Origin of the sequence: Microbulbifer jejuensis, from assembly GCF_047289955.1 — a bacterium.
Classification (GTDB): domain Bacteria; phylum Pseudomonadota; class Gammaproteobacteria; order Pseudomonadales; family Cellvibrionaceae; genus Microbulbifer.
Genome location: NZ_JBLBUB010000012.1, coordinates 57,672 through 115,342 on the forward strand (window position 1 = coordinate 57,672; position 57,671 = coordinate 115,342).

General features: G+C 54.6%; 45 protein-coding genes and 1 other RNA gene (1 of these 46 only partly in view). 15 read left to right on the forward strand and 31 right to left on the reverse strand.

The genetic code is table 11. The annotated features are described in order from the left end of the window. The 12 genes from ACL7TT_RS09390 to ACL7TT_RS09445 all read right to left on the reverse strand — a co-directional run. Positions 1-307: the start of a DUF368 domain-containing protein gene (locus ACL7TT_RS09390; RefSeq protein ID WP_413394940.1), read on the reverse strand. 656 nt of this gene lie to the left of the window's left edge; 307 of the gene's 963 nt are visible here — the first part of the coding sequence; it begins with the start codon at positions 305-307; its stop codon lies off the left edge, out of view. After that, positions 304-975, reverse strand: a complete 672-nt coding sequence (locus ACL7TT_RS09395; protein WP_413394942.1) for a protein-L-isoaspartate(D-aspartate) O-methyltransferase — start codon at positions 973-975, stop codon at positions 304-306. Before ACL7TT_RS09395 ends, ACL7TT_RS09390 begins: the two co-directional genes overlap by 4 nt. A gap of 53 nt (positions 976-1,028) precedes the next feature. Next, complete coding sequence (gene truD, locus ACL7TT_RS09400) at positions 1,029-1,991, reverse strand: tRNA pseudouridine(13) synthase TruD (RefSeq protein WP_413394944.1); 963 nt, start codon at positions 1,989-1,991, stop codon at positions 1,029-1,031. After that, positions 1,984-2,469, reverse strand: a complete 486-nt coding sequence (ispF, locus tag ACL7TT_RS09405; RefSeq protein ID WP_299944990.1) for a 2-C-methyl-D-erythritol 2,4-cyclodiphosphate synthase — start codon at positions 2,467-2,469, stop codon at positions 1,984-1,986. Before ispF ends, truD begins: the two co-directional genes overlap by 8 nt. Then, complete coding sequence (ispD, locus tag ACL7TT_RS09410; protein WP_413394946.1) at positions 2,469-3,188, reverse strand: 2-C-methyl-D-erythritol 4-phosphate cytidylyltransferase; 720 nt, start codon at positions 3,186-3,188, stop codon at positions 2,469-2,471. The genes ispF and ispD overlap by 1 nt, the downstream gene beginning before the upstream one ends. Continuing rightward, positions 3,185-3,472, reverse strand: a complete 288-nt coding sequence (locus tag ACL7TT_RS09415) for a septum formation initiator family protein (RefSeq protein WP_413394948.1) — start codon at positions 3,470-3,472, stop codon at positions 3,185-3,187. Before ACL7TT_RS09415 ends, ispD begins: the two co-directional genes overlap by 4 nt. Before the next feature lie 252 nt (positions 3,473-3,724). After that, positions 3,725-5,011, reverse strand: a complete 1,287-nt coding sequence (gene eno, locus ACL7TT_RS09420; protein ID WP_299944996.1) for a phosphopyruvate hydratase — start codon at positions 5,009-5,011, stop codon at positions 3,725-3,727. 211 nt (positions 5,012-5,222) lie between these two features. After that, complete coding sequence (gene kdsA / locus ACL7TT_RS09425) at positions 5,223-6,068, reverse strand: 3-deoxy-8-phosphooctulonate synthase (RefSeq protein WP_299944999.1); 846 nt, start codon at positions 6,066-6,068, stop codon at positions 5,223-5,225. Between the two features lie 62 nt (positions 6,069-6,130). Then, positions 6,131-7,765, reverse strand: a complete 1,635-nt coding sequence (locus ACL7TT_RS09430; protein WP_413394950.1) for a CTP synthase — start codon at positions 7,763-7,765, stop codon at positions 6,131-6,133. 125 nt (positions 7,766-7,890) lie between these two features. Beyond that, the gene (gene tilS / locus ACL7TT_RS09435) at positions 7,891-9,201 is read right to left on the reverse strand and encodes a tRNA lysidine(34) synthetase TilS (RefSeq protein ID WP_413394952.1); all 1,311 of its coding nucleotides are present in this window, start codon (positions 9,199-9,201) and stop codon (positions 7,891-7,893) included. Between the two features lie 276 nt (positions 9,202-9,477). Further along, positions 9,478-11,244 carry a cellulase family glycosylhydrolase gene (locus tag ACL7TT_RS09440; RefSeq protein WP_413394953.1) on the reverse strand — a complete coding sequence of 589 codons (1,767 nt, stop codon included), beginning with the start codon at positions 11,242-11,244 and terminating at the stop codon, positions 9,478-9,480. A 388-nt stretch (positions 11,245-11,632) separates the two neighbouring features. Next, positions 11,633-12,970, reverse strand: coding sequence for a sugar MFS transporter (locus ACL7TT_RS09445; RefSeq protein WP_413394955.1), 1,338 nt, complete (start codon positions 12,968-12,970; stop codon positions 11,633-11,635). A gap of 908 nt (positions 12,971-13,878) precedes the next feature. Between ACL7TT_RS09445 and ACL7TT_RS09450 the strand changes: the two genes are divergently transcribed. Both ACL7TT_RS09450 and ACL7TT_RS09455 read left to right on the forward strand, forming a co-directional pair. Then, positions 13,879-14,799 (forward strand): sensor histidine kinase, encoded by a 921-nt coding sequence (locus tag ACL7TT_RS09450; RefSeq protein WP_413394956.1) that lies wholly within the window; start codon positions 13,879-13,881, stop codon positions 14,797-14,799. Further along, positions 14,796-15,644, forward strand: a complete 849-nt coding sequence (locus ACL7TT_RS09455) for a LytR/AlgR family response regulator transcription factor (RefSeq protein WP_413394957.1) — start codon at positions 14,796-14,798, stop codon at positions 15,642-15,644. Before ACL7TT_RS09450 ends, ACL7TT_RS09455 begins: the two co-directional genes overlap by 4 nt. Positions 15,645-15,997: 353 nt before the next feature. Here the strand turns inward: ACL7TT_RS09455 and ACL7TT_RS09460 are convergent, their stop codons facing one another. The 10 genes from ACL7TT_RS09460 to ACL7TT_RS09505 form a co-directional block, all read right to left on the reverse strand. Then, positions 15,998-17,248: a sugar MFS transporter gene (locus tag ACL7TT_RS09460; protein ID WP_413394958.1), complete on the reverse strand. Its 1,251-nt coding sequence runs from the start codon at positions 17,246-17,248 to the stop codon at positions 15,998-16,000. A gap of 189 nt (positions 17,249-17,437) precedes the next feature. Continuing rightward, positions 17,438-18,997, reverse strand: coding sequence for a tryptophan halogenase family protein (locus tag ACL7TT_RS09465; protein WP_413394959.1), 1,560 nt, complete (start codon positions 18,995-18,997; stop codon positions 17,438-17,440). Then, positions 18,994-20,493, reverse strand: a complete 1,500-nt coding sequence (locus ACL7TT_RS09470) for a tryptophan halogenase family protein (protein ID WP_413394960.1) — start codon at positions 20,491-20,493, stop codon at positions 18,994-18,996. The genes ACL7TT_RS09465 and ACL7TT_RS09470 overlap by 4 nt, the downstream gene beginning before the upstream one ends. 6 nt (positions 20,494-20,499) lie before the next feature. After that, on the reverse strand, positions 20,500-21,216 hold the full coding sequence (locus tag ACL7TT_RS09475) for a SapC family protein (protein ID WP_413394961.1): 717 nt from the start codon (positions 21,214-21,216) through the stop codon (positions 20,500-20,502). Between the two features lie 222 nt (positions 21,217-21,438). Next, the gene (locus ACL7TT_RS09480; protein WP_413394962.1) at positions 21,439-24,489 is read right to left on the reverse strand and encodes a TonB-dependent receptor; all 3,051 of its coding nucleotides are present in this window, start codon (positions 24,487-24,489) and stop codon (positions 21,439-21,441) included. Positions 24,490-25,507: 1,018 nt separating this feature from the next. After that, positions 25,508-26,464, reverse strand: a complete 957-nt coding sequence (locus ACL7TT_RS09485) for an acetyl-CoA carboxylase carboxyltransferase subunit alpha (RefSeq protein WP_413394963.1) — start codon at positions 26,462-26,464, stop codon at positions 25,508-25,510. A 93-nt stretch (positions 26,465-26,557) separates the two neighbouring features. Then, positions 26,558-30,073, reverse strand: coding sequence for a DNA polymerase III subunit alpha (gene dnaE, locus ACL7TT_RS09490; protein ID WP_413394964.1), 3,516 nt, complete (start codon positions 30,071-30,073; stop codon positions 26,558-26,560). A 58-nt stretch (positions 30,074-30,131) separates the two neighbouring features. Next, complete coding sequence (locus tag ACL7TT_RS09495; RefSeq protein ID WP_299945031.1) at positions 30,132-30,347, reverse strand: DUF1289 domain-containing protein; 216 nt, start codon at positions 30,345-30,347, stop codon at positions 30,132-30,134. Next, a complete protein-coding gene (locus ACL7TT_RS09500) occupies positions 30,340-30,876 on the reverse strand; it encodes a gamma carbonic anhydrase family protein (protein ID WP_299945034.1) in 537 nt (178 codons plus the stop codon). Before ACL7TT_RS09500 ends, ACL7TT_RS09495 begins: the two co-directional genes overlap by 8 nt. A 423-nt stretch (positions 30,877-31,299) precedes the next feature. Continuing rightward, on the reverse strand, positions 31,300-31,692 hold the full coding sequence (locus ACL7TT_RS09505) for a hypothetical protein (RefSeq protein ID WP_413394965.1): 393 nt from the start codon (positions 31,690-31,692) through the stop codon (positions 31,300-31,302). A gap of 149 nt (positions 31,693-31,841) precedes the next feature. On the opposite strand from ACL7TT_RS09505, the gene ACL7TT_RS09510 reads away from it, so the two are divergent. Then, positions 31,842-32,741 (forward strand): AraC family transcriptional regulator, encoded by a 900-nt coding sequence (locus tag ACL7TT_RS09510; RefSeq protein ID WP_299945038.1) that lies wholly within the window; start codon positions 31,842-31,844, stop codon positions 32,739-32,741. Positions 32,742-32,803: 62 nt separating this feature from the next. Here the strand turns inward: ACL7TT_RS09510 and ACL7TT_RS09515 are convergent, their stop codons facing one another. Both ACL7TT_RS09515 and ACL7TT_RS09520 read right to left on the reverse strand, forming a co-directional pair. Next, the gene (locus tag ACL7TT_RS09515) at positions 32,804-33,271 is read right to left on the reverse strand and encodes an OsmC family protein (RefSeq protein ID WP_413394966.1); all 468 of its coding nucleotides are present in this window, start codon (positions 33,269-33,271) and stop codon (positions 32,804-32,806) included. A 218-nt stretch (positions 33,272-33,489) separates the two neighbouring features. Next, a complete protein-coding gene (locus tag ACL7TT_RS09520; protein WP_299945042.1) occupies positions 33,490-33,834 on the reverse strand; it encodes a 4a-hydroxytetrahydrobiopterin dehydratase in 345 nt (114 codons plus the stop codon). Between the two features lie 817 nt (positions 33,835-34,651). Here ACL7TT_RS09520 and ACL7TT_RS09525 point away from each other — a divergent pair. Both ACL7TT_RS09525 and ACL7TT_RS09530 read left to right on the forward strand, forming a co-directional pair. Beyond that, a complete protein-coding gene (locus tag ACL7TT_RS09525; RefSeq protein ID WP_413394968.1) occupies positions 34,652-35,416 on the forward strand; it encodes a hypothetical protein in 765 nt (254 codons plus the stop codon). A 314-nt stretch (positions 35,417-35,730) separates the two neighbouring features. Then, positions 35,731-37,056 carry an MFS transporter gene (locus ACL7TT_RS09530; RefSeq protein ID WP_413394970.1) on the forward strand — a complete coding sequence of 442 codons (1,326 nt, stop codon included), beginning with the start codon at positions 35,731-35,733 and terminating at the stop codon, positions 37,054-37,056. 160 nt (positions 37,057-37,216) lie between these two features. Here the strand turns inward: ACL7TT_RS09530 and ACL7TT_RS09535 are convergent, their stop codons facing one another. Both ACL7TT_RS09535 and ACL7TT_RS09540 read right to left on the reverse strand, forming a co-directional pair. Continuing rightward, on the reverse strand, positions 37,217-38,725 hold the full coding sequence (locus ACL7TT_RS09535) for a fumarate hydratase (protein WP_413394972.1): 1,509 nt from the start codon (positions 38,723-38,725) through the stop codon (positions 37,217-37,219). Positions 38,726-38,874: 149 nt separating this feature from the next. After that, a complete protein-coding gene (locus tag ACL7TT_RS09540) occupies positions 38,875-39,630 on the reverse strand; it encodes a hypothetical protein (RefSeq protein WP_413394974.1) in 756 nt (251 codons plus the stop codon). Positions 39,631-39,961: 331 nt separating this feature from the next. Between ACL7TT_RS09540 and ACL7TT_RS09545 the strand changes: the two genes are divergently transcribed. From ACL7TT_RS09545 to ACL7TT_RS09555, 3 genes are all read left to right on the forward strand, one after another. Then, positions 39,962-40,543 (forward strand): superoxide dismutase, encoded by a 582-nt coding sequence (locus ACL7TT_RS09545; protein WP_413394976.1) that lies wholly within the window; start codon positions 39,962-39,964, stop codon positions 40,541-40,543. Between the two features lie 240 nt (positions 40,544-40,783). Continuing rightward, a complete protein-coding gene (locus tag ACL7TT_RS09550; protein WP_413394978.1) occupies positions 40,784-42,667 on the forward strand; it encodes a DUF885 domain-containing protein in 1,884 nt (627 codons plus the stop codon). Positions 42,668-43,614: 947 nt separating this feature from the next. After that, entirely contained in the window at positions 43,615-44,652 is a 1,038-nt protein-coding gene (locus ACL7TT_RS09555; RefSeq protein ID WP_413394980.1) for an alkane 1-monooxygenase, read from the forward strand. A 206-nt stretch (positions 44,653-44,858) separates the two neighbouring features. Here the strand turns inward: ACL7TT_RS09555 and ACL7TT_RS09560 are convergent, their stop codons facing one another. The 3 genes from ACL7TT_RS09560 to ACL7TT_RS09570 all read right to left on the reverse strand — a co-directional run bounded on the left by ACL7TT_RS09560 (position 44,859) and on the right by ACL7TT_RS09570 (position 47,843). Further along, positions 44,859-45,794, reverse strand: coding sequence for a universal stress protein (locus ACL7TT_RS09560; RefSeq protein ID WP_299947317.1), 936 nt, complete (start codon positions 45,792-45,794; stop codon positions 44,859-44,861). Between the two features lie 236 nt (positions 45,795-46,030). Further along, complete coding sequence (gene hda, locus ACL7TT_RS09565; RefSeq protein ID WP_413394982.1) at positions 46,031-46,744, reverse strand: DnaA regulatory inactivator Hda; 714 nt, start codon at positions 46,742-46,744, stop codon at positions 46,031-46,033. 1 nt (position 46,745) lies between these two features. Continuing rightward, a complete protein-coding gene (locus tag ACL7TT_RS09570; RefSeq protein WP_413394983.1) occupies positions 46,746-47,843 on the reverse strand; it encodes a DUF2066 domain-containing protein in 1,098 nt (365 codons plus the stop codon). Between the two features lie 276 nt (positions 47,844-48,119). On the opposite strand from ACL7TT_RS09570, the gene purM reads away from it, so the two are divergent. From purM to ACL7TT_RS09595, 5 genes are all read left to right on the forward strand, one after another. Further along, positions 48,120-49,181: a phosphoribosylformylglycinamidine cyclo-ligase gene (gene purM, locus ACL7TT_RS09575; RefSeq protein ID WP_413394985.1), complete on the forward strand. Its 1,062-nt coding sequence runs from the start codon at positions 48,120-48,122 to the stop codon at positions 49,179-49,181. Further along, positions 49,181-49,834: a phosphoribosylglycinamide formyltransferase gene (purN, locus tag ACL7TT_RS09580; RefSeq protein ID WP_413394987.1), complete on the forward strand. Its 654-nt coding sequence runs from the start codon at positions 49,181-49,183 to the stop codon at positions 49,832-49,834. The genes purM and purN overlap by 1 nt, the downstream gene beginning before the upstream one ends. Positions 49,835-49,917: 83 nt before the next feature. After that, entirely contained in the window at positions 49,918-50,640 is a 723-nt protein-coding gene (locus tag ACL7TT_RS09585) for a DUF3108 domain-containing protein (protein WP_413394989.1), read from the forward strand. A 241-nt stretch (positions 50,641-50,881) separates the two neighbouring features. Further along, complete coding sequence (locus ACL7TT_RS09590) at positions 50,882-52,285, forward strand: OmpP1/FadL family transporter (protein WP_413394990.1); 1,404 nt, start codon at positions 50,882-50,884, stop codon at positions 52,283-52,285. Between the two features lie 442 nt (positions 52,286-52,727). Next, on the forward strand, positions 52,728-53,528 hold the full coding sequence (locus ACL7TT_RS09595; protein ID WP_413394992.1) for a type IV pili methyl-accepting chemotaxis transducer N-terminal domain-containing protein: 801 nt from the start codon (positions 52,728-52,730) through the stop codon (positions 53,526-53,528). Between the two features lie 116 nt (positions 53,529-53,644). Here ACL7TT_RS09595 and ACL7TT_RS09600 read toward each other — a convergent pair whose 3' ends face one another. Together ACL7TT_RS09600 and ffs are read right to left on the reverse strand one after the other, a co-directional pair. Then, on the reverse strand, positions 53,645-55,546 hold the full coding sequence (locus ACL7TT_RS09600; RefSeq protein WP_413394994.1) for a M2 family metallopeptidase: 1,902 nt from the start codon (positions 55,544-55,546) through the stop codon (positions 53,645-53,647). A gap of 238 nt (positions 55,547-55,784) precedes the next feature. Beyond that, positions 55,785-55,882: signal recognition particle sRNA small type (ffs, locus tag ACL7TT_RS09605), an RNA gene on the reverse strand. Positions 55,883-56,009: 127 nt separating this feature from the next. Between ffs and ACL7TT_RS09610 the strand changes: the two genes are divergently transcribed. After that, positions 56,010-56,852, forward strand: coding sequence for a 6-carboxytetrahydropterin synthase (locus tag ACL7TT_RS09610; RefSeq protein ID WP_413394996.1), 843 nt, complete (start codon positions 56,010-56,012; stop codon positions 56,850-56,852). 56 nt (positions 56,853-56,908) lie between these two features. Beyond that, entirely contained in the window at positions 56,909-57,625 is a 717-nt protein-coding gene (locus ACL7TT_RS09615) for a 16S rRNA (uracil(1498)-N(3))-methyltransferase (RefSeq protein ID WP_413394998.1), read from the forward strand. Positions 57,626-57,671 lie beyond the last annotated feature (46 nt).

Below are 57,671 nucleotides of genomic sequence, written 5' to 3' on the forward strand. Positions count from 1 at the left end.
GATAGTCGCTGAGCAGATCACTGATCAGGCGCGCAAGGCTAAAAATACTGATCAATACGCCAACAAACAGGGATAGCAAAAAGCTGCCATTGATGTATTTCCATAGCGCCACTACCCCTTCATTCTTCAACAGGGTAATGCAGCGCGGGCCTATTTGGCTCAAAGAGTCCAGCAACTCCCTGTAAATACCGGTGATAAAGGCGATGGTACCGCCGGAAACACCGGGGACAACATCCGCCGCGCCCATTGCCATTCCACGCAGCAGCACTGCGGGATAACGACTTTTAAAGATTTCAACCAACTTCATCGAACAACACCACTGAGGAGTGGCACAAAACGCACCGCTTCCAGTTTTTCTACATCGAACAAATCGCTGTCCTGGCGGCGGATCAGCAGGGTCAAATACTGCTGCTCAGACCCTACCGGGATAACCATTACACCATTGGGCGCTAACTGCCGCTTCAACTCATCCGGCACGACTACCGGTGCCGCCGCCGCAAGAATGGCATTGTAGGGACCCTGATCCGGCCAGCCAAAGCCCCCGTTGCTGAGCTTGTACTCAACATTGTACAGACCCAGCTCTGCCAGACGTCGGCGTGCCTTTTCCAACAGGGGTTCGACACGCTCAACAGAGTAAAGTTGTTCGACCAGACCGGCGAGTATGGCTGTTTGATAGCCGGAACCGGTGCCCACTTCAAGTACGCGACGAAGGGACTTTGCCCGACCCAGCAGCAACTCTGTCATGCGTGCAACAATATAGGGTTGGGAAATGGTCTGGCCGTAGCCGATGGGCAGGGCCGTATCCTCGTAAGCGCGAATCGCCAGGGCTTCATCCAGGAACAGGTGGCGGGGGATGGAAGCCATCACTTCCAGAACCTGCTCATTTTTAATCCCTTCTTCCCGCAGCCTCTGTATCAGACGGTTGCGGGTGCGCTGGGAGGTCATTCCCAAGCCTTCGTGTCTTAAACGGTCCATATACAGTTTAATTCCATGCCCTGTAAAACACCTGTCGCTTCCAGTACCGAATTTTATGTACTTGAACTCACATTGACCAGTTGAGCTACTTCCCTTAACAGAGCCGTTGCAAATTCGCCACGGGACAGAGAAAACTCAAGCACCAGATTGTCATCTTCCCATTGGTAGTTAAACGCCTCAGGGCGTAGAACCAAGGCCCGGCGTTCCTGCTTGAGCCCACAGTGCTCCAACCAGTTGCACCAGGGCTGCCAGGGAAGCAGAACCCGCTGCTCCAACTCCTGCTGTACATGGGATGCAGGGTTGCGTCCGCGCCCCCAAAGGGGGCCGCTGGGATTTCCTTCCGGCTCACCATCGAGCACCTCCCGCCAATTACCCATATCAACCCTTTCTGCCAGGACCTGATTAAACAGCCAACTGCGCGCTGCGGACATGGCGAAGGTTTTTTCGCTTTTGCGGCAGCGCCCGCAACCCTCGGCCAAACAGCGGACCAAATCCAGATTGCCCCCGTGGTTACCAAAACGCTGCTCACCAAAGTAATTGGGCACACCGGCGCCAATTTTATCCAGTGCCTGCTCGGCAGCAGCGTGTTCCCCGCGAATACTGCGCAGGCGAATTTTGAACCGGTTGCCACTGTGCTCTCCACGGCGCAACTTGCGCGAGCCGCGAAAAGTGTGCAGCACAGATATCTCCGCACCGTTTAGTCGCGACCAGTCCGCCTCGGGCCTTCTCCCCAACCATACACTGAACCACTGAGTGGTTACCGCATGGCGGTCTTTCAAACCGAAATAGCCCACATCCAGGCTGTTTACGCCGGCAAGGATCGCCAGCTGCTTTGCCACCCAGGCGGTATTTGCACCGCGCTTTTTGATCTGCAAATAAACGTGCTCACCGTTTTCAGAGGGTGGGGGAAACGCCAGTTCTTCAACAACAAAGTCTTCCGGCTCGGTGCGAAAGTTTGCGCTAACACGCACTGCGCCCAATGCCCGCGGCCAATCCAGTTTCCAACCTTCAGTCATGGGAGCACTCGAGCAAAACAACGGCCTGGGCTGCGATGCCTTCACCGCGCCCGGGAAACCCGAGTCTCTCCGTTGTCGTCGCCTTGACACTGATATCGCCAGGTACAACACCACAATCTGTGGCGATATTGGCACGCATGGCTTCAATATGGGGAGCCATCTTCGGCGCCTGGGCAATCAGGGTGACGTCGGCATTCACCAGGCGATACCCCTTGCGATTGACCAGGGTGACAGTCTGTCGTAACAACTTGCGGCTATCCACATTGGCGTAGCGGACATCCGTCTCCGGAAAATGGTGGCCGATATCTCCCAGGGCCAGGGCACCCAGCAGCGCATCCGCCAGGGCATGTAAAAGTACATCACCGTCTGAATGGGCCTCAAGGCCGTGCTCGTACGGAATGTTCACTCCGCCGATGACAATATGATTACCTGGACCAAAAGCATGTACATCAACGCCCTGGCCTATTCGAAAGCTCACTACTGTTTATCCTCTGTGGGGGCATAGCGCAGGCGCAAAATGGCCTCCGCTACCAGAATATCGGAAGGGTGGGTCACTTTGAGATTGTCGCCCTGTCCCGCTACGAGCTGTGGCGAGTGACCATACATTTCGAGTGCGCTGGCCTCATCGGTGACCGTTTTACCCTGCTTGAGGGCCTGGCTCAGGCAGGCATACAGCAATTGTAAAGGGGCGCGCTGCGGCGTTTGTGCAAGCCAGATGCGCTCCCGATCCAGGGTCTGTTCCGCACAGGGTGCTCCACCCAGAATACGGCTCTGCTTCACCGTATCACTGGCCGGGCGCGCCAAGAGGGCAGTGGACGAAACGTCTTCGTCGAGCAGTGCACCGATATCCTCCAGTGCAACACAGGGGCGGGCGGCATCATGGACGAGTACCGGCGTGTCATCCGCCGCACGCCCGGTGAGATACTGCAGCGCGGCCAGAACAGAATCTGCCCGCTCGGCACCACCAATAACCGTGTGTATCCGGGGGTTTTGGGCCTCTTTGAGATGGGGGAAAAAGCCGTCCTCATTCGATAGGGCCACGACAATGCCCGCAAGCCCTGGCCAGCTTAAAATATTCTCCAGTGTCAGGGATAACAGCGGTCGACCCATAAGTGGCAGATACTGCTTTGGCCGGTCGGCACCCATGCGTTTGCCGGCGCCGGCAGCGGGCACAACAACCCAGTAACCCCTAATCACTGCCCGGCCTCTTGCGCATCCAGAAAGATAAACAGCGTCTCCCCTTCCTTGATCAGTCCCAGGTCATAGCGTGCCCTGGCCTCAATCCCATCGGTACCCTCTTTGAGACTGCGCACCTCCCTGAACAATTGGCGATTTTCCTGCTCAAGAGCGGCATTTTTCTCTCGCTGTAAAGCGAGTTGCCGCTTGAGACGGGTGATTTCGGCGAGGCTGCCCGGGCCGATCCAGAGCCGATACTGGGAGGCGAGCAGTAGGATGGTGAGGATTGCCAGCAGCCATTTCATACGAGACCAAAATTGTTTCGCTGATAAAAGGGATTCACCCGGTAGCTGAACGGGCTACCAGGTGAGTCGACTCGGGGCAAAGCCGTCAACCGCAGGCCACCGCAAGCCCATAAAGTACAGACAGCTCAGCGCATTTACCCCCAGATTTCAAGGGCGACAGTCAGTAAAGTCATCGAAGCCCGATTTGATGACCGGGTGAACATGCGCTGCAGCGGGTATCTCCCGCTGTGCGCTAGCACCAGGCAAGAACTATCAGGTAAATTCAGCCCGGCCTCGGTAGGCCGCAGCACCATTCAGCTCCGCTTCGATACGCAGCAGGCGGTTGTACTTTGCGACACGGTCCGAGCGGCAAAGAGAGCCGGTTTTGATCTGGCCCGCGGCGGTGGCGACGGCCAGATCTGCGATCGTGGTGTCCTCGGTTTCACCGGAACGGTGGGAAATGACTACGGTGTAACCGGCCTCTTTGGCCATTTTGATGGCGTCCAACGTTTCCGACAGAGTGCCGATCTGGTTGAACTTGATCAAAATGGCGTTGCCCACCCCCTTTTCAATACCCTCTCTGAGGATCCTGGTATTGGTCACAAACAGGTCATCGCCCACCAACTGCACTTTCTCACCAATCTTATCGGTCAGTATTTTCCAGCCATCCCAATCGCTCTCATCCATACCATCTTCGATGGACAGGATCGGGTAGTTGGAAGACAGCTCAGCCAGGTAGTTGGCGAAGCCTTCACTGTCGAACTGCTTGTCCTCTCCTGCCAGATCGTACTTGCCATCCTTGTAAAATTCGGAGGAGGCGCAGTCCAGCGCCAGGACGATGTCATCACCCAGGGTGTAACCGGCCTTTTCCACCGCTTCGGCAATCACTTTCAGAGCCGCCTCGTTGGAGGGCAGGTTCGGGGCAAAGCCGCCCTCATCCCCTACGGCAGTACTGAGCTTATTGCACGACAGCACTTTTTTCAGGCTGTGGAAAATCTCGGCCCCCTGGCGCAGAGCCTCGGCAAAAGTTGTGGCTTTTACCGGCTGAATCATAAATTCCTGAATATCCACGTTGTTGTCGGCGTGCTCTCCGCCATTGAGGATATTCATCATGGGGACCGGCATGGAATACTGACCGGCAGTACCATTGACTTCTGCAATGTGCTGGTACAGCGGGATTTTTTTCGACGCCGCCGCGGCTTTGGCTGCAGCCAGGGATACAGCCAGGATGGTGTTTGCGCCCAGCCTGGCTTTGTTTTCAGTACCATCGGCATCGATCATCGCTTTGTCCAGGGCGCGCTGATCCACTGCATCCATGCCTCTAAGCAGATCGGCAACGATGGTATTGATATTCTCAACAGCCTTCAGAACGCCCTTGCCAAGATAACGGGCCTCGTCCCCATCGCGCAGCTCAAGCGCCTCGCGGGAACCGGTGGATGCGCCGGAGGGGGCACAGGCGGAACCGATAGAGCCATCTTCCAGAATCACGTCGGCTTCAACGGTAGGGTTACCGCGGGAATCCAGCACCTCGTAGGCTTTAACAGCGACAATCTTGCTCATTAAAACGGGCTCCATATCATACTTACTCAAAAACAGGTCATGACTGAAAAGGGGATACAAACTGTTGCGCGAAGAGTATCGCCGTATAAGCGACACCCGATCGGACAATCATTCCGCGGTTGAGGTATTGACAGCCGTTTCGCAACGGAAGTGCCACTGTAATAAGCATACCGCATCCGGGAAAGGGGTTCCCCGCGAATATTTTTTGCTGTTATTTTGTATCCAGTGCGGCAAAGCTTTTAACCAGATCATCCACCGCTTTCATTTGTGCAAGGAAAGGTTCCAGCTTGTCCAAAGTCAGCGCGCTGGGCCCATCGCACAGGGCCTTGTCCGGTTCCGGATGCGCTTCGAGGAACAAACCGGCGATACCGATCGCCAGGCCCGCGCGCCCCAGTTCTGTAACCTGTGCCCTGCGCCCACCGGATGCGGCACCAGAGGGGTCGCGCATCTGCAGCGAGTGAGTCACATCAAAGATCACCGGGGCCCCTGCGGAAGCATCCATCATGGTGCGAAAGCCAAGCATGTCGACCACGAGGTTATCGTAGCCAAAACAGGTCCCGCGCTCACATAAAATAATATTTTCATTGCCACACTCGGCAAATTTCCCCACTATATTTTTCACCTGGGGCGGACTCATAAACTGCGGCTTCTTCACATTGATCACTGCCCCGGTAGCGGCCATGGCCGCTACCAGATCGGTCTGGCGGGCAAGAAAAGCGGGCAACTGGATAATATCCACAACCTCGGCCACAGGCGTCACCTGGGACTGCTCGTGAATATCGGTAATCAGGGGAACATTAAAGGTCTCCTTGATTTCCTGAAAAATCTTCAGGCCCGCTTCCATTCCCGGCCCGCGATAAGCGCCAATCGAGGAGCGGTTAGCCTTGTCAAAAGAGGCCTTGAAAACATACGCAACACCCAGCTTTTGGCTGACTTCAACGAAGTGCTCTGCCACCTGCATGGCCAGATCGCGGGACTCCAGTACATTCATACCGCCAAACAGAACAAAGGGCCTGTCATTCGCAATCTGAATATTTCCGATATCAATGGTTTTCACTGTCTGTTTCCTGTTCTTTCCCCCAGGCCTTTTCAGCCAGTGGCGGAATGGTATTTTTTATTTTAGCCCCGACTCTCATGCTGCTGCATGGCTGCGGCAACAAAGCTCTCAAACAGCGGGTGGCCATCGCGGGGTGTGGAGGTAAATTCCGGGTGAAACTGACAGGCGACAAACCAAGGGTGGTTCGGCAGTTCAACCATTTCCACCAGTGTATCATCCGCTGAAAAGCCGCCGACCTTCAGGCCAGCCTGCTGCAGGCGGTCGACATAATTATTATTCACTTCATAACGGTGACGGTGGCGCTCCATAATCACATTTGCAGCATAAATTTCACGGGCTCTGGAGCCCTCTGCCAGACGGCACTCCTGGCCCCCCAGACGCATGGTACCACCGAGGTCGGATTGCTCATCGCGCGTCTCTACATTGCCTTCGCTGTCAATCCACTCTGTGATCAGGCCAATCACCGGATGTGGCGTCTTGGTATCGAATTCCGTACTGTTGGCACCTTCTAGGCCGAGCACATTGCGGGCGAACTCAATCACCACCGACTGCAATCCAAGACAGATACCCAGGTAGGGGATATCGTTTTCACGGGCGTAGCGCACGGCTTCCAACTTACCCTCAAGACCGCGCCCACCGAAACCGCCGGGTACCAGGATTGCATCGGCGCCCGCAATCAGATCGATACCATTCGGCCCCTCTACGTCCTCCGCATTGATAAAGTCAATATCCACTTTACAGCGGTGTTTGATCCCCGCATGGGTGAGGGATTCGATCAGCGACTTGTAGGCATCCAGCAACTCCATATACTTGCCAACCATGGCAACCCTGATTTCTTTGCGGGGATTGAGCTTGCCATCCACTACCCTGTCCCATTCGGACAGGTCCGGGGCCTGGCATTCCAACTGCAGCTTTTCCACAACGATATCGTCGAGACCATGGCTGTGCAGCAGGCGCGGTACACCGTAGATGGTTTTGGCATCGGGCAAGGGGACAACCGCGCGCTCCTCCACATTGGTGAACAATGCGATCTTGCGGCGGGCATCTTTGTGGATCTCACGCTCGGATCGACACAGCAGTATGTCCGGTTGCAGGCCAATGGAACGCAGCTCCTTGACGGAATGCTGGGTCGGCTTGGTTTTGGTTTCTCCAGCGGTGGTGATAAAGGGGACATAACTCAGATGAATCAGCAGTGCGCGGTTTATGCCCATCTCAACGCGCAGCTGGCGCACGGATTCCAAGAATGGCTGGGATTCGATATCGCCGACGGTACCGCCTATCTCGACGATGGCCACATCCATATCGCGACCGCCTTCCAGTACGCGGCGCTTGATCTCGTCAGTAATATGGGGGATCACTTGTACGGTACCGCCCAAGTAGTCTCCGCGGCGCTCCTTGCGCAGTACGGTTTCGTAAACCCGGCCAGTGGTGAAGTTGTTGCGCTTGGACATCCGTGTGCGAATAAAACGTTCATAGTGACCCAGGTCTAGGTCGGTCTCAGCACCATCTTCTGTGACATAGACCTCCCCGTGCTGAAAGGGGCTCATGGTGCCCGGGTCCACGTTGATGTAAGGGTCCAGTTTCAGGATGGTTACCTTGAGACCACGGGCCTCGAGAATAGCGGCCAGAGAGGCGGAGGCGATTCCTTTTCCCAATGAGGAAACCACGCCACCAGTGACAAATATATAGCGCGTCATGCAAAACCTTGATCAGTTGGGTGCTCGATGAAAGTCAAGCTTACAGGGCAGGCCCGGGCGTATAATCCAGCTTGTCCCGGTGCCATTGAGACGGGGGGCCAGACTAGCAGAAAACCCCTTTCCACTCAATCGGAAAACTGCCATCTGGGCGGCGGTGCCTGGGTGAGGCCGGCCACTTCGCAGGTAAACAGGCCGCCGACGGCCACCAGTTCCCCCGCGCGATACACCAGTGGCACCCTGTCTCTCAGCCAGGGCTCCAGGGCCCGCTCCTGCAATAACTTCTTCAGGGTCTGGGAGTGTACCCGATCCGATGGATGTGCCCGTTCACCCCCGCGACGATAGCGGACCCGATACTCTGAACCTGGCCAGCCCGGTGAGGGTGCCAGCACACCGCCTCCCGGCAGAAGCAACTCGGAGATACCATCCCAACGCCACTGGTCCCCAATCTCTTTCATTGAGTAATGCACCAACTCAGGGGTCAGATACAAGCGTCCCTGATAGCGCCTCACCACTCTGCCTCCCAGTTGCACTGCAACCTGGGCATCGGCTGCCGCCGCGCCCAACTGTGCCAGTGCCTGCTGTAAAGGGGCCCACTCCGGCGCCTTACCGCCCTGTTGCAAACTCCAGTAGCGCAACAGGTTCTTGCGCCGGGCCAAACTCAGACCGGCAAACACCCCCAGCGCCAGACTCTCCCCACAGCGCTCCCGCCGGAATCCACAGTCGTGCAGATCCGCAAGTGCCAACGCCTGCAACAATTCGGCGGATTCCCGCAGGTTGTCCACTGCCCGCGCAACCCGCTGCCTGGCCGGCCAGCGCGCGGAAAGCGCAGGCAATACCCTGTGGCGCAGGTAGTTGCGATCCAGCGACTCATCGGCATTGCTCTCATCATTGATCCAGCTGAGCCCGTGATCCGCAGCCCAGGCCGCCAGCTCAGCACGGCTCGCCCCCAACAGCGGTCTCAACAGGGACCTGCCCGCACCCACGGTGCGTGATTCCGCGATACCGGCCAAACCCAATACACCTGCACCGCGCATGAGGCGCAGCAGGAAGGTCTCTGCCTGGTCATCGCCGTGGTGGCCAAGCAGAATCTGATCCCCCACAGACATCGCCTGGGCAAAAGCCCGATACCTCGCCCGGCGGGCCCGCTGCTCCAACCCTCCTTTTCCTGAATCCACATGTATCCGCACCGCGGTAAAGGGTACCGACAAACTACTGGCGAACTCTCGACAGTGGCTCAACCACCGGTCCGCATTCGCGCTCAAGCCATGATGCACATGCAGCGCCCGCACGGGAATTTGGCAGCTGGCGAGCAGATGCAGCAAAACCGTGGAATCCAGGCCACCGGAGAAGCCGACCCAGAGATGACCTGACACAGGGTGGCGCTGCAGTGCCGCCTGCAGGCGTGTCGGAAGCGGTTCTGGAATAGTGCATGTCACTGGATGGCAAGCCCGTTATTAACCTCGCCACAGTATACTCAAATGTATGATCCGGGCGGAAAGAGGATGCCCCCAGGGAAGACAGGATGGGATTGGAGAGAAATTGTCATTTACCCGGCAATCAATCCGGTATTGCTTGCTGCCCTTGAAAGCCCGGTAACTGCGTGGCGTTGCCGGGCTTTCAATACATTGCGCCAGCCTGCGACGGCACCTCTGCGTACCGCATTCACCCAGCCAGCAAAAAGCCAGTGAGGGTTAATCCCCCTGTGCGCCCTTCTACTGCCGGGTGAATCGTATCCAGTTCAGGTTCCATCCCCCCTGGGGCACGCCGACTCCAAAATTCTGCCTCCCGGCATCCAGGTAAACGGTCATGGAAATCGTTGTCCAGTTTTGCCATCCATCCGTATCGGGAATTCCCAATGTACCATAAACAGGATTGCCACCTGCGCGTTCAAAACTGAGGGTGCCACCATCCAGGGCCGCCACACGGAACTCTACCGTATAGTTTCCGCTCGAAGGGATATCAATATCGTGGTACGCCATCCAGTCTCCCACATCTATCCACCCAACGTTCTGTCCTCCACCGATATCACTGGTGGGCTCAACCTGTACGCCACCCATATAAGTGTAATTCTCGGCTTCGATAACGATCCCCTCACTGGGTGGGTCGGGGTTATTATTACTGCTCTGAATATCCAACCAATTGAGATTCCAGGCGGGACCCAGAACCGCAATGGCTATCTCCTGCTCTCCGGCATCCAGTTGAACAGTCTGTTGAATCGTGGTCCAGCTTTGCCAGTCACCGGTATTGGGGATATCAAGTTGACCATATACCGGTGAACCGCCACGTCTTTCCAACTGCAATACGCCGCCGGTACCCATCGCAGCCACCCGGTAGGACACCGTATAGCCACCACTGCTGGGCACACTGATTTTGTAACTCATCCAGTCGCCTGCATCGAGATAGCCAACATTGCTGCCACCGTCCACATCCGTAGTGCTCTCAATCTGAACACCGGACATCTCGCAGAGATCCTCTGCTTCAATTCTTGCGGGCAAGGTGACTATGTCGCAGTCGGACGGGGTTGGAGGTGTATTCCCTCCCCAGGATCGAATAATCTGACGCACTTTATTCCCGGATTCAGTCAAACTGGAGGCAGACCAGCCGCCACCTGTATTCGCCCCAGGCCAGAGGGCAGAAGCCCCCTCATTTTTGTCATTGATTGACCAGTTTGCATGACTGATATTGTTGGACTTCAGAAAATCCATCCAACTATCCGTTTCACCATGATTCACTCCACCATTGCCGTCTGCATTCACAGTTCCCCATTCAGTGGCAAATAGCGCAATGCCATTGTTGAGTGCAGTTTGCGCTTTGTCTCTCAAGTATTGGCCGTGCGTACCAGCATAAAAATGCAGCGTATAGGCAATATTGGCGTAACCCCTAATTGGGTTATAAGAAGCCTCGTCGACATCCTGAGACCAGGTCGGTGTTCCGACAATAATCAGATTATCTGGATCGATAGCGCGTATGGCACTGATCACCGACTCGGCATAAGGCTTGACATCACTACTCCAGGAAACCTGTTTGGGCTCATTGTAAATTTCATAGATCACATTGTTTGTATGACCGTAATCAGAGGCCATACGCTTAAAGAAATTGATCGCCTGGCTCCAGTCATGGGTATGGGCATAGTGCGAGTGCCAATCAATAATAACGTACATATCATTGGCAATGGCCGCGTCCACTACCACTCGCACCTTGGCTTCGTTACCGGCCGGATCTTCAAAATATCCCCCACCGTCTTCAACCCCCATTGCAGCACGGACCAGTGTAGAATTCCAATCCGACTTCAGCCAATTGACAGTGCTCGCATTGTAGTATTTTTCTCCACCCCAGCCATTATTACTCCAGAAATAGCTATTGCCCGCAAGGCTGCCTGGTTGGCCACCAATCAAAATCTGGTTGCCATTGACACTCAGGGGGTCCACTGCGAATACACCGGCGGAGTGCAACAGCCACCAGCCTGTCAATAATGCCATAATGGCCCGCCCAGAGCGGAAAATACAATTGTTTGTTGTGTGCTTTCTCATTACTATTTTTATCCTTCGCTAATTATTCTTGTTCCACCGCATCTTGCAATGCGCAGTTTCTATGCCCAAAGGATATATCTACGGATAGGGATTTGTGATTTCCTCAGCTGTACCTGCGTCCCAGAGCCCGCTACACCGCGAATCTATCATTCATTCCACACCGACATTGGGCAATAAAAATCAGGTAAAGTGGTTCTTTCTCAAGGCGATACGGACCCTGCGTCCTGCACATATTGTCAGTTGTATCGGAAATACGACTATCGCCCTGCCCCGACAGGATCATAGAATTGCGCCAGGCAAGTTCAAGCATCGCTCCATCACAGAGGCGATGACGGCCTTACTCCTCTGCATCTCCACGCAAATCCGGCGAGAAGGCCCCGTAGTAGACGATAAAGCAATAACACAGCAGAGGCACCAGAAATGAAACCTGGATACCGGCGTTATCTGCGACCAGGCCCTGTAAAAGCGGAATGATTGCCCCCCCCACGATTGCCATACAAAGCACACCACTACCCTGACAGGTATGCCCACCCAACCCGCGCAGGGCGAGGCTGAATATGGTTGGAAACATAATCGAATTACACAGCCCAACCGCAACGATTGACCACACAGCAATAGCACCGGAGGAATGCATAGCCACCGCAATCAGCGCTACTGAGCCCAGACTACAGACCGCCAACATTTTCCCGGCAGAGACGTAGCGCAGAAGCAATGCGCCGACAAAGCGGCCTATCATCGCACCGCCCCAATACAAAGAGACAAAGTGTGCGGCCTCAAAGGGTCGCATTCTTGCTACTGAAGGCTCCCCGAAAAAGCTCACCAGAAAGCTACCGATAGCAACTTCAGCCCCAACATAGGCAAAGATACCCACCGCTCCCAAAGTCAACCTGGGAAATCGCCAAATAGAAAAGACATCTTTTTCAAGTACCCCACGCCCGGGGGCTTTCAGGTGGTTGGGGATCACCGGCAGACGTATCCAGGAGAAGAAGGCCACCATCAGCAACAATATGACCGCCAGCCAGAAATAGGGGGTCTCCACCAATGCCGCTTCACGGGCACGAAATTCAGCTATATTCGCGGCAGTATCCGGGTCAGAGCCCACAGAGATCGCGGTAAAAAATACCGCACCACCAATGACTGGTGCGAGCGTCGTTCCCAGAGAATTAAATGCCTGGGTCAGATTCAACCGACTGGGTGCCGAGCGGGCGCCACCCAGGGCGATAACATAGGGATTGGCAGATACCTGCAGTAGGGTAATTCCTGAGGCCAATACAAAGAGTCCCAGTAAAAATACCCCATAGATTTGCAAGCGTGCCGCTGGAATAAATATCAGACAACCGGCACAGGCAACCAACAGGCCCAGCACCAGCCCTAACTGATAACCCACTCTGCGCAGCAGCAATCCCGCAGGTACCGAGACCAGGAAGTAAGCGGCAAAAAAGCAGAACTGTACCAATACGGCCCGGGTATAACTCAGCTCAAAAACATTTTTCAGGTGCGGCACCAGCACATCATTAAGGCCGGTAATAAACCCCCAGATCAAAAATAAAGAAGTCAGGGCAGCCAGATTGAAATAGCCGGGGGCAACGCCCGCCGGCACTGAGCCCTTATGACCCGATTCCTTAACCACTATCTCCTCAGGGGTGCGCCGCGACTCGGGCAACATCTGGCTCATCGAAAAGTAATTCCCAAAACCAATAGTACATTTACCCCAATCAATCCACTCATCCCAAATCCTACAACCCCACCGCGACAAAAACTGCATAAAAGCGCGCATTCACCCGATCTACTAGTAAAGCAGGAAGGAAGCATACCCCACTCCCAGGATCGTATAAGGCATGGATGCCGATTACGAGCGTACAAGGATGTATTCACAGCGTGTCCTGGGAGAGGGATATTCTTTCCTTCCGACCCGGTAGTAAGTCAGCAAGAACTGAATCATACACAAGCTACTCCCCTTCAAAATCACTTGCTCAGTTCAGTAAATCTTGAGAACAACCCCTCTGATTACTCTCAAAGCCGAACACAGCGATTTCACGGATAGCCGGCTTAATTTCTACAATCCATGCAACAGGTACAGGCAAGACCACCGATTCCCGCCACCAAGCCCGGCCAGAGAAAAGTTGTCAACCAAGCCCAGATTGCCGGAATTTACTTTATTGTTCACCCCAAAATCCGGCAAAAAGGACTATTTGAGGGATAAGCCGGAAGGTTTGCATTGCCTGGCCCTGGCGGGACCGGGCAAGCCGAGGTAGTATCTACAGGATAATAATGAAGGCGATGGTGAGCGTCTATCCCGGCATTTTCATAATATTAAAAAAACGGGACATCATGCAGTACTCAACCCGTCAAAATAACAACCTAAGCACTGATATTCAGTCCAACCGCTGGTTTTGGAAGTTGCAGCTAGTGAGTTGGGCGGGGATATTGCTGGTCACTTTTCTTTCACTCAGCCTGTGGCATTCCCCCTCAGAATGGCCAAACTTTGAACCGGCAAATACCCTGTTTCAATGCGTTATCGCTTTTGTGCTGTCGCTTTTTCTCAAACCTATATTCGACATAGCCTGGGGTTCAGAGCTCGCCGTGCGCACAGTTATCTATCTGCTTGCAGTGGCGGTGATCTCCGGGATTTGGACGCTGGTGAGGATGGAGGCCTATATCCGCCTGAGCGGCGAACACTCCATCTGGTCTGAATTTGGCGGCTGGTATTACGCCTCTCTCTTCGTATTTTTATTCTGGAGCGCTCTCTATTGCGGAGTGAAATATCATCTTCTGCTGCAAGTTGAGCACAGAAAAATGCTTGAGGTTGCTGCAGTGAACGAACACGAACAACTACGCAGACTGCAAGCTGAGGCTATTGCCAGTGAGGCACAACTGAAAATGTTGCGTTATCAGCTCAACCCGCATTTTCTGTTTAATACGCTGAATTCCATCAATGCGCTAATCCGTTTTGAGCAGGCCGATGAGGCCGGCCAAATGGTAATACGCCTCAGCGACTTCCTGCGTCTGTCGCTCAAAGAAGATCCGATGCAGAAAATCGCGCTGGAACGGGAGATTGAAGCCGTACTGCTTTACCTGGAAATCGAAAAGACCCGCTTCGCCGACCGGCTAATCGTGGACCTGTCTATTGATGAGCAGACGCGGAACGCTCAGGTGCCCAGCATGCTGCTACAGCCTTTGGTGGAAAACTCAGTCAAATACGCCATTGCCCCCAATGAACTCGGTGGAACTATCGCCATTAGCGCACAACATGCCGGTTCCCGCCTGATACTGGAAGTCACTGATACCGGCTGTTCAAGCAGGTTTTCTGATACGTTGGAGTGCCATTTTACCTCTACCGGCGTCGGCGTGAAAAATGTACGAGAGCGCCTTTGCAATCTGTATCCACAGAATTTCCATATAGAACAGTGTAAAAAAACGGATTCCGGCATGCTGGTGCGTATTGATATTCCGTTGGAAATACCTACACATACTACCCATCTAACACAGGGAGAAACCCTATGAACACACTCACTGTCGCATTGGTGGACGACGAACCCCTCGCCTTGCGACTGCTGAAAAGTATGCTTGAGGAATTCGAGGATTTAGAGATTGTCGCCTGCTGTCGGAATGGCCGGGAAGCACTGCAGGCTGTATTCGACAGCGCTCCGGATCTACTGATCCTCGATGTACAAATGCCCGGTATGAATGGCTTTGAAGTAGTCCGCCGTTTGCAAGGCGACACCATGCCGCTGATCGTATTCACGACAGCCTACGACCGCTACGCACTGAAGGCGTTTGAAGTTCACGCCGTGGACTATGTGTTAAAACCGCTGGACAGCAGGCGCCTGCAAACCGCACTGGAGCGGGTCCGCCAGCGGCTACAGCAAATGCACTCGTCACAGGATGGCAGCCGCCTAGGGCAAAAGGGTCGCCTGCTTAACTCAATTGCAGATGCCAGCCGGCAAGGTAAATTATCTGGTGAAAATGCGCTAACGCAACCTTTTTCCCATCGCCTGGCCATCAAGGATCGCGGCACCATCACCATGGTAAACCAACAGGATATCGAATGGATTGACGCAGCTGGTGACTATATGTGTGTGCATGTGAAAGGCGAGACACACGTTATGCGCAGCACAATCAAGGACCTGCAAAAGCAACTGTGCCCGTATAACTTCAAGCGCATCCACAGATCCACCCTGGTAAACCTGAATTGTATTATGCATATCAAGGTGCTGACTAAAGGCGAGTACTTTCTCACCCTCAGTAGTGGTGCCAAGGTCAAAGTCAGCCGAAACTATCGCCAGCCAATCAAGACATTTCTGGACTCCAACCACAGAGCCCAACAGGCAGCAGCAAAAGCCTCTTAACCATAGCCTAACAAATACCACTTAATGGTTTTCACTGTCGATACTGAATTCCTGTTTACTACCGGGTCGGAAGCAAAGAATACCCTCCTCTCGGAACACGTTGTGAATACCTCCCTGTATGCTCGTAATCGGCGTCCATGCCTCATACGGTCCCGAGAGGAGGGTATTCTTCTCTTCCGCCTTGTCAGTAAGTCCAAAGCGTCGAAAATTCCACCTGCACTCATTTCCAGTGGAGTTTTTCTAATCCATATTTAATTTTCAATTGTTTTGCAGGGCACACCCCCTGCTCAATATCAAAAAAAGCCGGCATACAGACACCGGCGCAAAGCGTTTAGGAGAGGGGAGGTAGTCCTTCAAGCGCGTTTATTCGGGCGATGCCCGGCGATCCCATAATAGAGAATATAGAGATAACAGAACACTGGCAGAACAAATGCCAGCTGGATACCCACACGATCGGCCAGCAAGCCCTGCAGGAAAGGTACAACAGCACCGCCGACAATTGCCAGACACAAAATCCCCGAACCCTGGCTGGTAGCACGGCCAAGTTTGGCCACTGCCAGGCTGAAAATCGTCGGGAACATAATGGAGTTACTCAAGCCCACCGCCAGTACCGCATACATTGCCAGATAGCCATCGCCAATCACTGTGATTAGCAGCAGAATACAAGAGACGATCGCGCATACAGCCAATACATTTCCGGCGGCAATATATCGCATGATCAGTGCACCGGCGAAGCGGCCCACCATGGCCCCACCCCAGTATAATGAGACAAAAAATGCCGCCTCCGATTCTTCCAGACCGGCAATGGAATCCTCGGCCATAAAGTTCACCAGGAAACTGCCGATAGAGACTTCAGCCCCCACATACAGGAAAATGGCTACCGCACCCAGCACCAAGTGGCGGTAATTCCAGGCTGACTCAGCCTGTCCCTTGGTAACGGTATGGGCGGTCATTTGTGGCAAATTGAGAATGCCAAACACAATGGCCAGAACCGCAAGCGAGCTTGCCAGTATCAGGTACGGCACTGCAACCGCGGAGGCTCCTGCAGCGCTGGCCGCTACCCCTGCCGCCGGCAGGATCATTATCGCCCCGAATTGGGGGGCTATCGTTGTACCCAGAGAGTTAAAAGCCTGGGTCATAGTGAGACGGCTGGCCGCTGTGTGCTCATCACCCAATACCGTTACATAGGGATTCGCCGATACCTGCAGCAGAGTGATACCGGAAGCCAGAACAAACAGGGCCCCCAGGAAAAGCGCATAAATTTCCATACGCCCGGCGGGAATAAACAGCAAGCAGCCCAACACGGCAACACCCAACCCCGTCACAATGCCCTTTTGGTATCCGATTCTTGATACCAGGGCACCGGCGGGAAGGGATACCAGAAAATAGGCTCCGAAAAAGCAGGACTGCACCAGCATGGCCTGGGCATAGTTCAGATCAAAAATCCCTTTCAGATAGGGGATAAGAATATCGTTTAGGCAGGTGATAAACCCCCACAGAAAAAACAGAGAAGTCAAAGCCACCAGCGCAAATCTTTGCGCAGACTGGTCGCCGGCTTGCAACTGCGCAGCACCAGATGCTGTGTTACTTTGCAATAATGTCATAGTGATTGATCCTGAGAGTACAGCCTTGGCAGGTGATTCGGTTGGGTGATGGAAAACCCGTACCTATCAAGCCATTTATTCATGCCGCTCTTTTCTATCATGTTAGCGCAGCTGTGCCCCAATGGTTTTCGACAAAAGGGTAAAAATTGAAGACAACATGGACGTCCGCAGTCAGATTGACGAAGCAGGTTAAACCCGCTGCAACCCATAGCGTTGGATTTTTTCAACGAGCTCACGGTTTTTCGGCAAGGCAGAAAAGCACTGCCGGGCGAAATTCTTATTCTGTGTGATAAGTTTCTGGTAGTCTTCCGTGTTATGCGCACGATGCCTTGTGGGTCTCGGTTGGGTTTTAAATCCCATTCCATAGAGTACGTATTGCCAGCTTGCGGAGGCAAAAACCTCCTCCACCAGGGGGAAGTCATATTTGCAGGGAGGCTGCCGGCTCCACAGTTGCAACCATTCCTGTAAACGCTCTGAAGCGGTGGCTTCGCGGGTATGATCACGCCAGTAAGTGGTATCATCACGCTTGGAAATCGCGTAGTGCAGTTTCAGAAAATCAATAATACCCGCCCAGCGATACTCAAACCGACGATTATAGCGCTGGGCAATGGTGTCCATCACCGCTCTGTCCACCGGAAGATCATCACTGATCATGGCTGCTGCCATCTCCACCAGTACCAGCGCTGAGGCTTCCAGGGGTTCAACAAAGCCCGCGGCCATACCCACAGCAACACAATTCTTATGCCAGAACTTGGCCCTGTGGCCAGGCTCAAAGGTAAGCTGGCGATAAGTTAGTGTATTGACCTGTTGCGCGGGAAGGCATTGCCCCAAGTAGACCCTCAGTGCCTCGTAGGCAGCGTCGTCCTCTATATGCGCGCTAGAATACACATACCCCACCCCCTTGCGCGTAGGGAGGCCAATATCCCAAATCCAACCTCCCTTTTGTGCAGTCCCGATGGTGTGAGAAGCGATGGGATCATTTTCACGGGCATAGGGCACCTGTACCGCAACCGCACGATTATTAAACAGTAGATTGATGCAGGACATAAAAGGAACCTGAAAGTGCTGGCCGATTAGACGGGCGGCGCTGCCGGAACAATCGATAAACAGATCACCAGGAATTTCTCCACCTCCCTCGCGTAACAAAGCGGCAATATCCCCATTATTATGACTGCGCACACCGTCAATTTTTACCCGGTGATGCACAACCCCGAGTTTCTCTTGGCAATGGCGCGCCAGCAGCTTGCCGAGTTTTCCCGCATTGATATGGTATGCATAGTTGGCGATGGCAGCATACTCCGGTGTCGTCATCAGCTTAGGCGCCAGGCCGCGTTCGCACAAATGACTTTGGAAGTTCACACGATCGGCAAAAGACGCACTCACCTCCTCTTCCTGCCACCCTCTCGCCAGATCAACCTCCCCATACCCCTCAGGCACCATCAATGGATGGTAATAGAACTCTTCCGCCTTGCCGGTTTTCCAGCCGCAGAACTTTGCCCCCTGCTTGAAGGAGGCGTCACATTCACAAAACAGTTGGGTCTCGCTGAGACCAATCTTACGCAAGGTGTTGCGCATTGTCGGCCAGGTCCCTTCACCCACGCCAATCACCGGAATATCCGGTGATTCCACCAATACCACTTGCAGGCCGCACGCATTCTCACCACAATGCTCTGCAGCAAGCACCCCAGCAGTTATCCAGCCCGCCGTTCCACCACCCAACACAACCACCCGTTTAATCATCCTGTTCATGCACAGGTATCCGCTTGCGAGCGGCCCTTGCAATATCGCTCTATCGCCTGACGGTGTGTGGGAAAGGCCGAAACTCTGTTCTCAACAAATTTTTTGTAGCTCAATAGAAATTTTCCCAGCTCATCGTCACTCATAAGATCGACAATGGGGTGGTAGTCGTTGGGTACCACCCGCTGTCCAAGTAACACCTGCACCCAGGAATCGATTTGAAAAAGTTCTCTCTCTGTCCCAGACAACACACCTGTTTCACGAAATAATGCCAAGCGGCCCGCCAGTGAATCTGGAATCGCCATAGTGTTACAGTATCGCCAGAAAGCGCTATCTGTGCGCTCCGTCACCTTGTAGTGCAGGATAATAAAATCCCTGATCCTCTCAATCTCGCCACGAGTCTGCTTATTAAAAGTGGTCATCGCCAGGTCAGAAATCCCATTCCTGGGGAATAACTTTAGCAAACGCAGAATTGCCGACATGGCTAGATGTATGGACGTGGACTCCACCGGCTCGAGAAAACCGCCCGACAGACCAATGGCCACACAATTCTTGTGCCACGCCAACTTGCGCCGCCCGGTCCGATAGCGAAACCGGCGGGGCTCAGAGAGCGGTTCGGTGAACAAATTCTGCAACAAGCGTTCACCCGCAACGGTATCAGTCACATACTGACTGCTATAGACCAGACCGTTGCCCATCCGGTTTTGTAGTGGAATACACCACTGCCAGCCAAATTCCTGCGCTATCGCTTGTGTGTACGGGCGCAACTGGTCCTGTGCAGTACTCTGAACGGCGATCGCCGAATCACAAGGCAAAAAATGCCCATAGGATTCAAAGCCGACGTTCAGGGCGGAACCGATAAGTAGCGCACGAAAGCCGCTGCAATCGATAAACAAGTCTCCCTGAATTCTGGTACCATCTTCAAGTACCAGTGCATCGATATAACCATTGCTTCCCGTAATTTCTACCCGCTCTATTTTTCCATCAACATGACTACATCCATGCTTCAGCGCATGATGTCGAAGAAATTCCGCATATAAACCCGCATCGAGGTGATAGGCATAATTCAAGTTTCCGGCATCTCCCGGCAATAGGCGCTGTTTTCGCGCAGATTGCAACTCCACACAGTAGTCGCCAAACTCACTTGCCAATCCTTTCTCGCGACCTGCCAGCCAAAAATGATGGAAGTCACAGGCCCAGCAATCCTTACCGGTAATGCCAAAAGAGTGGATATAGCTATCACCCCGCTGTGCCCAGTGCTTGAATTCAATACCCAGCTTAAAAGTGGCCTGGGTTGCTGACATAAACTCAGGTTCCTGGATGCCAAGCAGACGGTGAAAATTCCTCAGAGGCGGTATTGTTGCCTCCCCAACACCGATACGCCCAATCTCTGCAGAATCCACCAGGGTAACCTTTACCTGTTTACCGTAGAGTTTGGCAATAGCTGATGCAGCCAACCACCCGGACGTTCCCCCTCCCGCAATAACGACTTGATGGATTCTGTCCATATCGATTCAACGCTCGCTGGATTTATCGGCATTGGGCATCTGCTCTTCACCCTGCCAGAGTTTATCCAGGTTTGCTGCGGAACTGGCAAGCAAATAGGCACTTCGCAAAGCCCCGCTTCTATTGAGCTGCTGGAGGGGGTCAGGCTGCAAATCCTGCAGTTTCCTTGGATTAATGGAATAGAGTCCCTGCAAATTGCACAAGGGAGCGCCCTTTGGATAGGCTACGGAAATCGGCTCAATCAGGGATTCAGCATTGAGCGCATCCATGAGGTGGTCGCTCTGAATTTTCCCCTGGTGGATCAGGAAGAGTATGCCGGCAGCTTCTTTTGCAATGTCAGTGGTGAAGCCCTGTTCATCAAACAAGCGTTGCCCCTGCTCCCCTACGCGTGCATCATTCAAATCCACACACAGGCTCAATGAACCGCCACTGCGACCAATCATACAGGGCCCGCGCCGGGACATCAGGGGGATATAGCGGGAGTCCCAACTACCATCACTTGAAAATATATTGCCGTTTTCCTGCAGGGAAAGTATAGCCACCAAAAAAAATTGGCCGGTTCCTGAATGTTTTTTAAAGAAAACCGGAAATTCTTTATGGGCAGCCTCTAACTCTGAAGGAAAAACCTGAATATGGCCCAGGCCATCCTGAGGAGTTAACCTGGGTTCAAATGCCACCTTGATATCTCGGTTGCGCTTACTGTCGAGAATTACAATATTGGTCACCCATACGACTCTCTTGTCATTTTTATTCAACCGGTATTGAATAAATTGTCCACCGCCTTTTTGGCTGTCGCATTCAAAAATCCGGCGGAAATGCCTGTAATTCTAATACGCGCCTCTGCCCACGGCCGCAGCATCACGTTAGTCTGGCAAGCTGGTTACCTGCCGGATAAATTCTTTGCCCAAACTACCTGCATGGTCTGACAAGACCTCAGGGCTCCCCCTTCAAAAATGATAGCGGGCACTCAGGGCATAGCGTGGGCCCAATATCTCCATACGCAACAGCTGACTTGTTGAACGCGCAAACTGACGTTGGTCCTCACCCAGTAGATTGATGCCTTCGAGACTGAGTTTCAGATTTTCTTGCACTTCATAGCCAATACTCAGGTCCACCTGACTGTATTCTTCGGTATATCGTGGACGCCTTCCGCCATCCTCAATTCCAGCGAGGAACGCCTCTCTCCAGTTATAGGAAAGCCGGGCAGAAAGGCCATACTTTTCGAAAATCAACGATACATTGGCGGTATCGCTGAGTCCCGTTAAGGCAAATTGCTCCCCTCCATTGATCGCAGGGTCCTGCTCCACATCGTACTCAATATCCCCATTCACAATGGTGTAGTTTGCCTGCAAACCAAAACCAGTCCCGCCAAAGAAGTGCTGAACGCCCAATTCCCAGCCATCAATCACCGCCTTCTCAGAATTTTTGGGTTGTGATACGCGGAAAATGATGGGTTCATCATCAGCATTACCGGTAACATCGACCCGATTTTCAAACTCTTCTGCGGTATAGTCATAGAAATCAACCCCGAGTATATTGGCCGCAACCATTGAAAAAAGATTGGTATCATTGAGTGGCTCTCCCAGTGCTGCCAAATCCGCCATTGCCTGGGTAGCGCGCGGACCGTTGGTGGGATCGGTGAGGCCATACAAGTTGACATCCGTTGTCGCAGTACCGATAAAGTTATCGACATCCTTGCGAAAATAACCCATGGAAACATAGCTGGACTCATCGAAATACCACTCCAGGGACAGATCCAGATTATCCGACTCCAGTGGCAATATACCTGGATTGCCCGATCCCGCTGTACCGAGGGCAGAACCTGAGAGTAGGGTCGGCAAGGAGGGGCCACCCAGGCCGGAGGCGGCAGACCCCATCTGGTCGTAATTGGCTCGCGCAATCGTCTTACTGTAGGAAAAGCGCCCTTTCAACCCAGGAATAAATTCGATATCAAAGTCCACATTGGGAAGCCAGTGATTGTATCCCGCCTTTTCAGAGTAAGGGGTGGCCATGGAACCGGCAGGAACTTGGAAATCGTTGTTACTCTGCCAGACTACTTCGGTGGGTAAGTTGGTGAGATCTATGGATTCAATCTCCGTTTTCTCATACCGGAGTCCCACTACCAGATTCACCGGCATATCCCGCCAGTCCGTGCTGAAATAATATTGCGAGTAAGCCCCGTGGACCGTTTCGTGGACAGTGCGATCCAGATTGTCCACCGGGTTAACCGCCCAGGGCAATCCGACCGCGTTGGAGAGATGTCTGCCGATAAGTGCCGCATTGCCGGTATATCCCAGAAGCAGTGGCCCAGCCCGACCATCGCTGACAAGGTCAAAGAACTCACGACTGTTTGATCCCAGTGACAAATTATAATCATTGAAAAGCTTGGCATAGTCGATCGGAGACAGGTATTCAGCGGGAACGTCACCGGGATTGGCGATACCCCATCCTCCGGCCAGCAACTCCTGATAAAAGGAGGATTGCAGGCGCGTTTCCATATCGCGGGATTCAATGCCAAAATCAATCGAATGTGCTTCATTGAACACAAAGTTGGCACCCAGGCGGGCCTGAGTAAACTCTGCCAAGGCGCGGTCATTAAATATCTGTCTTACCGAGGAACCGACTTCCCCCTCGTCCAGCTTCCCATTGCCATTGCCGTACACCTCATCATCGAAGTCTACGACCAGAATGGGCAGGCCATCCCGGGTAAAATCGATTCCCTGGCCGGCGGAGACATTTGCCCCGAGACCAATATTGATCCAGTTTCCGTAATCCGCATCTGGCAAACTGGAGGACTCGGATTGATGCGCGTCGAACACCAGTTCAAACTCATCGCTGGGCTGCCATACCAGATTCAGCCCAAGGGATTCCAGTTTATTGACCTGATTTTGCTGCTGCAGAGCCAGGCCAATATCCCGGGGGTTCTGTTCGCGGCGCTCTTCCCAATAGAGCGCCGGCGTATGTACCGGACCCGCATCAAAGACGATATCGCTTTTATAGGTGTCCATCCAGGCGGACAGTTCCGAACGGTTTTCATAGATATCCTGCCTGGCGTAGGTGTAATCCACAGTGCCGGTCAGGGTATCGATTGGTCGCCACTGCAATGTGAGCTGTGTATTAATGCGGGTACGCTCACGGTCGGAATGGATATAACGTAGATCCGTGGGCAACGATCTCAATTCCCCCAGTTCCGGCTCATTGAGAATATTGATGGGCTCACCAGAGCCCTTACCGGGGGACTGGGGGATGGTGCCATCGTAAGCTTCGGTTATCCAGTTATTGGTATAGGCACCACTCGCGCCGCTGTCGCGCCGCTGGTAGGAACCGGTTAGGGCAAAACCAAGCCTCTCCCCTTCATCAGTCCAGCTAAACAGTCCCGCAGCCTCCGGCGTATAGTCATCCCCTACGACATTGGTAGTATCCACCAGAACCTTGGCACCAAGAGACATGTTCAGCCCTGGGCGGTCGAAGGGTCGCTGGGTGATAACATTAATCGTCGCGCCCATTCCGCCAGAGGCAATATCCGCACGCCCCGTTTTGTACACTTCGAGCGCCCTGACACTTTCTGCTGCCAGGTTATCCATATCAAAGGCACGCCCCTGGCTTACCCCGCCACCATTTTGTACAAGGGAGGTGGACGGCATCTGGCGGCCATTCAGGGTAATAAGGTTGTAGTCCGGCCCAAACCCACGCACGGTGACCCGACTGCCTTCACCGTTGCGGCGGTCGATGGAAACTCCGGTAATACGCTGCAGGGATTCAGCCAGATTGGAATCCGGAAACTTGCCCATGTCCTCGGCGGAAATTGCATCTACAACACCTGCACTATCCCGCTTTACATCCATGGAAGTCTTCAGGCTGGCCCGGATGCCTGTCACCGTCACTTCCTCGAGAAGGGTTTCGCCTTCCGCCGCCGATGCTAATGGGACATTGGTTAATCCCAGGGCGACAGAAATAGTCAACGCCAGGCGGTTTCTGTGAAAACACTTTTGTCTCATGGCTGATCACCCGGATATTGATTTTATGAAGCTAACTGGAAATATCTGTTGTCGCAGATTGGTTTATGACACCCCGGTACAAATGGGATTTCTGTAAGCCATAGCGACAGGTCGTTTTTATAAACTGCCGGCAGTGTGCCTTGCTCGACTCAATCTGCCATTAGGCCAGAGGCATAAACGGGATATTGCGGATTAAATCCGGGATAGCGGGGACTGTACCCTAAGGAAAAGCCCTGGCTAAGGTGATTGCTTAAGATTACAAGTCCCAGTCAAACGATGGGGGGTGAAGGGGAATTGACGGTAGTGTCTCGTCTTTTTTCAGGACACGCCTAAAACCCACAAATCCGTGGCAGACTACCGCCATCGAAAGAAACTCCAGGGCCATAGTGTAATACAACCCGGGTTCTTCGATGCCTAAGACCACTTTCGCACGCAGAATTAACGCGATCTCCTCACCAACCTGGATAGGCGAGTAGATCGAAAAGATTTTTGCGGCACTTTACACAAAGAGCATACAAAGGGACCTACGCGCAACGCCAGCAAAAGACCATTCGAAGGATTGATCTTGGTGTACAACCGACAACGACTCGACCGTCTTCAGAGGTAAAGTGTGTGCACATCTTTGGGGATACAGGCAAATAGATCCGCAGCACACAACGCTGTTCCGGACTTTAAAAGAATCAATTGAATGAGTCCGCTGATTAGACAAATCCAAAAAAATACTTAAGCAATAACCGCGAAAAATTACAAAAGAGATAGCTGATAATTATGGGGGGGTTAGCTCGCTTGTGGGGTAATTCGCCCAATATGGGTGGACCGGATCGTATTTACGCCTTGGTGAATATCCCCTTTTTCGACTGAAATCCGACGTGAATGATGAAGTTGCCGGGGGAGGCCGTGTTGTGCAGATAGCATACCACTACCGCAATCCATCGCCGTAAGCTCTTTCCAGCGATCCGGGCTGGTTGAGCTTGGCATTCACCCCGGCAAGCGATCAGTTTGCCGGGCACGGTTGGCGTTACGAAGCGGTATTACCGTAGCTCATCAGGCGCTGGTAGCGTTTTTCGAGCAATTCATCAGTGGGGACAGTGCGTAATTGGTCCAGTTGATCGCTAAGTCTGTCCCTCAGGCGCGCCGCCATGGCGTCCGGGTCCCGGTGCGCACCGCCGAGCGGTTCCGGAATGGTTTCATCCACAATACCCAGTTCCTCCAGCACACTTGAGGTCACCCCCATGGCCTCGGCTGCCAGCGGTGCTTTATCCACAGTTTTCCAGATAATGTTGGCACAACCCTCCGGGGAGATCACAAAGTAAGTGGCGTACTGCAGCATATTCAACTGGTCGCCGACACCAATGGCCAGGGCACCGCCGGAAGACCCCTCACCGATCACGGTACAGATAATGGGCGTGCGCAGGCGCGACATCACCGCCAGATTTTCGGCAATGGCCTCGCTGATACCGCGCTCTTCACTGTCGATACCCGGGTAGGCGCCCGGGGTGTCGATCAGGGTCAACACCGGCAACCTGAAGCGCTCCGCCATTTTCATAATACGCAGCGCCTTGCGGTACCCCTCCGGTTTGGGCATACCGAAGTTGCGCGCCACCTTCTCATTGACAGAGCGGCCTTTCTCCTCGCCGATTACCGCCACGGGTGTGCCCTCAAGGCGCGCAATACCGGCAATGATCGCCTGATCATCACCAAAATGGCGGTCGCCGTGCAACTCATCCCAGTCAGTAAACAGGCGTTCGATGTAGTCTTTCGTATAGGGGCGCTGCGGGTGGCGGGCCACCTGCACCACCTGCCAGGGCGTCAGGTCGGCGTAGATGGATTCAGTCAAGCTTCTGCTCTTTTCTCGCAGCCGGGCCACCTCTTCGGCAATATTCAGTGCGTTATCGTCACCGACCAGCTGCAACTCCTTGATCTTGCTTTCCAGCTCCGCAATCGGCTGCTCAAATTCGAGAAAATTAAAATTCATGAAATCTGTGCCCTTAACTCTCTTCAACGCCACCGGACAATCACAGCGGCATAGCTTAACTGTCCGGAACCAGCCAGTCGAGCCCGATAGACTTTAGTGTTGCTCTGCATATTGCAGTACCACCCGTTCGCGCCCCAGCAGTTCCCGCAGCGACTGGAGCAACTGATCATTGGGCTCCAGATCCCACTGGGGCGGCAGGCGATAGAGGCCGCGCGCGTCACTGCGCAACACTTCAAGACTAACCTTGCAGTTGCCACCGGTGTACGGCTGCAGGCAGGCAGCCAATTGCTTCGCCAGACCCTGCTGCGCGCTGCCGCTGTGGATCTGTAGGCGCACGCCATGCACGCTGCGCCGGCGCAGTTCGTCCAGTGTCGAGACCCCGTTGACAGTCATCTTCAGACCGCCACTGTAATCGTCGTTGGCCACAGGGCCATCAAGCACCAGCAGGGCATCCTTTACGAGCTTCTCGCGGTGTTCACCAAACGCTTCACTGAATATGGCCGCTTCAATGCGGCCACTGCGGTCATCCAGGCTCACAATCGCCATAGTGTCGCCGCGCTTGGTTTTCATCACCCGCATGGCGACGACAAGCCCCGCCACTTTTTGGGATTCGCGCCCCGGCTTGAGATCGGCAATGCGCGCCTTCACCAGGTACCCCAGTTCATCGGCATACTCGTCGATGGGGTGGCCGGTCAAGTATAGGCCGAGGGTATTTTTCTCACCCTCTAGGCGCTCGCGAATACTCCAACAGCGGGTGCGGCGAAAATCCTCATACACATCCCCGTCGACACTCTGGGGTACCAACGCCCCGAACAGGTCCATCATGCCGGCGTTGGCATTGGCGGTCTGCTGCTCCGCCGCTTTAACCGCCTCATCCAGGACGTTAAACAGCACTGCGCGGGTGTAGCCCAGGTCTCCGTCGCCGGTATCCGGCCCGATGCTATCCAGGGCGCCGGAGCGTACCAGCGCTTCCATTGCGCGCTTGTTCACCTTGCGCGGATCTACGCGGGCACAAAAATCGAACAGGTTGCAAAAGGGCCCGCCCTGCTTCCGCGCGGCGATTATCGCTTCAATCGGGCCCTCGCCGAGCCCTTTTATGGCACCGAGACCGTAAATAATCCGGTTATCAATATCCACTGAGAACTGGAAGCTACCCAGGTTCACATCCGGGGGCACCAGTGTCAGCCCTATGGCTCGGCACTCCTCGATAAAGGTCACCACCTTGTCGGTTTTGTCCATATCCGAGGACATGGTAGCCGCCATAAACTGGGCCGGATAATGCGCTTTCAACCAGGCCGTCTGGTAGGATACCAGGGCGTAGGCGGCGGAGTGGGATTTGTTAAAGCCGTAACCCGCGAACTTCTCCACCAGGTCAAAAATTTTCATTGCCAGCGTGGGATCAATGCCCTGGGCTTTGGCACCGCTTTCGAAAACAGCACGCTGCTTGGCCATTTCCTCCGGTTTCTTCTTTCCCATGGCGCGGCGCAACAGATCCGCACCACCGAGCGTGTAGCCTGCCAGTTCCTGAGCGATCTGCATCACCTGTTCCTGGTAGACGATCACGCCGTAGGTGGGCTCCAGGATAGGCTGCAGCTTCTCATGCTGATACTTGGCATCCGGATAGGCCACCTGGGCACGGCCGTGTTTGCGATTGATAAAATCGTCCACCATGCCGGACTGCAAAGGGCCCGGGCGAAACAGGGCCACCAGGGCAATCATGTCCTCCAGGCTGTCTGGCTGCAGACGCTTGATCAAATCCTTCATACCGCGGGATTCCAGCTGGAACACCGCAATGGTCTCGGCCCGTTTGAGCATCTTGAAGGTTTTTTCATCGTCCAGCGGTAGCGCGGCGATATCCAGCGGCGCCAGCCCGTCGCGGGCGCGCTGCTTATCCACCATGTGCTTGGCCCAGTCGATAATGGTCAGGGTGCGCAGGCCGAGGAAATCAAATTTGACGAGTCCCGCATCCTCCACATCGTTTTTATCGAACTGTGTGACCAGACCCGCGCCGGTTTCGTCGCAATAAAGGGGGGCAAAGTCCGTGAGCTTGGTGGGCGCGATCACCACACCCCCTGCGTGTTTGCCCACATTGCGTGAAACCCCTTCGAGTTGCAGGGCCATCTCCCAGATTTCCTGGCCCTCATCGTCGCTCTTGAGAAACTCCCGCAGCACATCTTCCTGGTCGTAGGCCTTGTTGAGGGTCATCCCCACATCCGGCGGGATCATTTTCGACAGCTTGTCGGCAAGGCCGTAGGACTTGCCCTGCACCCGCGCCACATCACGTACCACTGCCTTCGCGGCCATGGTGCCAAAAGTGATGATCTGGCTTACCGCCTGGCGGCCGTAGTTGTCGGCCACATAACCGATCACCCGATCGCGCTTCTCCATACAGAAGTCGATATCGAAATCGGGCATGGAAACCCGCTCTGGGTTGAGGAATCGCTCAAACAGCAGGTCGTATTGCAGTGGGTCCAGGTCGGTGATATCCAGTGCGTAAGCCACCAGTGAGCCGGCACCGGAGCCCCTTCCTGGTCCCACCGGAATATCGTGATCCTTGGCCCACTGGATAAAGTCCATCACGATCAGGAAGTAGCCCGGAAAACCCATCTGGAGAATGATGTCGAGTTCGAAGCGCAAGCGCGCCTCGTAGACCCTGCGCCGCTCTGTATACTCTGGGGCAGAGCGGTCCAGGGTTTTTTCCAGGCGCTTTTCCAGACCCTCTTTGGAGATTTTCTCAAAGAACTGGCCTTCGGTCATGCCCCCGGGAATCGGGTATTCCGGCAGGAAGTACTTACCCAGCTGAATCGGCGCTGAGCAGCGCCTGGCGATTTCCACAGTGTTCTGCAGCGCTTCGGGAAGATCGCTGAACAGCGCCCACATCTCCTCGGGTGTGCGAAAATACTGCTCGGCGGAATAACGGCGCTCCCGGCGCGGATCGTCGAGCGTGCGCCCCTCGTGGATACACACACGCACCTCGTGGGCCTCGAACTCACTCTCAGCCATAAAGCGCACGTCGTTGGTGGCCACCACCGGCAGGTTCAGTGCCTGGGCCAGATCCACTGCCCCGTGCAGGTACTCCTCGTCGCCTGCACGACCGGTGCGCTGCAGCTCCAGATAGTAGCGATCGGGGAACAATTCTGCCCACTCCCGGGCCAACTCCTCCGCCTGGGTACGGCGCCCGGCAACCAGGGCACGCCCAACATCACCATATTTGGCACCGGACAGCATCAACACGCCTGCACTGTACTCCCGCATCCACTCGCGCTTTACATAGGCATTACCGTGATACTGCCCCTCCATCCAGGCGCGCGAAATCAGCGCAATGATATTGCGGTAACCATCGCCATTCATGGCATAGAGGGTGAACAGTGTCGGTTTGCCTTCGCCACCTTCATTTAGCCAGAAATCCGCCCCGGTCACCGGCTTGATACCGGCGCTGAGACAGGCCCGGTAAAATTTTATCTGGCCGTACAGGTTGCACTGGTCAGTCAGCGCCAAAGCCGGCATCTGCAACTCCCGGGCACGGGCGATGGCGGGCTTGATACGCACCAGGCCATCCATCAGGGAAAATTCAGAGTGGACTCTTAAGTGGACAAAGGATTGGGTCATGTGTGCGTTTTACTCAGGGCCCTGTGGGGCTTAGACCCGGCAGAGCACATTCAATTATTTACCAAATACGGCCCATCTGCCGTGCCCGCTCGGTGCAGCGCTTCAGCACCGTACGGCGCTCATCGTTATTCATGGCACCCCAGCGGCTGATCTCTCCCGCGCTGCGAAAACAGCCCTCACATATATCACTGGCATTGAGGGCACATACGGAAATACAGGGGGACTGGACCGGGCGCTGTGCCGATACGGGGGGTTTTACCGGCTGTTTACACATCTTCGGCCCCAAGGGGTACCAACTGCCCGGCAAAGTACTTGCCGTTCGCCGCATAGTGGTCACTGCTGGCTTTGAGCAACTCGCCGACGGCTTGATCCAGGGTCTTCACCACCTTGCCGGGGGTGCCCACTACCATAGAGTAATCGGGCACCACGGTATCCTCGGCGACCAGCGCATTGGCGCCGATAATACAGCACTTGCCGATCACGGCCCGGTTCAACACCACCGCATTGATCCCTATCAGGCTGTAATCGCCAATATCACAGCCGTGCAGCATCACCTTGTGGCCGACAGTGACACCGGTACCCACCACCAGCGGACTGCCGGGGTCGGCGTGCAGTACCGCACCGTCCTGTACATTGCTGTACTCACCGATGGTGATCGGTGCACAGTCTCCGCGCACCACCGCATTAAACCACACAGAACTGTGTCTGAGCATGCGCACATCACCGATGATATGGGCACCGGGGGCGATATAGTGGCCTTCGCCTACCAACTGTGGCTGTTGACTCCCCAATCTGTACAGCATCCGGTCTCCGCTTTGATGGGACTGCTATGACTTATTATCCCGCGCTGGCAAGGCTGTGGCCAGTGGATAAATCCGGTGTTTTTTGGCCTGAACACTGGCCGGGAATTTTGTCAATCCTGCGAACAGATGAACACCCCGTTCAGGTGTAAATCTCCAAGCAAATCCCTTAAAAAATCCTCCCGCTCAGGTCTCCAGTCCTGACTATGTCGGTGGGTCCATTTGGCGGGCCGGGTAAAACACACGGGTACAGGCAGGACAGGTTGTGACTGTTATCTTGGGGGGATTGTTTCAGGCGGGGGCATGCCATTGTCTTTGGGCATCATAGGTGCCGGCGGCGGCCACTCGGGCAGTCGATCTCAGGGACGTCAGCAGGGCAGGCCGACATCCCTACTCATAAGGAGTCCATTCAGCCTCTATTGGGGCTTATGAGGATTCCGCCGGTGAGATAACGTCCAGGTCGTACCAAGGCGTCGGGTTAATGGGGCAGCGGAAACGGACACCATCCTCAGTAACGGTCACCCGCGAGGTGCGTGTCTCACCCGGTTCCAATGAAAACATGTCTAACCTGGCGCGGGTTTTATAGTTCTGGATTTGAAATCCCACCAGCTTATTCGCTTTATTGGTAACAACGAATTCGTACTCACCGGCTTTCAAACCGGCCACGGTTTCCTTGGCCTCAAAATAGCCGTTGTATTCATCAAGGTGGATCACAGTCACGCCGTCACTATTTTTTTGCGGTGTGCCGGCAAAACCTACCGCAGCCATCAAAAGCCCGGTGGCCAGAATAAACAGGGCTAAGGTCTTTCTGATTGACATGGTTCATCTCTCCAAAATGTTTGATCAGTGTTTGCAACCAGGTTGCGAAATGGACTATAAAGTAGAGATGGATGTACTTAATATGCCTTTTTGTTCATCTTTTCGATCAAATAGTACATTCTTGTGCTTTTACTGGTTATACGGCTGTTATGTATCTGGATGACAAGGATGCCTTGAGCAAGATTCTGCAGGGCCTTGGACTGAGAGTGGATGTCTACGCCCACGGAGATTTCTGTGGCCACTGGGCGATTGATACGTCGGGTTCACGGCGTATGCCGTTTCACCTGCTGACATTGGGCAAGGCCTGGCTGCATCGACCTGGCCAGGAACCAACCCTGTTGACAGCTGGTGATCTGGTGTTGTTTCCCTATGACCACCAGCATGTGATGTCGAGTGAATCGAAAGAACCCCCGCAGGATCAAGTCAATCAACCGATCGACCAGCACCAGGCGGTTTCTGCCAACATGGTCTGTGGCTTTTTCGAATTCAGCAGCCGAAATGCCTGGCCATTACTGGATGCCATGCCACCCGCAGTGATTCTGGATTTTCGAATACAGAGTTGCCAGCCACAAATCCGCACCATTGTCGATCTTTTAATCAATGAACTTCAGACACGGGAGATGGGCTGTTTCGCAGCTGCAAACCACCTGGCTTACCTGCTGTTCATCGAGGTGTTGCGCCTGCAAATGCACCGAACTGAACAACACGGCTTGTTGGGCGCATTAGCGGATCCGAAAATCGGCAAGGCCCTAAACCTGATGCACAACGAGCCGGAAAAACCCTGGACACTCGATACTCTTGCACATGCCGTCGCCATGGGTAGAACGGCCTTTGTCAACCACTTCCGCGATCTGGTCAATATCACGCCGATGCAATACCTTACGCAATGGCGTATGCGCAGTGCACAAGAGTGCCTCTTGACCAGCCAGCGCGGTATCGCAGATATTGCTGAAGAAGCTGGTTATCAATCCGAAGCCGCCTTCCGAAAGGCATTCAAACAGGTTACCGGATGTTCACCGGGCCAATACCGCAAACGGGAGTGTGAATAGCCCGTTCAGGCTGTGTAGTGTTGTTGTGGAGACAAGGTGTTGTTGGTGGGTAAGACCTAAACCTAAGGCACACGAATCTCGGTTACCACCTCGGTCTTCACGGAGTTGGCAATAAAGCACTGCTTGTGGGACAGGTGGTGCATTTTTTCCAACTGTGCCCGAGTGGGGCCTTTGTCACCGGAGAAAAGCACTTGAGGGCGCAGGGTGACCTTTGTAACGGCCATTCCACCTCCCGCAATGGCACCCATCACGCCCACCGCTTCATCGCAGTACTCATCCACAACAAAACCGCGCTTGGCCGCCACGGCGAGGAAAAACAGCATGTGGCAGCTGGAGAGTGCCGCCACAAAGGCCTCTTCCGGATCGACATGCTCCGCCACTGAATAAGGGACTGGGACTACCTGTGGGGAGGCGGAAGCCGGTACTGATACACCGCCATCAAACCGCCAAGTGTGCGCGCGACTGTATTGGTTATCGGTAAAGATCTGGCCATCGCGCTGCCAGACAACCGTGGATGTATACTCAGACAACTTGCGTCTCCTTCCCGCCGGCATCCACACCAACCCAGGCTGCGCTCCCTGCCGGTTTAAGGCTATCTGCAAGCATTGGATTTGGATGCCACAGGTGGCCGGCATTAAGCCGGCACGGACCTGCCTTGTACCGCCTTCCGGCCAAAAGAATTGAACACAGGCAGGGAGATCATTTCTCTATGCCACTACACTACTGGATCAATAACCGAGGACTTTGCCTAGTCCGCGTCCACTTGCTGATCCGTACGTGCAGCCATAATAAAGTCATTCTTGTGCAGGCCCTTGGCTTCATGGCTCCACCAGGTCACGGTGACTTTGCCCCACTCGGTCAGCAGCGCCGGGTGGTGTCCCACTTCTTCGGCAATGGCGCCAACCCGGTTGGTAAAGGCCAATGCCTGTTTGAAATTGCGAAATTTGAAAACACGCTCCAGCTGCAGGATTCCGTCTCGGGTGGCCGGCGTCCAGTCGGGGATTTGTCGCAATAGCCCTGGCAGTTCATTGTCACTGACAAGCGGCGCATCTGCGCGGCAGGCTTCACATTGTTGTTGAGCTAGTTCGGTCATGGATGGGCCCTCAAAACCTTGCTTGTTATCCCTTGTATTACCTGGGGCCACTCTAACCGGGGGACTTCAATGAAACAAGCGCGCACCCTAAAAACGCATTTTATACGGTTTTGCGACACCAATATGGCACTGCATGCGATTAGCTTTTGGGGCGCTCTGCACAGAGGCAGCCAGTGTCGCCGCACCCTGTCAGTCAATAGAGTCAAACAGGGGGCTTTAGCGCAATGGGGTACACCGCTCTTATGGCAACAGGCGCCGAGAACCTGTCGTTATTGTCCACCTGGTACACGGTATGACCAGTGTTTTAACGGCTTGAGCGCTTTACCCTTTCCCACGACGCACTGTGAATACATCCCTGACCACTCGTAATCGGCACCCGTGCCTCATACGATCCTGGCAGAGGGGTATGCTTCCCTCCTGCCTTACTAGCAAGTGCCAAGACCGAATCACACGCATTAAGGTCAGGCCCATCACGCTCGGCTTCTCCTGCCCCAAACCGATACAGGATGTATTGTAGGTGATTCAATCTGCGATACAGATCCAAGTGGGGAATTGACGTTTTGACGTAATATCCATTGATATGCTTAGCAACGTTGATAGGCGTCCTATTGATCTTCACCAATCCCATCGTATACTGAATGACGAAATGACCAATAGAATTAAACTTGAGCAGGATTTAAACCGGAGCTTGCACAAACTTGGCACAGAAAAGAAACAGCATTCGCTGGGAAACCCGATCCGAATTAAACCGATGACGGCTTGGCCCGCGTCAAACCCCATATATTCATGGCCAGTATAAGAAAAGGACACAATTGGTATGCTTAAAAAAATATTTGCTTTTTCGTTGTGGTTTTTTTCTTCCTGCGTAATGGCAAAAAGCTATGAAACGGAACATTTCACAATTGAGTATGATGACAATGTCCCTAAGAGTGCTGTTGAGCAGTTGGCAAAAAGGGTGAAAGACAATAGAGAAGTGGTTTTAGCCTACTTGAAACAAACCGGAGAATATACAGGCACCCCCATTAAAGAACCTTTGGTTGTATACATTTCCAAACAACGGCGCACACCTTATCAAAACTGGAACACCATTCATATTCCTGAACAGAGAGTCTTAAATACTTTTTTGGAAAATGATCAGGAACACGCGGGAATGGCGGTTATTCACGAGCTTACTCATGTATATGCCGTAAGTGCTTACCGAAAGAACAAGAAAAATGGCTATGAGGATCGGTTTTATGACGATGGTTTAGCCGTTTTCATGCAGCATCGGTTTGGCGAATCTCCGGGATACCCTGATTTTGGCAAGGATTTATACCGTGCAGTGCTTGAAAAATCGATTGAGTACGGTGGACTAATACCATTAAAACAAACAGAAGAAGTAAGACATTCGGCAAGAACAGGCTTGGGTAGGCAACTGGCCTACCTTCAAGAGGGTGCATTCACACAATTTCTAATAGAAAACTATGGACTGGATGCTTATTGGAAATTATATAAAGGCCAACAGCCAAAAGACGTTACGGGGAAAAGCTTTGCACAACTGGAAAGGCAGTGGTCTGCGCTAATGAATAGCTTTAAAATCTAAATTGGAGACAGAACTTTCTGTCATTGCCGTAAGGCGCTCAATTAAGACACAAAAAAACTGGGAGCGATCACGCCAGGCGAATGCTCTCACCTTGTGGCCGCGCAAGCGCTTGTATTTCCGCATGGCCCACCGGGCGTATCCCCGTCGATATACACCGCAACAGGCTGGAACTCTGAGCCCAGAAAACAACAATAGTACCTAATCCATCCTCGTGTGCGAGACGCTGCCATCCGGGCGAGGTCACACAGAGACAGCTCACTACGAAACGGAAGATGCCATCGCCGCATCACCTGACAAGATGATGGAGAGCACCGATGACTGCCCTGGACACCATCGAACCCCAGATTGGCGCCCCGCAGGACGCTCGCCCCATGCGCCCGTTCTTCATCCTTTGGATCGGGCAGGCGCTTTCGCTCCTCGGCAGCCAGACCGTGCAGTTCGCCATCATCTGGTGGCTGACCGCGGAGACGGGTTCCGCTACAGTCCTCGCCACGGCGTCATTCTTCGGACTCTTGCCTCCGATCATTATGGGTCCGTTTGCCGGAGCGCTCGTCGACCGTTGGAATCGCAAGCGTGTGATGCTGGCTGCCGACGCCATGGTGGCCGTCACGTCATTGGGGCTCGTCGTTCTCTTCGCGATGGACCTGGCCAGTATCGGCGCCGTCTTTGCCGCGCTCTTGATCCGTGCGATCGGCGCGACGTTTCACTCGCCGGCGATGCTCGCATCCACGACGCTGATGGTTCCCGAGCGCCACCTGACTCGCATCCAGGGCATCAACCAGATGCTGGAGGGCGGGATGCTCGTCATCGCGGCTCCACTCGGCAGCCTGTTGGTCGCAACCCTCAGTATGAAGGGCATCATGCTGGTCGACGTCTTTACCGCGTTGATCGCGATCCTGCCGCTCTTGTTTATCACGGTGCCGCAGCCGGAGCGGACTCCCGAACAGACCGCCCAAGAAGAAGCGGACGCGGTCGGTCCCGTCCAGCGCACTTTCCTCAATGTCGGGGAAGGCCTGCGTTACCTGCGCAACCGGCCTGGGCACTTGGGAATCGTCGGGATCGCGATGGGCGTGAATATGCTGTTGATTCCGGCGTTCTCGCTTCTTCCGCTGCTCGTCAGCGAGGAACTGAGCGGGACTGCGACCGACCTCGCCTGGATTAATTCGGCATTCGGCGTCGGGGCGATCATCGGCGGGATACTCCTCGGTATCTGGGGCGGGTTCAAACGGCGTGTCGTGACGACGCTGGTTGGCCTCATCTTGATGGGCGGCGCGTCGCTGGCCGTGGGAATCGCCCCGACCGTGCTCGCCGCCGTTGCTGCGATGTTTGCCGTCGGCGTGATCGTGACACTCGTCAACGGTCCAATCCAAGCCGTGTTGCAGGCGACCGTTGCTCCCGACTTCCAAGGCCGCATCTTTACGTTGGTCGGTAGCCTCGCCGGCATCACGGCCCCGGTCGGCCTGCTCCTCGCGGCGCCCATCGCCGAACTCGTCGGCGTCCGCGCCTGGTACATCGCCGGCGCCACCGCCTGCTTTCTTATGGGCGCCATCGGCTTCGCCCTTCCAGCCGTCCTCAAAATCGAGGACAAGCCCCCCACCGAGGCCCCAGCCGTCGCCCTCCCCGAGGTACCGTCTACCTAAGGGCCCTTGAGGTAGACGGTACCGTGCAAAACTGGGGATGGGGCGTAACCTTTGTGCTCTGACACCACGTAGGCGACTTGGCCAGTACAGGTAAGAGAAGCCATGCAAGGCCTTTCTCAATAGTCTTTTAGCGAACCGGGCCTTACCAGGAACCCCAAGCTTACCCCAGGCCCTCTTCAATCCTGGCCTTCCAGATCAGTGGGCCTGTGGTGTGTACCGACTCACCCCGGCTGTCTACCGCCACTGTCACCGGCATCTCTTCCACGTCAAACTCATAAATGGCTTCCATACCCAACTCGGGAAAGGCAACGACCCTGGCCGCCTTGATTGCCTGGGCGACCAAATAGGCGGCACCGCCCACAGCCATCAGGTAAACCGCCCGGTTATCGCGAATGGCCTCGATTGCCATAGGGCCGCGCTCCGCTTTACCAATCATGCCTTGTAGTCCGGTTTCCTCAAGCATCGCGCGGGTAAATTTATCCATCCGTGTGGCGGTGGTGGGACCTGCAGGGCCGACCACTTCATCACGCACCGGATCTACCGGACCCACATAGTAAATAAAACGGCCAGCCAGGCTCACCGGCAGCTTCCCGCCTTTGACGAGGATATCCACCATCTTCTTATGGGCTGCATCACGGCCTGTGAGCATTTTTCCGCTGAGCAACAGGGTTTCACCGGGTTGCCAGGTCTGTACCTCCTCCGCGGTCACCAAGTCCAAGTTTACCCGGCGGGTGTTGCTGCCGGCTTCACGGGTAATTTGCGGCCAGTCTTCCAGCTTGGGCGGCGTCTGGTGCGCAGGGCCGCTACCATCCAGGGTAAAGTGGGTGTGGCGGGTGGCCGCGCAATTGGGAATAATCGCCACCGCCTTATTGGCTGCATGGGTTGGGTAGTCTTTGACCTTGACATCCAGGACGGTGGTCAGACCACCGAGACCCTGGGCACCGATGCCCAACTTGTTCACAGAGTCATACAATTCCAGGCGCAGCGCCTCGGCGCGGTTGGAGGCGCCGCGTTCCTGCAGATCCTGGATATCGATCGGATCGAGCAGGGATTCTTTTGCCAGTAGCATGGCTTTTTCCGCGGTACCGCCAATACCAATACCCAGTATGCCAGGGGGGCACCAGCCGGCACCCATTTGTGGAACCATCTTCAAAACCCAGTCAATCACCGAGTCGGAGGGGTTCAGCATGGCGAACTTGGTCTTGGCCTCGCTGCCACCGCCCTTGGCCGCCACATAGACCTCGACGGTATCGCCGGGTACGATTTCGTAGTGGATCACTGCCGGGGTGTTGTCACCGGTGTTCCTGCGCTCACCATCGGGATCCGCAAGAATTGAGGCTCGCAGCAGGTTGCTGCTATTCAGGTAGGCGCGGCGCACGCCTTCGTTCACCATATCAGCCACACCCATATCCGCTTCCCAGCGCACATTCATCCCCACTTTCAGTTTGACAGTGACGATACCCGTGTCCTGGCAAATGGGCCGATGCCCCTCGGCACACATACGCGAGTTGATCAGTATCTGTGCCATGGCATCCCTGGCTGCCGGATTGGCCTCCTTCCTGTACGCCTTGTCCAGGGCCTGGATGAAGTCTTGCGGGTGATAGTAAGAAATGAATTGCAGCGCGCCGGCCACGCTTTCGATCAGATCACCCTGGCAGATAGTGGTCATAACCAACTCCGATTAACGTCACAAAGCCGGCGATTTTACACGAAATGCAGGGGTCCTGGCCCGGCCCGAGGGTCCTGTTTACCAACCTGGGCAGGTGGCAATAAAAAAGGCGAACACCCGGTTCGCCCTTTGAGAAGTCCAGATTCAGGTTACATCGCGGAAGCTGTCGGCTCGCTGACCTGCAGAGAGCGAATGGCATCGCGCAGCTGCACCAGATCCTTGTTGACCGAGCGACGATAAGCATCAATCGACTCCACCGCTTCCTCGTTGGCCCCGACTCGCATGGTCAGATCACTGCGCACCGATACCAGCTGACGCTCCAGTCGGGACAGTTTGTCGGCCACCTCGCGTTTGCTTTGGGTGTTGCTGTTGCGCAGCTCGGCCAGGGCGGACTCCACTGCGGCGATCTTTTTCACACTGGCGCCGAGGCCGTTCAGCTTGGTATTGAGCGCGGCAACCTGCTTTTTGTTGGCCGCTGCAGTCGTCTTGTTTGCAGCGATGCTCTTGCGGTTGGTATCGTAGGCGACGCCCCAGAGCTTGCGGATTTCAGAAGTGTTCTCCCTGGCTTTGGCATTTAGCACCTCTACGGAAGCGGTGGACTCCTCGTCGGACAGATTGAAGCGCTTCTCCAGTTCGGCAATGCGATGCTCCGCATCGGCAATGCGGTTTTCTGCATTGGCCAGTTGCGTGCGCCCCGCCTGCCACTGCTGGTAGAGGAACCCTGATGCGGCGAGTCCGCCCAAAGCGAGCACCAGCGCACACAGACCCAGGAAAGAGAAACCACCGCGATGCTCCTCCACGATGACCTGAGGCTCTGGTACCTGTTCGCGCAACTCGGAAGGTTTGAGGTCCAGTGATGGTTCAATAGCGGCATTGCCGTCCAGTGTGGGCTCTTTGCGTTGCATGGATCGATACACCCGGTGACTTTTCTGGTAGGTCGAGTACTGGTCAGTCCGGCATCACTCTATTCCAGTAGCGGCCAACCAATACTTACGTGCCAATTAAGTTGAGACAGATTCGTCGAATTCTGCGGCAGTTATACCAAAAATTGACGAAAAAGTAAGCGTTCAATGGTAATAATAGACGACAGTCGGGCGATGCCGGCACGAAACCCCTCCCCTTGAGTTTGAGCAAATCGTACCGGCTTCCTCTATTCCATTGCACCGGCTTAATTCCGACACGCAGCGCGTGTAGAATACTCTCACCAATAACCTCAGACAAAGGAAGGAAGACACCATGGCTTTCGAATTGCCCGAACTCCCCTACGCGAAGAATGCCCTGGAACCACATATCTCCGAAGAAACCCTGGAGTACCACTACGGCAAGCACCACAAAACTTACGTCGACAAGCTAAACGGCCTGTTAGAGGGCACCGCCGACGCCGACAAATCCCTGGAAGAGGTGGTCAAGTCCTCCTCCGCTGGCGTATTCAATAATGCCGCACAGGTCTGGAACCACACTTTCTACTGGAACTGCCTCAGCCCCAATGGTGGCGGTGAAGCCAGTGGTGTCGTTGCAGAAGCCATCAACTCGGCTTTCGGCGGCTTTGACAAGTTCAAAGAAGAGTTCACCACCAGCGCTGTGAACAACTTCGGCTCCGGCTGGACCTGGCTGGTGAAGAAACCTGACGGCTCAGTCGCTATCATAAATACCTCAAATGCCGGCACCCCATTGACCGAAGAGGGGCTAACCCCCCTATTGACCTGCGATGTGTGGGAACATGCCTACTACATCGATTACCGAAACCTGCGCCCGAAGTACATGGAAGCCTTCTGGGCCCTGGTAAACTGGGAATTTGTAAACCAGAACTTCGCCTGATCACAAAATCACTTAATAGCGGGCCAACAATGCCCGCTTTTTTATTCCTGCACCTCCATACAACCAACCTTATCCGCAAATACGTTGTATCTGGCCAAAAGCTGCGCGAGTGCGCACAATACCCACTGACCTGCGCGATCATCCTGCATGAAATGGGGATCGTGCAGAAAAGTATTTCTAAATCGTGTCCTTTTGGTGGCACAAAGTTACAACAATTATCCGAACCCCGGGAACATGCTCATGAAATTGAAACCCACCCTGATCGCAGCCGCTATAAGCGCGCTGGTTATCAGCGGCTGTAACCGCAGCGCCGACAATGCTGCGGAGCAAAACACCATGACTTCCGCGCAGAGTACAGTCACTCAATCTGCTACTGACAGCCCTGCCAAGGTGAGCCAGGAGGCCATCAAACAAACCAAGCAGATGTTCGAGGACTTTTTTCAGGAACACCTGGCCCGCAGCCCGGAATTCAAAACCTTTCTGGGCATGAAAGAGGACTACGACAAGTGGGACGATCTCTCCCCGCAGTTTGAAGAGGAAACCCTGGCGATCAACAAGCGCCAACTGGCTGAGTTGAATACCATTGACCCCGAAAAACTGGACAGCGCCACCCGCCTGAGCCTGCGACTGGCCAAGCGCAACCTGGAGCAGGATATCGAGGGCTACAAGTGGCGCAACCACGGTTATCCGGTCAATCAGATGTATGCCACCCACACCAGTGTGGCCTCCCTGTTGATCAGCCAGCACCGCATTGACAGCGTAAGCGATGCAAGAGATTACATCTCACGCCTGAATGGTCTGCCCCAGCACTTTTCCCAGTTGGAAGAAAACCTGAGGGAGAACGCAAAAGCCGGCACTATTGTGCCGAAATTCGCCTTCCCCTATGCCATCAGTGATGCCAAGAACCTGATCAGCGGCGCCCCCTTTGATGGCGATACGGACAGCCCGCTGTTGGCCGATTTCAAGGGCAAAGTGGAAAAATTGGATATTGCCGCTGAACAGAAAAAAACCTTGGTAGATCAGGCCACCGCCGCGCTTAAAAACCGTGTAAAACCGGCTTACGAAAAGCTGATTGCCTATCTGCAGCAACTTGAAAAAGGCGCTACCACCGATGACGGTGCCTGGAAACTGGCGGATGGAGAGGATTTCTACAACTTTCGCCTGGGCGTCTACACCACAACAGACATGAGCGCCGGCGAGATCCACCAGATTGGTCTCAAGGAAGTTGCACGTATCCACGAAGAAATGCGTGAGATCATGCAGAAGGTGGGCTTTAAAGGCACCCTGCAGGAATTTTTCGAATTCATGCGCACCGATAAACAGTTCTACTACCCCACCAGTGAAGAGGGCAAAGCGGCATACTTGAAAAAAGCCACTGCCATTATCAATACCATGAAGGGCAAGCTGGACCAACTATTTATCACCAAGCCCAAGGCCGACCTCGACGTCCGGGCGGTGGAGCCTTTCCGCGAGCAGTCCGCCGGCAAGGCCTTTTATCAGCGCCCTGCACCGGATGGCTCGCGCCCCGGTATCTACTACGCCAACCTGTATAAAATGGAAGACATGCCCACTTACCAGATGGAGGCGCTGGCTTACCACGAGGGTATTCCCGGACACCATATGCAGCTGTCTATCGCCCAGGAACTGCCGGATATTCCCAAGTTCCGCAAATACGGTGGTTACACTGCCTATACCGAGGGCTGGGGTCTCTACTCCGAGTTGGTACCGAAAGAGCTGGGCTTCTACGAGGACCCCTACTCCGACTTCGGCCGCCTGGCCATGGAGTTGTGGCGCGCTGGCCGCCTGGTGGTGGACACCGGTATCCACAGCAAAAAGTGGACCCGTGAAGATGCCATCAATTACCTGGTGGAAAACACCCCCAACCCCAAAGGGGATGTGGTTAAGGCGATTGAACGCTATATTGTCCTACCGGGCCAGGCAACCGCTTATAAAATCGGCATGCTGAAAATTGTCGAGCTGCGCGAGAAAGCCAAAACCGCCCTGGGGGAAAAATTCGACGTACGCGCCTTCCACGACACTATTTTGGCCAACGGAGCAGTACCGCTGGATGTACTGGAAGAACTGGTTGACGATTGGGTGGCTGAGGTCCAGGCCCAGCAGTGAGTGGCTGGCGATAAACAGCCGATCACTCGCAATGCTGTTTACTCAGAGCATGAAACCACTTTGCAATAAACAGGGCCGCCCTTCCTGGCGACCCTGTTTTTTTACCGGCATAGACCGGTAACTGATCATTGCCCCTGAGGCTTATAACCTGTTGATCGCCGCACTCACCCTTCCGCACGGCAACCCATGCACCGATCTGATACTCCAGAACTGCCGAGGCACAGTACTATCGCTCAAAGACACTGCCCAGTGCCTGTCCCTGTATAACAAATAATACTTAAATTTCCGTGGCCATTTCGGCCTCTGCCACCGGTTTTCTCCACCCTGCACTTAATTGCCTCATCGCACCTCGCATGCTTACGGTGCAAACTGGTAACTAACCGGCGCACTGCATAAATATCTCAGACAGAAGCGGCCCGGGTCATCGTAGGGAGGACAGGAAGCCCGACATCCTGGCAACCCACTCTGCGTACAGAGCCCAACCTTCCGGGTAACCAATAAATAATTCCAGTTTCTTGCCTCATGCACATCGTGAAAGTTCGCATAAAACACCCCCAAATTCGGACCTTGCATAGCTGGTAAATGTAAAAATCCCTACAGCAATACCCCAATCCAGACTTTAATTTCGCCTCACTGAATTCACATTTTGGGTTCTGAAGTTGCAGTGGGCAATATCGAGTGGCCGGGTGCTTTTTTGGTGCTCCTATGCAGCTCCTTGGGTTGATTCAAGCGCTCTGCCGGCATTGCAAGGGCGTCGGGCAAACAAGAAGTGAAACTATCCCGTGACCATTAGGTCAATCGCTAAATGCCACTGCAGTGGTGATATACTCAGCCCAACGCCTGCTGTCCCCGCATTTGGTGTGCCTGGGGTTTCACAGGAATTGCGGTGATAAAAATAGTAAAAAATCGAATTAAATAGGCGCTGTGCGCCTGCCGGAGGTGTGGTCATGCGTTTGCACCCATTGCGATACAGTTTCGCCTATATATTGCCGGTACTGGTACTACTGGGGTTCTGGCAGGAAGGCTTCTGGCTGTTTTTACCCCTTCTCTATCTTTACGGACTGCTGCCACTACTGGAACTCGCCACACCCGCACCGACCGCCAACCTGGGACCGGAGCAGGAGCAAACAGCACTCTCCAATCCATTGTTCAACTGGATGCTGTATTTGTCTGTCCCGGTCCAGTATGGAGTTCTTCTCTACTTCCTGGTGCTGGTGCCCTCGCTGCAAGCCTGGGCTCTTGCAGGGGCAACCCTCAGCATGGGGCTGATGTGCGGATCCTTCGGCATTAATATCGGTCATGAGCTGGGCCATAGAACGAGTCGCTTCGAGCAAACTTTGGCAAAACTGCTGCTGCTCACTTCCCTCAACATGCATTTCTACATCGAACACAATCGTGGGCATCACCGGCGTGTAGCCACACCACAGGATCCCGCCAGTGCACGCTATGGCGAAACGCTCTACGGCTTTTGGCTGCGCTCAATCGGACAGGGATATGTTTCCGCCTGGCGGCTTGAAGCACAGCGGCTGGCCAAGCGCGGCAGGTCCTGGTGCAGCACCGCCAACCAAATGCTGCAATTTCAACTTATCCAAGTTGCGCTCATTGCCTCGATCGGCTGGCTTTTTGGCGCTAAAACCGCAGTTTGTTTTGTCCTCGCGGCACTGCTGGGTATTCTTTTATTGGAAACGGTCAATTACATCGAACATTATGGTCTCAGCCGCCGACAAGCATCTGACGGCCGATACGAGCGGGTTATGCCGGCACACTCCTGGAATTCAAACCACATCCTTGGCCGGCTGAGCCTGTTCGAACTATCGCGCCACTCGGACCACCACTTCCGCGCCAGTCGCAAGTACCCTGTTCTTCGACACCATAAGGGCAGTCCCCAGATGCCCACGGGCTACCCCGGTATGATGCTGCTGGCTGGTATCCCTGCGCTGTGGTTTAGGATCATGCACCCGCGGCTGGCAGCTCTGGGCAGTTAAGAGACATGGGTGTCGAAATTGCCACAACAAAGTCACAAAGCGCTAAATCCAAGACTGAAAAATTTGCGCGCAACCCATCATGCCTTTTCGCTATTTTTTAATCATTTATATTATTCCCCATTTTCAAATTTCGCCCTCTTTTACCTACCCAGGGCCCGCCTGCTGTACCATGGACAAAGCACCGGGCAACCGTGTCTGCCCACTGTTTACTCTTTAATCGGGGAAACGAAGTCACTGGGCTTTAAAGCGAGCAGTGAGCAGCTGACTTTCTGCAGAATATTCTCTGCAGTGTTACCCATGATAAAACCGGGAATCCCCGCACGCCCCACAGTGCCCATCACCAGAAGGTCAAGGGACTCTTCGTCGATAAGCAGTGGAATATAATTATCCGGATGGGCAATGACATGGTGTACCTGCATATCCCCACCAATGCTGGATGCCCGTATCAACACATCCAGTTTCGAGTGGTGCCGGGAGCGGGCCGCTTCAGTGGCCTCGTCCAGTTCTTCCTCGGTTGCATTTAGCGGGAAGTTGCGGCGCAAATACTCATCGACGTCAAAATCCCAACAAGAAATAATATGCAGGGTACCACTGCAGCTATCCGCCAGCATGCGCGCCCAGCGCAACAGGCGAATAGCCAGATCGTAGGTTCCGGCCGCCTCACACTCGGGATCTACCGCTACTGCCACTCTTATTTCTTTATGGGTACGTATTATCGGACGGCACAACCACACCGGGCAGGGGCACTTGCGCAGCAACTCCATATCGATGGCCTTGAACCCCGTCTTCTGGTTGCGCCCCTCCACATTCTTGACCACAAGGTCATACCCGCCTGACAAAACCCTGTGGATCACCCGCTCAGCCGGGCGGGGGCCGCAATCGGACTCCATCTCCAGTTTGACCTGATCCTCGTTCAGGTTCATGCGCTTCTGGGCCGATTCGATTTCGCTCCTGACCCGTTTCAGCAGGGCTTCCACACAGAGCGCACTAAACTCCTCAAAACCCGCTGGCACCGATGGGCAGACAAGGAGTACCTTTATGACAGCGCCGGTATTGCGCGCGATGCCAAATGCCTGCAACAAGCCGCTACTTTCATCGTCGGCAGCGTGGCTCACATAGAGAATTTTATGAACATTCTGCATAACAAGGTCCTGAAGCTATGGACTTTGGGAGTAAAGGCAAGCGGCACCCACCGCACGAACCCTTCTGCCGCCACAACTTGATATTGTGGCCGGGAGGTATTTCAAAGCAAAAAGCACCGGCAGGGTCAGCCGGGAACTGCATGAAGACCGGCGAAAGCCCGTAGGGAAGAATCGAAAAACCGGAGAAGCACACTACCGGTCAGCGAAAAAGTGACCGGTGCGGGGTGGACAAAATGCTAGATATCCAACACCTGTTTAACAAAGGGGATGGTGACCTTGCGCTGAGCCATCAAAGAAGCCCTGTCTAGCTGCTCCAGCAGCAAAAACAGCGCACGTGTATCTCTGGGTGCGCGGTGGAGAATATACTGGGCTACATCCTCAGGGAGTTCAAAACCACGCAGACGGCTGCGCCTGCACAGAGCGGCAATTTTATCGTTGTCATTCATGGGTCTTAGCTGGAACAGCAGAGACCACTGTAATCGCGACTGCAAATCCGCCAGAGCGATATTCAACCCGCGGGGGGGCTTGCGCCCCCCCAGCAGCAGTTGTCTGCCACTATCCTTGGTGCGGTTGTACAAGTGAAACATTGCCGTTTGCCACTGCGGCTGGCTTTCCAGAAGGTGCAGGTCATCGATACACACCAGATCCAGTTGTTCCAGTCCGTCCAGCATTAGCACTGGGTCCATCGCCGTCAAGTCGGCCAGCGGCAGGTATTGGAAGCTGCGGCCATTGTTCTCTGCGCTTTGGCAGACGGACTGCAACAGATGGCTCACACCACTGCCGGTCTCCCCCCAGATATAAACCACCAGTTCGGGGTTTTCCCCGCTGGCAAAAGATTGCAGCAGGGCCACTACCTGACTGTTGGGGTCCGATTCAGACAGATAGAAATTTTCGAAAGTGGCATCATCTTGCAGGGATACACCCAGCGGTAGCTGTTGCGGAATACGCATATTAATCCCAGCGGTACCGCAGCGGATTATCTGCACTACCCAGAGGTGCACGATACCCGTTCAGGTCAATGGTATCCCCATCCGCAGGCGCACGCAGTTTGTGATTCAAAGCCAGTGTATCGCGCAGATTGGACAATCCCACTGAAACGGACAAAGCGATGCGCATCCGATCCCCCTCAACAGAGAGCAGGCTCGTGCTGCTCACCTGCGCCAACCCCCGCAGGTAGGCCAAAGCCTCCACATAGTCGGCAAAGCTGTCCACACCAGCCAACTCGACAATCATGGCCCCCGTTTGAGCATCCCGCCCTTGGGGGCGCACTGCATAGCGCCGGGCCAGTGCATTGGCCATCTGGTTGATGCCGCGCAGCGCGGTTTCTTCCATAGAGCCACCACTGCTGTCGAAGGCGTAACTGCGGCCGCCGTGTACCAGTAGCCAATCGGCCTGCCAGCGGTGCCCCGACGACTGCAGTATACGCCCCATCAAAGTGGCATCGGGGCTATAGCGCAGGCCAGCCCGCTCGGCGGCCCGTTCATCCTGTGCCCAAAGCGCACCCAGCGGCATATTGCGCTGGTCGTTGAGGTCCATAACAGGAAAGTCCAGCGGCACGCCGCGCTCAATGGCCATGGCCTCCAGCACGGAGAACAGTTCCGGCACATCCTCTTCACGCAACACACTGCGCCCATCCAACAGCGTATCCACCGCCAGCCAAACCAGCGTGCCCGGCCGGTTGTTGGGCCACATGGGCAGACCCAACTGATGGACTTGCCTGGAGACCGCCTGGGGGTCGAAGGAAAGGTGAAGATAGAGCTGGTTGTCTTCGCTGGTGTAATGGTAACCCTGTACAAACTGCTGAGCCTTCTGCAGGACCGGCTGCAAATTGGGATTGTTGCCGATGGCGGCATCCCCGGTAACCCGCACAAAGACCCGCTCAAGACCCCGACCGCCAGCCAAGGCGAGATCGGTGCTACCGCGACTCGGCACAGCCTCTACCACTTCGTACAGATCCGAGATAACCCGAGCCTGGACTGGCAGGATGAAAACGCCGAGCAACAGTGCCGACAACTGCATTACCAACCCCTGCTGGAGCAGCTTGTGCATAGAATTTCTCTCCAAACCTCGCCCCACCCCGCGCGCTTGCACAAAGCCATTCGTGTTGGGCAAGACACCAAAATACACGGAGGGGGTAAAAATTGAGGCTATTGTATCAGCGTCATCCGTTTCTCTCAGCCCCGAGTGCGCACAATGAGAAGGTTTCAACAGGTTCTTTAGGGACAAAAGCCCGGGATCATGCACCCAGATACCACCTGGGCGTAGCTACCAGACCGAGACCCAGCTAGAATACGCGCCCTCCGAGGCCCCACCGCAGGAAGAGTCATGAGTAATTCCAAGTCGCGATCCACACAGACCCCGCTCTCTTATAAGGATGCCGGTGTTGATATTGACGCAGGTAGCGCACTTGTTGAGCGTATCCGGCGTGTCGCCAAGCGCACTTCCCGCCCTGAAGTGATGGGCAGCCTGGGCGGATTTGGCGCCCTGTGTGCGCTGCCTGCCGGCTATAAGGAGCCGGTGTTGGTTTCCGGTACCGATGGCGTGGGGACAAAGCTGCGTTTGGCGATGGACCTGGGCATTCACAACACTATCGGTATCGACCTGGTGGCGATGTGCGTCAACGATCTGGTCGTTGCCGGTGCCGAACCGCTGTTCTTCCTCGATTATTTCGCCACCGGCAAGCTTAATGTGGATATTGCCGCCGAGGTGGTCTCCGGCATTGGTAAAGGCTGCGAACTGGCGGGCTGCGCTCTGGTGGGCGGGGAAACCGCCGAGATGCCGGGAATGTACCAAGGTGACGACTACGACTTGGCCGGATTCTGCACAGGGGTTGTGGAGAAATCTGAAATCATCGACGGGAGCAAAGTGAACACTGGCGATGTGCTGATTGGCCTCGCCTCCAGCGGTCCCCACTCCAATGGTTACTCCCTGATTCGCAAAGTACTCGAAGTACGCAGCGCCAATCTGCAGGAGGATATCGGCGGTATCACCCTGGCCAATGCACTGATGGCCCCTACCCGCATTTATGTCAAGAGCCTGCTGCAACTGATAAAAAACTGCCAGGTCAACGCCCTTTGTCATATTACCGGTGGCGGTCTGCTGGAAAACCTGCCGCGCGTTCTACCCACGGGTTGTCGCGCCCGTGTGGATATCGGCAAGCGGGAGATGCCGGCGGTCTTCCGCTGGTTACAGAATACCGGCAACATCGACGCCCGCGAAATGTACCGCACCTTCAACTGCGGCATCGGTATGGTGATCTGCGTACCGGCAGTGCAGGCCGACAACGCACTCGCAACCCTCAAGGGATTGGGTGAGGATGCCTTTGTCGTGGGGGGTATTGAAGATGCCGCCGGAAACACTGAAACTGTTGCGCTGGCGGGCCTGTAATGTCCGGAAAAAACTGCAAAGTCGCGGTGTTGATCTCCGGCAGCGGCAGTAATCTGCAGGCGCTGCTGACAGCCTCAAACAAAACCGAAGCACCATTTTCCGTCTGTAAGGTTATCAGCAACAGGCCGGAAGCCTATGGTCTGGCCCGTGCCGCCGAAGCCGGCGTCCCCACCTCGGTGGTGGATCATCACGACTTTTCCAGCAGGGAAGCCTTTGACCGCGCACTGATTGAAGCGATCGACCGCCAAAGCCCGGACCTGGTTGTGCTGGCCGGCTTTATGCGCATACTGACGCCGGAATTTGTGCGCCATTACAGGGGCCGACTGCTCAATATTCACCCCTCTCTGCTGCCAAAATATCAGGGGCTACACACCCACCGTCGGGCTCTGCAGGCCGGCGACAGCGAGCACGGCGCCACTGTCCATTTTGTCACCGAAGAGCTCGACGGCGGGCCGCCCATCGTTCAGGCCACGGTTCCTGTACAGGCTGGAGACACACCGGAAACCCTGGCGAGCCGGGTCCAGGTGCAAGAACATGCGATTTATCCGTTGGCTGTCACTTGGTTCGCGGAGCATCGTCTGCATATGCGTGGCGAGCGCGCCCTGCTTGACGATACACTGCTACCGCACAGCGGTATTCGGCTTACCGGTTAAACCCGGCGCATTCGCTGTCGGGGCAAACGCCCTTTCATGTACTTTGCCAGCCCCGCCGACTAATATTCAACAAGAGTCAGTTTTTGCGGAGCTTCACCGTGCGTTTTTTCGTTTCCTCCCTGTTTCTTCTTCTGCTTTCCGGCCCATCCCTGGCCAACCAACTGGAACCCTTTAAAGCAACTTACACCGCGCGCTTTAACGGTATCAGCGTCACGGCTACCCGAAAGCTTACAGGCCAGGACGACAACTGGCGCCTGGATTTTGATACCAACACCCTGTTTGCCCATATCAATGAATATTCCCGCTTTACCCGCCGCGACGACCAGATTATCCCCTACCATTACGAATACCGCAGAACCGGGCTGGGCCGGGATCGCGGCACCATACTGAACTTTGAGCCCAGTAAAGGCATGGTGCTCAATGTTTCAAACCCGGAGCGGGATTTGAAGGGTGTATCACCCCATATCCTCGACAAGGTGAGCTACCAATTGCAGTTGGCGCTGGATATCGCCGCAGGCAAGGAAACCCTCCAATATGAAATTGCTGACGGCAAGAAAGTGCGCAAGTACACCTTCGCCCGGGAGGGCACTGAAACCCTGGTGACGCCACTTGGGGAAATTGAGGTCATCAAGGTACGGCGGGTTCGAAATGCCGATTCTGCAAGAGAGACCACCGTGTGGTTCGCCCCCCGCTGGAACTATGCTTTGGTGAAACTTGTTCAGAGAGAAGAAAATGGCAAAAGGTATCAAATCAGCCTGACCAAATTATCCATTGATGGAAAAAAAGTCACAGCAAGCCAAAATTGAATCACCGGTCTGGAAAGCAAAAAAACTCTTCGTATTTGATGGATTTTTGCCTGCTTTCTCTTTATAAAAGTGGTCCCTTTCCTGACTTATATGACTTTATATTGCTGAAATTTCAGGTAAGGCACCTGTTCAGAAAGAAGGAAGGCACTTGCATAAGTCTAATTGCCTTCCTCCATACCTCGGCATTCGTTTGAATACCGTTTATGGTTTTCAGTAATCAGCAGACTTAGAGATGGCTTCCATGAACAAGAAATACCTACCACACGCAGTACTCGCCGCGGCAATCAGCTCCGTATCCCAAGGCGCTATGGCTGCGGCCTTTTATATCTCGGAAACCAGTACCTCAGGCCTCGGGCGCGCCTTTGCCGGCGAGAATACCATCGGCGACAACGCCGCGATTCTCGGCCGCAACCCCGCGGGCTCTGCGCTGTTTGACACCTATACGTTTTCCATCGGCGCCACCTTCGTGGACCCCGAGATCGATGTGGCCGGCGATGTCACCTATTTTGTACCGCTTGGGGTAGGTCCGGATGGCAATACCATTTTTCTGGAGAATAGCGAGCGGGCGCGCGCCAACGACTACGCCACTACCGCCTGGGTCCCCAATGGCTACCTGGCGGCCCCCATCAACGACGAGTGGTCCTTTGGCCTGGCCCTGTACACCGACTTCGGCCTGGAAACCGATTTACCCAACAGTTTTCGTGGCACTCCAATTGCCAACAAGACCAGACTGATTACGGTCAATATCCAGCCGTCTGTTGCCTACGATATCAATAACACCTTGAGCATTGGTGCATCCGTTAACTTTCTCTATGCCGATGCCAGACTGAGAACCACTGTACCCACAAATTTCGCGTTGGATCCCATTTTGGGTACCGACCTCTCCGGAGCTTCCATCCTCAATATCGAGGGCGACGACTGGGATGTCAGCTGGACTGTGGGTGCGCTGTGGCGCATCAGCGAGAATACCCGCGCAGGCATTTCCTACCATGCAGAATACGACCCCAAACTCAAGGGGGATGTAAATTCCGACTTGCTGCCAAGCCCACTAGATCCGTTTGACGATGCCAATGGCAACCTGAGCCTCGACTTGCCGGATACGCTGGAACTGGGTTTCTACCACCGCTTTAATAACAAGTGGGCCATCGCACTGGGCTATATGTGGGCCGACTGGGACGACCTCCAGCGCCTGGAGGCATTTATCCCCAGTGCCGATGAGCGATTCAACCCCCTGCTCGTCGGAGAACTGAACTTCGAGAGCGGCTCCCGCTACAGTATTGGCGGGGAGTACTTTTACAATGACAAGCTGACTTTGCGCGCCGGTTACGCCTATGATGAGAGCGCGGCGCGCGACGGCTTCAACCGCGAGGAAACGGAAATGATCGCCGCGGATAACGGCGGCTTGGAGCTGTCGATTACCCAGCGCATACTGGGCATTCCGGATACTGACCGCCAGTGGCTGACATTGGGCGCCACCTACAATGTCAGCGAAAAACTGAGCATTGATGGCGGCGTGGCCTACCTTTGGGGCGACGATGAGAGAATACAGGAATTCGCGCCCGTTCCGGTTCCAACCTACTTCGACGGCAATACCACCAAGACCGAAGCCTGGTTGTATGGGGTATCCCTCAACTACCATTTCTAACGCCTGGATTTAACCAAAACAGGGCTCTACCCTAGCCGGGGGTGGGGCCTTTTTTATTGGGAGTACAACCACAAACGCCTGGACGCATCAACAAACCCATAAGGCAGAATACCAGGGAAGCCGACTCAATACCTTTGGCGTTCATCAGGCAAAAAACCGTGCCCGTCAATACCCCCAAAGTGCCAATACGGGGAAAACGGGCTAGATAAAGATCGGGCAGAATTTGCTATACATACAGCGCTCGTTTCGAGTATTGAGCACCACAGTAAAATGGTTGCCGGAGGAATACGACACTGGATGGGACCGAGGCAAACCGCTGCAATACCGATCACTCCAGGCAGTGGCCGCAGTATTGCTGGAGCGACAATCAAACAGACTACGCCATAGCTGTTGGGTTGCCGGGTAAAGAATAGCGCACGCGCAAAACTACAAGAGTAAGACCATGAAGCTGCCCGCAATATTCACCTTGTTTATTTTAAGCCTGGAAGTCTCTGCCTTCAGCATGGGGGAAGCCATTAATCTGGCTGGCCGCCAGCGAATGCTGTCCCAGCGTATTGCGCAAACCTACATCCTGCAGGGTATCCAGCCCGGGATACAGCGCCATGAAAAAGTCTTCAAGCGATCAATACAGGAGTTTGAACAAAACCATAGAAAGCTGTCAGCCTTCCCCAAAGCCGGGAAACTCAGCCCTCAGTTGCTCAAAGTACAGCAAGAGTGGAAAGCATTTGAACGCATTACCCGGCAACCGGCCAGCAGGGGCACGGCAACTGAATTATTCAGGCTCAGCAACAGGCTCCTGTCGGCCGCCCACACCTACGTGGTAAAGCTGGAACGGCTCGCCAACCACAATAGCGCTGAACTGATCAATATTGCCGGGCGCCAGCGTATGCTGTCCCAGCGCATTGCCAAGAACTACGCGGCAAAACGCTGGGGAATCTCCCCGGGCGATGCCGAAATCGGCTTGCAACGGGATCTGGCGGAATACACACACCGACTGAACCAACTTCTGGACAGCCCCCTGAATACCCCTGAGATCAACCGCAACCTTCGCAAAGCCTTGGACCACCTCAACTATGCAAACCGCGGCTTCACAGGGGAAATGCAGATATCCGAGAAGCGCCAACTTCATGTGATCACAGGCACCACAGACCTGATGTTGCGCAATATGAATATCATCACTAAACAGTATGCAGCACTGTTGGATTCAGAAGGGGCTATTGAAAACTTGGGCTCAGTCCATTGATAGGCAATTCAATAAAGTGCCGGCGCGATCCGGCACAAATCAAGAATACAGCGGGCTGAGTTCGCCCGCATCAATCCAATCAGTGTATGACCTGTTGGATTGCCCAATGCACAAACTTATTGGCCAGCGCTTCCAAGCTCCGCTGCCGGCTCCCAACCACACTGGCGCCCCTGGTTCTGCGTCTCCAGATAGGCCATCAAAGGCTGGAAGTAATCGATAATCGCAGAGGCATCCAGGTCGCGCTGTCCTGTCAGAGCTTCCATAGCATCCGGCCAGGGTTTGCTGGCACCCATGGCCAGCATGGCGCGCAACTTTTTACCCGCCTCATCGTTTTTATAAATGGAACAGCGGTGCAGCGGTCCGGTCTCACCGGCAGCTTCGCACAGCGCACGGTGGAACTGGAACTGCTGGATACGAGCGAGGAAATAGCGCGCATAGGGCGTATTGCCCGGTATATGATACTTGGCACCCGGATCAAAGTTCACTTCCGAGCGCTCGACCGGGGCTTCGATACCCTGGTATTCCTCCCGCAGCTTCCACCAGGCCTTGTTGTAATCCGAAGGCTGCACCTCTCCGTTGAATACCTGCCAGCGCCACTTGTCCACCATCAGGCCAAACGGAAGGAAGGCAATCTTATCCAGTGCCTGCTGCATCAAATAGCCGAGATCCTTACTTTCATCCGGCACCTCGTCCATCAGGCCAATTTCCTTGAGGTACTTCGGGGTAATCGACAGCGCAATGGTATCGCCCACGGCTTCATGGAAGCCGTCATTGGCGCCCTCTTTGTAGAGGAAAGGCTGGTCCTTGTAGATGCGCTGGTAAAAATTGTGCCCCAGTTCGTGGTGAATCGTCACCAGGTCTTCGCCGGTCTTGTTGATGCACATCTTGATACGGATATCGTCCTGGCCATCCATATTCCATGCACTGGCGTGACAAACAACATCCCGGTCACGGGGCTGGATAAACTGTGAGCGCTGCCAAAAGGTTTCCGGTAGTGGCTCAAAGCCCAGGGAAGTAAAGAACTCTTCACCCGCCTTGACCATATCCCGTTCACTCATCCCGGCGTCGACTACCAGTTGGGTCAGATCATAGGGTGCCTGCATATCCTCATCTTTGACCAGGTCATAGACATTGCCCCATTCCTGCGCCCACATATTTCCGAGCAGGTGTGCCGGAATCTTGCCCTGTGACGGCACTACCGCATCGCCGTAGTGCTCGTTCAGTTTGGCGCGCACATGACAGTGGAGGGCTTCATACAGAGGTTTTACCTTATTCCACTGGGCATCCATATCAGCGGCAAAGGCATCGGGCTCCATATCGTACTTGGAACGCCAGAAATCACTCAAATTGTTGTAACCCAGTTCCCGGGCTCCCGCATTGCCAATCTCAACCTGCCGTTCATACAGAGGTTTCATGGGAGGCGACACCTTGCGCCACCCAACCCACAGGTCCTTCAGCAGCTCCGGCTCGCGGTTCGTCGCCATCATCCGTCCCATTTCCGTCAGGGTATAGCATTTCTCCACGCCCTCAGCATCCCGGCAGTATTTACCGGCACCGTACATCCCCTGCATTTTTGAACCAATCTGGGCAAGCTCAGCGGTCAGTTCAGGATCTTTAGGGGCCGGGAACACCAACCCCTGCTTCAGCAGGGTGAGTTTGCGGCGCGTATCCGGATCCAAATCAAGCTGATTAAATTTCGCGGCCTCTGAAGCCAGTGCCACAGCCAGAGTTGTGTAGCGCTCGGAGGCCAGGGCTTCCACATACTGGGAATCCACATTGATATAGGTTGAGGCCAGCCAGGCGGCATGGCTCACCTCTTCCGCCATCTTTTCCAGGCGGGCCTGGGCATCCTCGAGAAAAATCATGGCATCTTTGGCAGTGAGTGCAGCCGTATTAGCCTCTGCCGCCGGTCGCTCCGCCATGACCTGTGTTCCTTCAACAGATTCCGAAGCCCTTTGGCTTCCGTCACAGGCAGCGAGCGCTACTGCAGCCGCAATAGCAAAAGCAACTTTTTTCATCTTCCCCTCACATCATCATTATTTGTCGTGTGAAAACTGTCGCCGTTTATAGCACAAGGAATCCGTTTTCTTCGATGGGAACGCCGGTGTTGAGCCCAGATCGACACAAAATACGTTTTTTTGTGCTATTTCCGGGGGAAAATACGTTTGTCTGGCGCACAACTCCAAAATACGGGGAATCGCTGCCTGCAGGCGGCTGGATAGAGCGGAAAATGGGGAAAAAGCGGAATGGAGGCAGCCCGACCAGCAACACCTTCGGCACATGATGTCACTGCTACCGTTGCTCCCTTCCGGGCCTGGCGGGGTTCGCAGTTTCTCATTGCGAAGGGACCGGAGGGGCCGCCACAACGATCCTCGGTGCTCCCGAGGAGGGCGCGATTATAGAGGGATAAAGGCACGAGTTCCAGCCCCATCAGCAGGTTATAATACTCGCTGACCATCCCGCCCATGCAAAGAGTGATATATGCACCTGTTTGTCGACAATTTAACCAATATTGATTTCAGCTACCTGGACCGGCAGCGCGGCCTAGTGGGGGAAACCTGGCTGGCAAATACCACCTTGGATGGCGCTCTCGACAGCCAGGGTATGGTGTGTGATTTTGGTATTGTCAAAAAAACCCTTCGTCACTGGCTCGATGACCAGCTCGACCACCGCCTCCTGGTGCCCACCCTGTCCCCCGACTTGGAGCTGGCAAACCACGGTGGCCAGATATCACTCATTTGGCCACTGGCCAGCGGAGAGCAAATTTCGGTGTCCGGCCCGGAACAGGCTTTTGCCCTGGTGGAAACAGAAAGCATTCACCCACAGGCGGTTGCAAACTGGAGTGTTCGGCAACTGGCGGGCGCCTTCCCGACCCATGTCGATCAGTTGAAGCTCTCCTTCGATAGCGAGACAATCGAGGGGGCCTTTTACCATTACAGTCACGGACTGAAAAAACATCTTGGCAACTGCCAGCGCATCGCCCACGGCCACCGCTCCCGTATCCAGGTTTTTGTCGAGGGCCAACGCAGCCGAGAACTGGAACAACAATGGGCGCAACGCTGGCGGGATATCTATCTGGGCACGCGCGAGGATTTACAGGGGGAAGACCCAAAAACCTTACGTTTTGCCTATCAGGCGCAACAGGGGCGCTTCACCCTGGCGCTTCCCTCGCGCTGTTGTGTGGTCATTGACTGCGATACTACCGTCGAACAACTGGCCCAATATATTGCCAATACCCTGGCCGGGGAATTACCGGGCCAAGAAATTACTGTGCGCGCTTACGAGGGACTGGGCAAAGGGGCCATTGCCTCTGCACAACAATAAGCTGTGCTATCGCATATCCGAAGTGATTGCCTGCAACAAGTCGAGGCTACCCGATTTTGAACCTGATTGTTTTACAGGAAACGGATTTCATCAGCGCCGGACTTGTTCGCCTGATCGGTCGCAGGCTGGAACATATTATCCGGGTACACAAGGCCGAGCCCGGCCAGCAGCTGCGCGTTGGGCTATTAAATGGCGATATCGGCTTTGGGACAATCACCGCGCTCACCGACCAGCGTGTGGAACTCAAGGTGGAATTACAACACCCCCCTCCCCCTGCCCTGCCCCTGACTTTGGTTTTGGCGTTACCGCGCCCTAAGATGCTAAAGCGTGTTATTCAGCATGTCACAGCGCTGGGTGTGAAAAAGGTGATCCTGCTCAATAGCTACCGCGTGGAGAAGTCTTATTGGCAAACGCCCTGCCTCGAGCGGGACAAGATTCACAAACAATGCCTTCTGGGGCTGGAACAGGCTATTGATACCCGAATGCCGGATATTATTCTGCGCAAACGCTTCAAGCCCTTTGTCGAGGATGAACTGCCCGAACTGACAGCCGGCTCACGAAAATTGCTTGCCCACCCGGTAGGTGGTGCGCAGTGCCCTATTGATATCGATGAAACAACCACCCTGGCAATTGGCCCCGAGGGCGGCTTTATCCCCTATGAAGTGCAAAAACTACAGGAGGCCGGCTTTCACTCCGTGCATTTGGGGCCGCGTATTCTCAAAGTGGAAACGGTGCTGCCCGTACTGGTGAGCCGGCTGTTTCCCGCCCGCTAAATTCTGCTGACTTTTCTTTCCCCGGATTGGGCGCAGAATTGCCGCC

Excerpts from the sequence above, each read along its gene's own strand:
- ACL7TT_RS09395 (WP_413394942.1), bottom strand. The coding sequence starts at position 975 with ATGGACCGTTTAAGACACGAAGGCTTGGGAATGACCTCCCAGCGCACC.
- truD (WP_413394944.1), bottom strand. The coding sequence starts at position 1,991 with ATGACTGAAGGTTGGAAACTGGATTGGCCGCGGGCATTGGGCGCAGTG.
- ACL7TT_RS09415 (WP_413394948.1), bottom strand. The coding sequence starts at position 3,472 with ATGAAATGGCTGCTGGCAATCCTCACCATCCTACTGCTCGCCTCCCAG.
- eno (WP_299944996.1), bottom strand. The coding sequence starts at position 5,011 with ATGAGCAAGATTGTCGCTGTTAAAGCCTACGAGGTGCTGGATTCCCGC.
- ACL7TT_RS09430 (WP_413394950.1), bottom strand. The coding sequence starts at position 7,765 with ATGACGCGCTATATATTTGTCACTGGTGGCGTGGTTTCCTCATTGGGA.
- ACL7TT_RS09440 (WP_413394953.1), bottom strand. The coding sequence starts at position 11,244 with ATGGCATTATTGACAGGCTGGTGGCTGTTGCACTCCGCCGGTGTATTC.
- ACL7TT_RS09445 (WP_413394955.1), bottom strand. The coding sequence starts at position 12,970 with ATGAGCCAGATGTTGCCCGAGTCGCGGCGCACCCCTGAGGAGATAGTG.
- ACL7TT_RS09455 (WP_413394957.1), top strand. The coding sequence starts at position 14,796 with ATGAACACACTCACTGTCGCATTGGTGGACGACGAACCCCTCGCCTTG.
- ACL7TT_RS09460 (WP_413394958.1), bottom strand. The coding sequence starts at position 17,248 with ATGACATTATTGCAAAGTAACACAGCATCTGGTGCTGCGCAGTTGCAA.
- ACL7TT_RS09465 (WP_413394959.1), bottom strand. The coding sequence starts at position 18,997 with ATGAACAGGATGATTAAACGGGTGGTTGTGTTGGGTGGTGGAACGGCG.
- ACL7TT_RS09470 (WP_413394960.1), bottom strand. The coding sequence starts at position 20,493 with ATGGACAGAATCCATCAAGTCGTTATTGCGGGAGGGGGAACGTCCGGG.
- ACL7TT_RS09480 (WP_413394962.1), bottom strand. The coding sequence starts at position 24,489 with ATGAGACAAAAGTGTTTTCACAGAAACCGCCTGGCGTTGACTATTTCT.
- ACL7TT_RS09485 (WP_413394963.1), bottom strand. The coding sequence starts at position 26,464 with ATGAATTTTAATTTTCTCGAATTTGAGCAGCCGATTGCGGAGCTGGAA.
- dnaE (WP_413394964.1), bottom strand. The coding sequence starts at position 30,073 with ATGACCCAATCCTTTGTCCACTTAAGAGTCCACTCTGAATTTTCCCTG.
- ACL7TT_RS09495 (WP_299945031.1), bottom strand. The coding sequence starts at position 30,347 with ATGTGTAAACAGCCGGTAAAACCCCCCGTATCGGCACAGCGCCCGGTC.
- ACL7TT_RS09500 (WP_299945034.1), bottom strand. The coding sequence starts at position 30,876 with ATGCTGTACAGATTGGGGAGTCAACAGCCACAGTTGGTAGGCGAAGGC.
- ACL7TT_RS09505 (WP_413394965.1), bottom strand. The coding sequence starts at position 31,692 with ATGTCAATCAGAAAGACCTTAGCCCTGTTTATTCTGGCCACCGGGCTT.
- ACL7TT_RS09510 (WP_299945038.1), top strand. The coding sequence starts at position 31,842 with ATGTATCTGGATGACAAGGATGCCTTGAGCAAGATTCTGCAGGGCCTT.
- ACL7TT_RS09520 (WP_299945042.1), bottom strand. The coding sequence starts at position 33,834 with ATGACCGAACTAGCTCAACAACAATGTGAAGCCTGCCGCGCAGATGCG.
- ACL7TT_RS09525 (WP_413394968.1), top strand. The coding sequence starts at position 34,652 with ATGCTTAAAAAAATATTTGCTTTTTCGTTGTGGTTTTTTTCTTCCTGC.
- ACL7TT_RS09530 (WP_413394970.1), top strand. The coding sequence starts at position 35,731 with ATGACTGCCCTGGACACCATCGAACCCCAGATTGGCGCCCCGCAGGAC.
- ACL7TT_RS09535 (WP_413394972.1), bottom strand. The coding sequence starts at position 38,725 with ATGACCACTATCTGCCAGGGTGATCTGATCGAAAGCGTGGCCGGCGCG.
- ACL7TT_RS09540 (WP_413394974.1), bottom strand. The coding sequence starts at position 39,630 with ATGCAACGCAAAGAGCCCACACTGGACGGCAATGCCGCTATTGAACCA.
- ACL7TT_RS09545 (WP_413394976.1), top strand. The coding sequence starts at position 39,962 with ATGGCTTTCGAATTGCCCGAACTCCCCTACGCGAAGAATGCCCTGGAA.
- ACL7TT_RS09550 (WP_413394978.1), top strand. The coding sequence starts at position 40,784 with ATGAAATTGAAACCCACCCTGATCGCAGCCGCTATAAGCGCGCTGGTT.
- ACL7TT_RS09555 (WP_413394980.1), top strand. The coding sequence starts at position 43,615 with ATGCGTTTGCACCCATTGCGATACAGTTTCGCCTATATATTGCCGGTA.
- ACL7TT_RS09560 (WP_299947317.1), bottom strand. The coding sequence starts at position 45,794 with ATGCAGAATGTTCATAAAATTCTCTATGTGAGCCACGCTGCCGACGAT.
- hda (WP_413394982.1), bottom strand. The coding sequence starts at position 46,744 with ATGCGTATTCCGCAACAGCTACCGCTGGGTGTATCCCTGCAAGATGAT.
- ACL7TT_RS09570 (WP_413394983.1), bottom strand. The coding sequence starts at position 47,843 with ATGCACAAGCTGCTCCAGCAGGGGTTGGTAATGCAGTTGTCGGCACTG.
- purM (WP_413394985.1), top strand. The coding sequence starts at position 48,120 with ATGAGTAATTCCAAGTCGCGATCCACACAGACCCCGCTCTCTTATAAG.
- purN (WP_413394987.1), top strand. The coding sequence starts at position 49,181 with ATGTCCGGAAAAAACTGCAAAGTCGCGGTGTTGATCTCCGGCAGCGGC.
- ACL7TT_RS09590 (WP_413394990.1), top strand. The coding sequence starts at position 50,882 with ATGAACAAGAAATACCTACCACACGCAGTACTCGCCGCGGCAATCAGC.
- ACL7TT_RS09595 (WP_413394992.1), top strand. The coding sequence starts at position 52,728 with ATGAAGCTGCCCGCAATATTCACCTTGTTTATTTTAAGCCTGGAAGTC.
- ACL7TT_RS09600 (WP_413394994.1), bottom strand. The coding sequence starts at position 55,546 with ATGAAAAAAGTTGCTTTTGCTATTGCGGCTGCAGTAGCGCTCGCTGCC.
- ACL7TT_RS09610 (WP_413394996.1), top strand. The coding sequence starts at position 56,010 with ATGCACCTGTTTGTCGACAATTTAACCAATATTGATTTCAGCTACCTG.